The following is a 57,671-nucleotide window of genomic DNA, read 5'->3' on the forward strand; positions in this document are numbered from 1 at the left end:
GGCAGATCCGGATCACCTGTGCCAACTGCACAAGGTCGAACGGGTCCACATCAGACACCGCATCGCCCATCACATCAGCAACCAGCTTGAAATCATCATTGGACTGAGCCGATTTCCAATCCGCTTGAAGCGTCTGGATTTCAGTTATGACCATCGGCCTCGTAATCCGACCCCGTGGTGCAAGCGTACACAGCCGACGGATCGAGCTGGAGAAGTCCCGGAAGTTTCCCGGCCAACGTGTTGCGGGGTCTTTTGCGAAGTCCAGATAATTCTCACGGGCATTGGCGTTGAAACCAACATGTGTGCCCAGATCCCTTTCGCATCGACCCAGCTCGTGTAGCAGATTTGCCTCTATGTCCTCGGGGCGGGTGCGCAGGGCAGGCAAGGTAAAGCTCCATGTGTTCAAGCGGGCCAGCAGGTCTTGGCGAAAGTGTCCCAAGGCGGTCAAGCTGCGCAGATCACGGTTTGCACCGGCAATCAGGTGAAATCGGCTTGAGATTTCGTGGTCAGAACCCAGCGGATAGAAGCGCCCGGTTTCGATCGCATGTAGCAAGACCGATTGCATGTTGGGATTCAGTTCGTCGACATCATCCAGAAACAGTAGTCCGCCATCAGCCTCGCGCAGCAAGCCGCTCCGCTCGGTCCCTGCAGCCCCAAGGTAGGAACGGCGCTGGCCGAACAGTGTTGCCATGGCATCGGGCCCATTCAATGTCGCGCAGTTCACATGGACGAGGCGGCCCTTGATGCGGCGCCGATCAAGCTTGAGGCTGTGAATGCGCTCGGCCAGCTCCGTCTTTCCCGTGCCGGTTTCTCCGAGCAGAAGGATGGGTTCGTCAGAGTTGCTGGTGACAAGCTCAACTCGGTCGATCAGATCGTTGTATGCCAGGTTTCGTGTCTTGATCCCCCCTTTCAACTGATCGCTATGCTCACGCGACAATTGGTCAAACCGTTGTTGCAATGCGTTGTAGCGACTTAGATCAAGGTCAATGACGTCAAACTTTGGCGTTTCCTCCTCCGGCCCCGGTGGGCCGGTTTGGATCAGATGGGCAGGAACGTGGCGGCTTTCCGTCAGCAGAAACCAGCAAATCTGAGCCACATGCGTTCCCGTGGTCAGGTGCACGTGATACCGTTCGCGGTCATCGTCAAATCCATAGGAACGGGCAAAGTCGAAAAGCTTGCCATAGACTTCCTGAAAATCCCACGGGTCATTCAGGTCAAGCTGCTGAAGCAGAACCTCTGTATCAGGCGACGCTTCCTTGATCTCGCGCTGAACCCGCTTGGCAAGACGATTGAACCGCATGTCAAAAAGTATCTCGAGCCGATCCACCTTGAAGTGGTCGTGACTGACAAGGCTTAGCGTCGGCTTCCACCGGCGTTTCTTCCCCATGTCGAGCTGGGTGCCAAGAAAGCCAATCACAACGTTTTTCATATGATTATCCAGTTATATAATTCACTATACTAAAAGATAGTATCTGAGGGAGCAATATGTCTCGAAGCATCGATTTATCCTTTATTTATAATATGCTAGCCGAAAACGCGTTTTCTGTCTTTTTCTGACATCAGCCATGTCAAAACGTCTTCACGAACTAATGAGGAACGAAGAAATGGCGAACAAATCCGTGTTTGCATCGATCAAAGGCCGGTTGCTGCCGAAAGCGACTGCAAGAAATGCCCACGCGGCACCGGCCTACGCTTACTCCGATGCCCATGCCCTGGCGCAGGTCGCTGTTACCGGCACTTTCGGGGGTATGTTCTATCAGTCGCCGCAGGAAGAACTGGAATATGTTCTGGACGTGGCCGAATCCGTTGACCCGCGCTATCTGGCGCAAGCGGCCATCTATGCCCGCCGTTCGGGCTACATGAAAGATATGCCTGTCGTGTTGCTGGCTGTTCTGGCTCGGCGTGATCCGGTCCTGTTCCGTGCGGTGTTTGCCCATTTGGTCAACAACGGCAAGATGCTGAGGACTTTTGTACAGGTTGTCCGTTCTGGCCAGACTGGTCGTAAATCACTGGGTTCTGCCCCCAAGGCTATGGTGCAGAACTGGCTGAATACCGCGCCTGACCTGGCGATCCTGAATGCCAATATCGGTAACGACCCGTCTCTGGCGGACGTAATCAAGATGGTGCACCCGAAACCGGCGTCGGCCGAGCGCGAAGCCCTCTTTGCCTGGATTGTCGGGCGGCCATGCGACCTGTCTCTATTGCCGCAGGCGGTGCAAGACTGGATGGCGTTCAAAGAAACCGGCAAGGGTCCGGTGCCTGATGTGCCGTTCCAGATGCTGACGCAGCTGGATCTGTCCTCGGCACATTGGGCGCGGATCGCGCGCAAGGGCTCGTGGCAGATGGTGCGCCAGAACCTGAATACGTTTCAACGTCACGGCGTTTTCGGCGTGACCAAGAACGTGGATCACGTGGCGGCATTGCTGCGTAACCCCGAGGCGATAGCCAAGGCACGTGCGTTTCCGTACCAGCTGATGGTGGCGGCGCAGAACGTGAACAGCGAGATGCCACGCCCGATCGTGGACGCCCTGTATGATGCGATGGAAATCGCGGTGCAAAACGTGCCGAAGATCGCGGGTCAGGTTGTGATCTGCCCGGACGTATCCGGGTCGATGACCCGGGCTGTGACCGGGTATCGCCCGGGGGCAACCTCGGTCGTGCGCCATGTGGATGTAGCAGCACTTGTGGCCGCGTCATTCCAGCGTGTGAACCGTGGGTGCCAGGTTCTGCCGTTCGATTTCGGCGTGCGCGATGTACGTCTGGAGCCGCGCGATACGATCCTGACGAACGCCGAGCGTTTGGCCGATCTGGCGGGCGGTGGGACAAACTGTTCCGCGCCGCTGAAATGGCTGAATGAGCGTGGCAGGTCACCTGATCTGGTGGTGTTCGTCTCGGACAACCAATCGTGGCTGGATGCCCGCAACGGCGGTCAGGGGACGGCGATGTTGAAAGAGTGGGAAGTGATTGAGCGTCGCAACCCGATGGCCAAACTGGTCTGCATCGACATCGCGCCTTACGGGACCACGCAAGCGCAGACGCGCGAAGACGTGCTGAATGTCGGTGGCTTCTCGGATGCGGTCTTTGACCAGATCGCGGGCTTTGCCTGCGGTCAGACCGGCCCGGACCACTGGGTTGGCGAGATCGAGAAGATCGACGTGTAAAAGAAAGGGTCAGGCGGAATGCCTGTGGGACTACATTTTTAGGTAATGTCACCGTCTCACAATCAGACTTGTCCGCCGGACCCATCCGAAACGAAACAAAGAGGAACGAACATCGCGTTTAATGCTGGCTTGGCGGGGGCACGATCAGAGGAACTTGGCGATCCGACTCCGTGACTCTTGCGGGCGCTCTCTGGCATGGGCGGGACCTTATACCGCCACGTCTGCATTAAACGCGAAACATCTCGGCGAATGCCGAAGGAACTACATGGCACCAAACCGGAACAGGTCGAGCGGGTTCAACTCCCCTCCTTGCCTGCGCCCAGATGGCAAACGCATCTGTTCATTCGGATGCGGGGCGGGCCTCCCACCTGTTTCTTCACCCCTTGTCGCCGCGACTCCACATATTCGGTTGTAGCTCAGCGGTAGAGCGCCTGATTGTTAATCAGGATGTCGCAGGTTCGATCCCTGCCAGCCGAGCCAAAATACGAAAGGAAAGATCCGGGGGAATGCCCGTGGGAGTACATCGCTTGAAACGACCGCCGAAAGGCCTCTCACGAACTTCTTGTCCTCCGGCCCCAAACAGTCACGGCGAATGCCGGTGGAACTACATGAATCAATCGGTCGCGGGTTCGAGGCCCGCCATCGCTTCCCGCGATGTAGCTCAGGTAGGCAGAGCAGTTGAAAATTGTTTCGCCAACCTCTTGTCGCCGCGACTGCCGTTAGAGTGAGATAGAATGATGAGTGACGAAAATACAAGCTACCCAGTGACCGGGACGCATTTGAAAGATTGGGGGCACCGCCCCGGCAAGCAATTCCCAGCGCTGTTGGCGCGGGCCAATGAAATGCGCGCCGATGGGTTTGGGCTGATGCGTATCCGGCAGGAACTGGAAGGAGAAATCCCGCCCGCGCCGGTCACGATGGATTTGCGCGCCCCCGGCGAAGTGCCGTTTTACGAAAACATCGACGTGGGCCATCCGGACGAAGATGACAACCTCTCCAAAGTGCGCGAAACCATGAAGGCGTTGATGCGTACACCCACAATCGCTGCCGGCGCCATCATGCCGGATGCCTGCCCAGCCGGGCCTGTTGGCACGATCCCGGTTGGTGGCGTGGTAGCTGCGCGCAATGCGATCCATCCGGGGATGCATTCGGCTGACATCTGCTGCTCCGTCATGATCTCCGATTTGGGAAACGCCGACCCGAAGGCTGTGCTGGACGCAGCACAGTCGGTTACGCATTTCGGCCCAGGCGGGCGCCCGCAGGGCAAGCGGTTCACAACGTCGCTAAATCTGATGGATGCGTTCCGGGAAAATCCGTTTCTGGACAACCCGAAGTCGTTGCGCATGGCGCAGGAGCATATGGGCACTCAGGGTGACGGAAACCATTTTCTGTTTGTCGGACGCTCGCGCAAGACCGGACGTACGGCGATCGTGACCCATCACGGGTCGCGGGGGCCAGGGGCCGTTCTCTATAGACACGGGCTGCATGTGGCTGAAAAGTTCCGCAAGCAACTGTCGCCCGAGACCGCGAAACAGAACGCCTGGATCCCGGCAGATACCGAAGAGGGTCGCGATTATTGGGATGCACTGCAACTCATTCGCAAATGGACCAAGGCCAACCACAATGCCATCCACCAGGCGACAGTCGAGGCCGCGCGCCTGGGCGACGTGGGCGAGCGGTTCTGGAACGAGCACAACTTCGTCTTCAAACGCGGCGATATCTATTACCACGGCAAAGGGGCGACGCCTGCCTGGGATGGGTATGCGTCAGATGCAACGGGGCTCACACTAATTCCCCTGAACATGTCCGAGCCGGTGCTTGTCGTGCGCGGTAAGGACGCCGACCATGGTTTGGGCTTCAGCCCGCACGGTGCGGGGCGCAATTTCTCGCGGTCTGAACACAAACGCCGGATGGGATCGGTCACACCCGAACAGATGCTGAAGGCGGAAACAGAAGGTCTGGACGTGCGATTTCATGCCGGTGGCGTGGACGCTTCGGAACTGCCGTCGAGCTACAAAAACGCCGACAATGTGGTTGCCCAGATCAAATCCTTCGATCTGGCCGAGATCGAAGACTACATCGACCCCTATGGCTGTATCATGGCGGGTGATGTACCGCCGTTCTGGCTAAATAAGAAGAAAGGCCGCCGGTAGTCGCCGGCGACCTTTTCCACCTATCTCTTGGGCGGGCATTGGGTTCCAACCCCAAATACACATCGACTGTGGCTGCCTTCTTTCCGACCAGATTGGCATTTATGCCTTACATATCAAAACGTTCTTGATTGAGCTTATTATGCAGATCGAAATCACCCTTACCGCGCCCACTGATGCCGACTACGCCGCGAGTGACCTGGGCTTTTTGCTGCACAAGCATCCTGACCACGTGCATGCGCGGGAAACGTCGGCTGGCGAAGTCACTATTTTCTATCCCGAGAATTCGCGTGAGTGCACAACGGCGGTACTACATCTCGATGTCGATCCAGTTGGTCTGGTGCGGGGGAAAAACCAGCATAGCGATGGTTTGTTGGCGCAATACGTGAACAACCGACCTTTTGTCGCGAGCTCTTTTCTGTCGGTTGCGATGGGACGAGCCTTTGCCCAGACGATGGCTGGAAAATCCAAGGACCGGCAGGCCTTGGCCGACCGTGCCCTGCCGTTCTCAATCCGTGTTGTGCCTGTTGCCCTTTCGGGTGACTTGGAATTGGTAAAACGGCTGTTCGAGCCTTTGGGTTACTCCGTTCTCTCTCCGTCAGAGATTGGCGAAGAACAGGTCGTCGATCTGCGTCTGTCCGCAACACTGCGTCTCGCTGACATTCTCAGGCATTTTTATGTGCTTTTTCCCGTCCTTGATAACTTCAAACACTACTACGTGAGCGAAGAAGAAATAGACAAGCTTCTGGCCAAGGGTGAAGGATGGTTGTCCGATCATCCGGACAAAGAGCTCATAACGCGCCGCGCATTGAAGCACCGCAGGTCACTGATGAACATGGCTCTTGCCCGCCTCGAAGAGACAGCCCCGCAGGAAGAGGAACCAGAAGACGCCCCGAAGCTGAAACCGGAAGAGCAGCTTGAAAAGCCCATGCGCCTGCATGATTTGCGACTGGATACCGTGGCCGAGGTGCTAAAACAGCACCATGTCACGTCGGTCCTCGATCTGGGATGCGGTGAAGGCAAGCTGATGTCGCGGCTCATCAGGGAGCGAGGGCTGACGCGGATTGTTGGTGTGGATCCGTCCGTAAGAACTCTGGAAACGGCGCATCGCAAGCTGCGGCTACATCAGGCCGGGGACGCCATGAAGGAGCGGATATCACTGCAGATGGGCAGCCTGACATATGGGGACCGGCGCTGGCAGGGATTTGACGCGGCAACGCTGGTCGAGGTGATCGAACATATCGAACCGCACCGCCTGTCGGCCCTTATTCTGTCACTCTTTGCCGATGCCCGCCCTCGCATGGTGGTGATGACGACGCCCAACAGGGAATACAATGTGCTGTTCGAAGGACTGGAGGATGGCAAGATGCGCCACCCCGATCATCGGTTTGAGTGGACCCGCGCGGAATTTGAAACCTGGTCCAACACCGTGGCCAGCGAACATGGCTACGTCGTCAGCTTCGCGCCCTTGGGCCCTGAGGATGAAACTCATGGTGGCCCATCGCAGATGGCAGTGTTCAAACAGGAGGGTACTACATGAGCCTGCCTGCATTCACCCCGTCTGTTGCGCCGGATATCGAGGCGGTGATCCAATCCAAGTTGACTGCATTGGAGGCCGATCATGACGTGCGCATCCTCTTCGCCATCGAAAGCGGTAGCCGGGCCTGGGGATTTCCGTCACCTGACAGCGATTTCGATGTGCGGTTTGTTTATACGCACCAGCCTGACTGGTACCTGAGTATCGAGCCGGGTCGAGACGTCATTGAACTGCCCATCGAAGGGGATTGGGACATCAATGGCTGGGACATTCGAAAGGCGCTTGGCTTGCTGATCAAGCCCAACCCCGTGATGTTGGAATGGCTGTCGAGCCCGATCCGGTATCGGTGGAACGATGCAGTGTGCGACCGTCTGATCCGATTTGCCGACAAGACGACGTTTGGTGAATCCTGTGTTCATCACTATCGTAACTTGGCGGTAAAACAGTGGGACAGCCATGTCGGGGATAACTCCGATGTGTCTTTGAAAAAATACTTCTACATCCTGCGGCCCGCTCTGGCGATTTCGTGGATCAGGCAAAATCCCTCGGTTCAACCGCCGATGAACCTGCAGGCGCTTGTTGACGGTCAGTTTCTGGATCAAGAACTCGTCGCGCACATTGATCGGCTATTGGTCTTGAAATCCGCCGCCAAGGAAATAGGGCGTGGCGCACGTATCCCGATGATTGATGCATTCATCTACGATCAGATTGCCTGGGCTGAGGTCGTGGCAAAACGAGATGATCGGCCGGACTTGATGACCGAGGGTGACGAGATGTTGCGTTCGATCGTAAGCGGTGAGAGCTTTGAAGGAAGTGCCGTATGACCAAGATTGCCATCCCGGATTTCTCGCTTGTTGTCCTGATCGGCGCCACCGGCTCAGGTAAGTCCAGCTTTGCACGAAAGCACTTTCTCGAAACTGAAATCGTGTCTTCGGATGCCTGTCGCGCCATTGTCTCGGACGATGAGACCGATCTTGCTGCGACAAGCGATGCTTTTGATCTGCTCAACCACACCGCAGCCATTCGTCTAAAGCGCAGACTGGTGACGGTAATTGATGCCACGTCGGTGAAACGCGAGGATCGGGCAAAGCTTGTGCAACTGGCGCGCAAATATCATGCACTTCCCGTGGCGCTGGTGCTCGATATCGATCCGAAGATTTGCCATGAACGCAATCAGAACCGCTGTAACCGGGACTTTGGCGAACACGTGACGCGCAATCATGCAAAGGCACTCAAGCGTGGTTTGCGTGGTCTGCAGAAGGAAGGCTTCCGCCAGGTCCAGATCATGAAATCCCCCGGGGAAGTGAACGCGCTGGAGATTACCCGCGAGCCCCTCTGGACGGACAACCGCGCCGATCATGGTCCTTTCGACATTATCGGTGATATCCATGGTTGCTTTGAGGAACTGACCGAACTGCTCGGAGAACTCGGATACTCGGTCGATCCGTTTAAAGCCGATTCCGAAGACTTGATCCGCGCCCGCCATCCGGAGGGCCGCATTGCGTTCTTTGTTGGCGACATTACCGATCGTGGTCCACGCAATCTGGATGCGTTGCGGCTCGTGATGGGCATGTGCGATGAAGGTTCTGGCCGTTGTGTGATCGGCAATCACGACTTCAAACTGAACAAATGGTTGAAGGGCCGCAGCGTGACGCAGACCCATGGGCTGGACCTGACAGTTGCCGAGCTTGAAAAAACTTCGGAGGCGTTCCGCAAGAAGGTTTCGGATTTCATCTGGGATCTGCGCTCTCATGCCTGGCTGGCCGATGGCAAGCTGGTCATTGCCCATGCCGGACTGAAAGAAGAGATGCACGGGCGCGGCTCTGGTCACGTACGCGACTTCGCCATGTTCGGAGAAACAACCGGCGAGGTCGACGAATTTGGTTTGCCTGTGCGCCTAGAATGGGCGCGAGATTACCGTGGCAAAGCGGATGTCGTTTTTGGTCACACGCCGATGGCTGAGGTCGAATGGCTGAATCATACGATGTGTATCGACACAGGGTGCGTCTTTGGCGGCAAACTGACAGCCTTGCGCTGGCCTGAGCGGGAAACTGTTTCTGTCCCGGCGAAAACCCAATACGCGGTTCCGGCAAAACCTTTGGATGCAAGTCAATCCCTTTCCGCGCAACAGGACCATGACCGCCTGCTCTATTTCGACGATTATGCAACCAAGATGCGAATCGAAACCCGGTTCAAATCCACCTTGCAGATCCCCGAGGAAAACAGCCTTGCCGCGCTGGAGGTCATGAGCAGATTTGCTGTCGATCCACGGTGGCTGATCTACCTGCCTCCGACAATGGCTGCGTGCCCGACGGCTACAGAAGGCCCGTTCCTGGAGCATCCCGATCAGGCGATGGATCATTTTGCCAGCCGGGGTGTGACGGACTTGGTTGTCGAAGAAAAACACATGGGGTCGCGTGCCTTGCTGGTGGTCGCCAGGGACGCGGCCGCAGCCCAGGCCCGGTTTGGCGTGGAAGACAGCAAAGCTGGTGTGATCTATACACGCACTGGACGCCCATTCTTCAAAGATGATGCCGAAGAAGCTGCAGTTGTTGCGCGGATGGGAAAAGCGATGCAATCAGCAGGCCTGTGGGAAGAGCTTCATACCGATTGGGTTCTACTTGACGCAGAACTCATGCCTTGGTCCGCCAAGGCACAGGACTTGCTCAAACGGCAATATCTACCAACTGTGGCAGCAGCAAAATCATCTGCTTTGGCGCTGCTGGAGGCAATCGCAAAAGCCGGGAAACTTGAGGGGCTGAAAGCGCTTCGCTCACGCACTGAAACTCAGTTTTCCAACGCGGAACTGATGGGGCAGACAATTGATGGATACTGCTGGGACGCGGACAGCATCGAAGACTATCGCATTGCACCGTTTCACATCCTGGCGACCGAAGGCAACGTCCATGCTGATCAGCCTCATACCTGGCACATGGAAACACTGGGCAAGCTGGCCAAAGCCGATCCGATCCTGCAAACGACCGGCTGGAAACGAATTAACCTGGATAGCGAGGCTGATCGTGACGCGGTTGTCAAATGGTGGACGACACACACCGGCAGCGGCGGAGAGGGGCTGGTATTCAAGCCCAACGCATTTTCCCTGCGTGGCGACAAAGGTATGATCCAACCGGCAATGAAGGTGCGCGGGCGCGATTATCTTCGGATAATTTATGGTCCCGACTATGACCTGCCCGAGAATATCGAGCGCCTCCGCCAACGGGGACTTGGACGTAAATTCTCGCTTGCCGAAAGGGAGTTTAAGCTTGGTTTCGAAGGGTTGCACCGTTTTGTGGACGGGCTTCCGCTGTGCAAGGTGCATGAGTGTGCATTGGCGGTGCTTGCGCTGGAAAGTGAACCCGTTGATCCAAGATTGTAGACCATAAACTGACGTTTTGGGACAGAGCCGCAATCGTTCTCGCAAACAACGCGCCGGGCTGAAACGTGGTTCGAAATCACGAATTATGATCTCAAGATCGGGAAAGGAGATGGCCTGAACGGATTGGCCGTAGCAGTCCTTGATCAAGACAACGCACGCTGAGGCGCTTCCTCCAGAAGTCAGTCAATCGCGACCGCCGCAGTGCTTGAGTTGAGCAGCCGCCCCCGGCGCCGGGCAGTACTGATATTGACAAGGGCTAGCTGGCAACATGTGCGATCCTCTCAGACAGTCAGCCCTGCAAACTGACACTTGGCAGAAACGAGCCGACACCGCGTTCACATTGCAAGCGTTTCAACAGTGTCGAGGCCTTTCGTTGGTCGAATAAACCCATGCTGGGATGAACCTTTGGTTACCAAAACCCACCGAACCCAACAGCGCACGAAACCGGTATGGCCGTGAACACCAGTAGCTCGGTATCCGTGCCAAGCACATTTGTGATTTTGTCGAGGGTTGATCGGAGAATCTTTCGGTACTGGCTCAAGTCATTTTTTGCCTGAAATGCCGTGCTTTTGAAGGTTGCTGTGGATCTCCCAAATCGAAACCTCGTTACCTTCTGCCGACGTCACGCGGTTGTCAGCTATGTCGGGCATGATCGAGTGCGTCAATGCAAAGGGCTTTGAACCTTCGATCCCCTTGTTGCGAGAGAACTCGACGTCGTTGCCATCTTCGGGCCATGCCCTGGCATTGTTGAGCTCGGCGCGGATGTGCTGGCCTACCACCTTGCCTGCGAGGATAAATCGCGCGATCTGGGCGGCATGCTGGCGCTGTTCCATGAGCTGCCTTGTGCTGTCGGCTCGGCACCCGGGCATGCGCAAAGGCGGGGCCGGATCATGTTTCAGGAGCCAGCACGAAATCGTGCACGACTTCGTAATAGGGTCTGTCAAACCCCGCCGCTGCGATGCGCGCGGGATCGTCGATCAGGTCGAACTTCGCCAGCAGGCTCTTCTTCACACCGAAGACCGCATCGGAATGGATGTAAGGGTCATCCGGGTCGAAAATATGGGTAATCAGCGTTTCGAACCCGTCGGCCTCCAGAATGTAGTGGAGATGTGCGGGCCGGTAGGGATGACGCCCCAGCCTGGTCAGCATCTGCCCCACGGGTCCGTCGTCCGGGATCGGGTAGAATTTCGGCTTTACCCCCTTGAAGTGATAGCTGCCGTCCGGCCCGGTGCGGAACACGCCGCGCAGGTTGAAATCGGGCTGAAGACCCTTCTGCTGCACATCATAGAACCCTTCGTCATTGGCCTGCCAGACGTCGATCTTGACCGCGTTGATCGGCGCGCCACTGGCGTCGAGAATACGGCCTTTGACCAGCATAGGATCGCCCTTCTGGTCAAGGCAGATGTCTGATCCCATTGGCAATTCCGGCGCATCGGGCACATGAAACGGGCCAAGCACCGTCGATTCAGACGCGCCCGTGGGTTTGCGGTTGTTGATCGCGTCTACCAGCATCGAGACACCCGTGACGTCGGACAGAAGGATAAACTCCTGCCGCCAGTCGTTACACATGTGCCCGACCTCGGTCAGGAACCGGATGGCTTCGAACCATTCTTCCTGAGTGGGCTCGATCTCTTTTACCGCCGCGTGCAGATGGCGCACGACACTGTCCATCACCTCCGCCAGTCTGGCGTCCTTGGCGTCGGCATTGCGGCTGGTAACCACCTCGGCGGAATTTTCTTCGGTGAAATACCCTGTTTCGGTCATGATACCCTCACTTGGCCAGAATTTGCGTGAATACGCGGCGCAGTTCAGTTTCAGGCTCTTCCGCCAACCCTTCGTGCCGCCAGCATACGTGCTGATCGGGGCGGGTCACCACGCAGCCCGCATCGCCGACCTCGCGCGCGCGCGCCCAGTCGCCGACATGGTCGATGTATTCCTGCCGGGGGCCGATCACGTGAGCCTCGATTGTCACGCCCATCTCCTTGCCGATCTTGGCTGCGGCATCGGCCCACGGTTTGCCACCCAGCCCGGTGAACAGCGTGAATACCCCGTGGCCTGCCAGATCGAGGGTCGAATGCTTGTTGCCGCCGGCATCAAAGAGCCACGCATGCGGCAGGCGCGCACCAGGCCATGTTGTCGGCTGGTAATGCAGATCGGCGTCCAGCGCGAAGTCAGGTTCCATCTGACCGTCCGTGACCACCGCATCGGATTTGTAGCGCTGGTTCATTTCAACACCATGGGCATCGAATTCGTACTTCTTGAAGGCGATGGCCTGACGCAGCGCCTCGCGTTGTTCTTCGGCCTGTGCAGTGGTGTTACAGCGCGCGTCCATATTGGCCTTGATGACATCATAATTCGTGCCGCCGGTCATCCCAAGGGCGTCGAAGATCGGCCCGAATTCGGCGATGGACTGGTTAGCCCGGGTCACGATCTGTTTGGCGACGGGCGCGCGTTCGGTGGTGTAGCTGTCCAGCAGTCCCTGGCCGGCCTGTCCTTTCACGACCGCCGCCAGCTTCCACGCGAGGTTAAAGGCGTCCTGGATCGAGGTATTGGAGCCCAGCCCGTTCGACGGGGGATGCCGGTGTGCCGCGTCGCCCATGATGAACACACGACCCTGGCTCATCTTCTCGGCATAGGCGTTGTTGACCGTCCAGGTGTTGGCGCTGATCAGGTCGATCTGCAAATCCGGATCGCCCACAAGCTGGCGGGCCACATCGGTGGCCATCTGCGTGTCCACCACGGGTGCCGGTTCGTTGATGTCGTAGCCCCAGACAATCAGCCATTCGTGCCAGGGGCGCACCATCCGTACAAGCCCCATGCCGATCCCGCCCACATTCGCACCCGGCTGCATGACCCAGTAAAGCACCGACGGGCGATGGGCGACGTATTTCGACAGGTCCGCGCGGAACAGGATGTTCATCGAGCCGCCCACACCCATCTGTCCGGCAATCTTGAGCCCCTCGTTCTCGGCCACCAGCGAATTGCCGCCATCGGCGCCCACAAGGTACTTTGACCGGATGGTGAATTCCTTGCCTGACAGGCGGTCGAGGCAGGTGGTGGTCACGCCCTCGGCATCCTGTTCGTGGCGCAGGTACTCCGTGCTCATCCGTGGCTGCGTACCGCGCGCGCAGGCGGTTTTGAACAACAGTGGCTCCATGAAGGTCTGCGGCAGGTCGTTCATGAAGGTCGGGCTCGACAGCAGGTGTTCCGCCTTGGACAAGGGATGCGTGCCCCAGCTTTTCATGCGCCCGATCTCTTCACCCGCCAGGCTTTCGCAAAAGACGTTTTCGCCCATCAGTTCCTGTGCGGCGGCGTGCATGTAGGCCTCCTCCTCGACCTCGCGCCCCAGATCGCGCAGCACCTCCATCGTGCGCTGGTTTGTGATATGCGCGCGCGGCGTGTTGGCCAGCCAGCGGTAGCGGTTGATGACCATGTTCTCCACCCCGTAGGAGGACAGGAGCGCCGCCGTCGAGGATCCTGCGGGACCGGTCCCGATAATAAGCACGTCTGTGGTGATGTCGGCCATGATTAATCCTCCAGTTGGTCGAGCTTGCCGCCCGTGAGGCGGCGGCGAATGGGAAAGAGATGAATGCCGGTGCGCTCGGAGATCAGCCCCCAGAGACCACGTGGTGCAATTAGCATGATCACGATGGCCAGCCCGCCCAGCGTCATCAGGTACCAGCTGCCGAAATCCGCCAGAAGCGATTGCAGGGCAAAGAAGATCAGCACGCCAAGGATTGGCCCCTCAATGGTGCCGATGCCGCCGATCACGACGATGAAGATCACATAGGCTGTCCAGTCGGTCACGCTGAAGGCGGCATCGGGCGAAATGCGTGCCTTTTGCATATAGATCAGCCCGCCTGCGAGGCCGGTGCCAAAGCCCGATGTCAGGAACACCAGCCACTTCATGCGGCCCGCATCAACGCCGACGGACTTCGCCGCCTCGGTGTTGTCGCGAATGGCGGCAAGTGCCAGCCCGCGCCGGGTCCTGAGCAGCCAGTAGATACCACCGATGGTCACCAGCGCCAGCGCGAGCGCCAGCCAGTAGGCGAGGATATCGCGCGCGGCAGAGGATTTCACGTCAAGCAAGACCGTGATCGCGTCGACGAACCACATGTCCTTGGTGGCGGACCGCGGCAGCGAGGTGCCGGTGCCGCCGCCCAGCGTTTTCCACTGGGCGACGAACAGCCGGAATACCTCGGCGATCACCCATGTGCCAATGGCAAAATACGCGCCCTGCAAGCGGAAGGCGAAGAAAGCGGTGGGAATGGAGATGATCAGTGCTGCCACGCCTGCCAGCAGGATCGAGGGCACCGGATCCAGGCCCCCGAGGATCACCGCGGCAAATAGCGCATAGGCGCCCATGCCGACAAACGCCTGCTGCCCGATACTGACCAGCCCGCCGTACCCGGCCAGCAGGTTCCAGAATTGCGCCAGCACCAGCATGGTCAGGATGAAAAACATATCCTGGATGGTGCTGCGCCCGGCGAAGAACGGCAGCGCCACGAGGACCGCGACCAGCCCGATCAGCAGGATGGCGGCCGCGTTGGACGCACGGGTGCGGGTATGAACAGCATAGGTCGTCATCAATCGTTCGCCCTTGGAAACAGGCCGCGCGGACGCACAAGCAATACCGCGAGGAAGGCCAGATGCCCGGCCAGGATTTGCCACTCGGGGTTGATCGCCGCGCCGACGGTTTGCGCGACGCCGATGATGATGCCGCCCAGAAGCGTCCCCCACAGCGAGCCAAGGCCACCGATGATGACCGCCTCGAAGGCGTAGATCAGGCGCGCGGGTCCGATATTCGGATCAAAATTTGCCCGCAGCCCTAGATAGAGCGCCGCGATGGTGACGATGATCAGCGCGATGCCCGTGGCTGTTGCGAAAATACTGGCGGGCTTGATGCCCATAAGGCTGGCGGTCACCGGGTCGTCCGAGGTGGCGCGAAAGGCGCGCCCAAGCGATGTACGGTAGAACAGCTGGTTCAGCCCCACAATCACCGCAACGGCAGATGCGAAAGTCAGCAAGGGCATGACGCCGAGGTTCAGCGGGCCGATCGCAACCGAGGCGGTGGTCAATGCATCGGTCGGCAAACGCTGGCTGTCGGCGGAGAACCCTTCAAGCAGTGCGTTCTGGAACACGATCGACAGACCGAAGGTGACCAGCAGGGGCGGCAGGATGTCGTCACCCAGTGTCCGGTTCAGCAGAAACTTCTGCAAACCCCAGCCAAGCGCGAACATCAGCGGCATGGCGACCAGCGCGGCCAGAAAGGGCGGCAAACCCAGAAGCGTCACGAGCAAAAGGATCAGATAGGCCCCGACGACGATCAGGTCCCCGTGGGCCAGGTTCACCAGACGCATGATCCCGAACACAAGGCTCAGCCCGGCGGCAAAGAGCGCATAAAGCCCGCCCAGCAGGATGCCCTGCGCGACTGTATCCACCCAGATCATTGGCCTGCTCCGAAGTAAGCGTCGTGAATGGCGTCGCGGCTCAGGGCGTCCGGTGCCCCGGTCAGGGTCACACGGCCTTCCATCATGCAATAGACGCGGTCGGCCACGGCCATGGCCTGCCCGATGTCCTGCTCCACGACGATCAGGCTGGCACCGGCCGCCTTGATCGCGGGCACTGCCTTATAGATGTCCTTGATGACGACGGGCGCGAGGCCGAGGCTGATCTCGTCGCACAGCAGCACGCGCGGGTTGGACATCAGGGCGCGCCCGATGGCCACCATCTGTTGTTGCCCGCCGGACAGCGCGGTGCCGGGGCTGTGACGCCGGTCCTTGAGGATCGGAAAAAGGTCGTACACAGATCCCAGCGACCAGTGCCCGCTGACCCGGCGACCATAGGTGCCGATCAGCAGGTTCTCCTCCACCGAAAGCGAGGGGAAGAGCTTGCGGCCTTCGGGTACCATCGCGACGCCCTGCGCCATGATCTCATCCGCCGCCAGCGCGCCGATGTCGCGTCCGTTGAACTGCACCATGCCGGGCGCATTTCGCAACACGCCGGAGATCGAGCGCATCAGGGTGGTCTTGCCAGCGCCATTGGCGCCGATAATCGCAATGGTCTCGGCCTCGCCGAGGGTGATGTCGACACCGAAGAGCGCCTGGAAATCGCCGTATGTGGCCGTCAGCCCATATGTGTCGAGCAGGGCCATCAGACGTCGATTCCCAGGTAGATTTCCTGCACCGCGCGGCTGGCCATGATCTCGTCCGGGGCGCCGATGCCGATCACCTTGCCGAAATCAAGCACCAGCAGCCGTTCCACCACGGAGGTCAGCGCATGCAGCACATGCTCAATCCAGATGATCGTGACACCCTGGGTGTGAATATCCCTGATCGTGGCGATCAGGGACTGGCATTCGCCTTCCGTCAGGCCCCCCGCGATTTCATCGAGCAGCAGCAGTTTCGGCGCGGTCGCCATGGCCCGGGCAAGTTCCAGCCGCTTGCGTTCCAGCAGGCTCAGCTGGCCGGCAGGCGTGTTTGCGCGACGCAGCATCCCGGTGCGTTCCAGCACATCCGCGCAGGCATCGCGCACCTCGGGCTCGGACTGGTTGCGCCCATGGGTCGCCGCAACCAGCAGGTTTTCGAATACCGTCAGCTTTTCAAAAGGTTGCGGGATCTGGAATGATCGCCCGATGCCGGTCAGACAGCGCTGCATCGCAGAGACCCGGGTGACGTCACGGCCCTGAAAGCAGATCGATCCGGAATCCGATCTGAGGTTCCCGGTAATGAGATTGAACAGCGTCGACTTCCCCGCGCCGTTTGGCCCGATGATCCCAAGCGCCTGCCCTTCGGGCACGTCAAAGCTGGCGTCGTCGGTCACCGTCAGGGCGCCGAAACTTTTGGAGACGTTGTTCAGTGCGAGCATGGTCATGTCGGGCGTTCCTTTGATGGGCGCGGCGATCCGGGGGCGGGAGGCCGCAACCCGGCTCAGTTCAGAGTATCGGTTCCATCGTCCCGCCCGTCGGCACGTCGGGGTGGTCCGAATTATCCACGATAACCAGATCGTAGCCGCCGCTGTCTTTCAGACGCCATTGACCGCCCACAAGGGGTGTCTTGGCGACGTTACGCGCCGCGAAAGGTGGCAGGCCCGCCCCGTCGAAGGCGATGCGCCCCACGATGCTCTCCACCTGTGATGCGGCAATGGCTTCGGCCACAGCATCCGCGTCGCCGGTGTCACCTGTCCGGCCCATCACGTCCGCCGCCATTTCAAAGAGCGCATGCACGAAACCGATGGGCTGGGTCCATTGTCTGCCCGTGGCAGCGGAATAGGCCTGCGCGAGCTCTCCCGCGGACTGGCCGGAAAGCGACGAGTTGAATGGATGGTTCGGCGACCACCAAACCTCGGACGAGAGGTTGTGCCCCTGATCGCCCAGTGCCTCGACGGCCTGCGGGAAGAGGATCGCCTTGCCGATACTGGCCGCTTTCGGGGTAAAGCCCTGCTGCTTGGCCTGCGTCCAGAATGTCGTGAAATCGGGAGGGATCGGCACCCCGGTCACAATCTCCGTGCTGGCCGCCTTGAAGGCGTTGATCTGGGCGCTGAAATCATCCGTCAGATTCTGGTAACGCCCGGTGTCAGTCAGCGCATAGCCCTGCGCGTCAAGCACCGGGGGAAACCCCACCGTCGGGTCTCCCCAGGCATTGCCGTCGCCGTCGTTGGGGAACAGCGCGCCCACCTGCTTGTTGGTGTCAAGCTGGTTCCACATCGCGGTGAATACGGAAATCACGTCTTCGAGACCCCAGAAGAAATGGAAACTGTAGTCAAACGGCTCCCACGTGCCGGGGTCGCCCTGTTGGCCGATGAACCAGGGTTGCCACGGGGCGACGGTGGAGATCACGGGGATCTCTTCCGCCTCGCAGGTCGTGGCGACGGGGTTTGTTGTCTCGGGCGTCGATGAAACAAGCATCATGTCGATCTCGTCATCAAGGATCAATTCCTTGGCAACCTCGGCAGCACGGTTCGGGTTCGACTGGCTGTCCTTGACGATGACCTCGAAATTCGCACCTGCGTCCGAGCCAAGAAACCCGTCGATGATAAACTGATCCGCTTCCGAAAATGCGGCAAGTGGCCCGGATTGGGGACTGACGTAGCCCAGCCTGATCTTTGCATCCTGCGCGATGGCAGGCGCGGCAAGGCCGCCTGCGGCCACGGTCAAACCGGTGGCGGCAGATCCTTTCAGAAGTGAGCGTCGCGTGATCATGATGTTCCTCCCTCGTGTCACGATGGTCTAGAATGCCGGTGCGTTGCCGGCCCACGCTGCTTGGAGCAGCGCGCGAACGTCTTCCCGCGTCACGGGCTGTGGGTTGGGATAGGGTTTCTGGGTCGCGAGTGCGGCGGCGCGGTCCAGATCGGTTTTCTGAATGCCAAGATCCCGCAGGGCCAGGGGCGCGCCGAGTGATCTGGCGAAGTCATAAAGGGCCATACCGGGCGTCTCACCACCCAAGGCTGCCGTCAGTGGCCCGAGTTCGCGCCTTGCCGCGCGCGCATTGTAGGCAATCGCATGGGGCAGGATGATCGCGTGGGTTTCTGCATGCGGCAGATCGAATGATCCGCCCAGGGTGTGGCAGAGCTTGTGATGCAAGGCCATGCCGACCCGCCCCAGAACCGTCCCGCAGGCCCATGCGCCCTGTTGCGTCACGGCGCGCGCGTCCAGATTGCCGGGCGCGTCCATGACCCTCGGCAGCCCGTCGATCAGTGCGTGAATGCCGTCAAGCGCCAATCGGGTCGTCTCAGGGGTGCGGTTCTCGGCATAAAGCGCTTCGGCGGCATGAGCCAGCGCATTGAGCCCGGAAGTAACGGTCATGCCCACGGGCAAAGTCGCCACCAGTTCCGGATCATAGAGGATCACTTCAGGCAGCACCCTGGAGCTGCTCAGGGTGGTTTTCTCGCCTTTCTCGGTTTGCCCCAGGATCGGTGTGGCTTCGCTGCCCGCATAGGTCGTGGGCACGGCAATCTGTGCCAGATCGGTTCGGTAGGCCAGCGCTTTGCCCAGCCCGATTGTCGAACCTCCGCCGATGGCGATCAGGCAATCTGCGCCCGCCAGCTTGAGGTGTTCCAATGCATCTTCCGTTACGGCGACCGGCGTGTGCATCGCCGCCTTGGTGTAGACACCGGTTGCCCGGCCCCCAAGGAGTTTGCTGACCTCCAGCGCAAGGTCGCATTGTTGCGGGGTGGACAGAACGAGAGCCCTGCGCGCGCCCAGACGGTCAACCTCGGCGCCGATCTCCCTGCGCAGCCCCGCGCCAAAACGTACACGCACGCCGTCTGTCTGGTTGATGTCATGCAGTGCCGCGGACATGGGCTGGCCTCCTCGGGGATGAGACTAGCCAACGAAAAACGACATGTTGATAAATCTTCGGTCAATTAATATAGCATAATGTTATGTTACTGGATCCGCGGCACTTGCATATTCTATCGGCCATCGTGGATGCTGGCGGTCTGAGCGAGGGGGCCATGGCGCTGGGAAAGTCCCAGCCGAGCCTGTCGCGGATTGTTGCCAACCTCGAGGCCCGTCTGGGTGAACCGCTGTTCGAAAAAGGCCGCAGACCGCTGCGCCCGACCGAGTTGTGCGAACGCCTTGCTGCCGAGGGTCGAACAATCGCCCGCGCCACCCATGCCGCACAAAGCATTGCTGATCGGTTCACCTCCGGGCAAGCGGGCAGTGTCCGGGTGGCGGGGACACCGATCTTCATGGATGGCGTCATCTCGAATGTCATTGCGGGCTTTCAATCCGCGCATCCCGAAGTGCGCGTGGATCAAAGCTATGGCTATGCAAAAGACTTGCTTGACGGGATCACCGCCGGGACCATCGATATCGGAATTTGCCCGATGGAAGAGGCGGATGTGCCAAGCGAATTCGAGTTTCAGCCAATTCTGAAGGGCAGAAACGTGATCGCCTGCGGCGCGGGTCATCCTCTGGTGCGCAAGAGATCCCTGCGGCTGGAGGATATCTCGGAATATCCATGGATCACGCAGCCGGTGGGCAGCCCGCTTTTTCAGGACCTGCGCGATGTGTTGAACAGCATCGGCGTGACCGACTTCAAGGTCAGCTACTCCGGGGGGTCGCTGTCCTCTATCCTCAATGTTCTGATGGGGTCGAATGCCATGACCGTGTTGCCTTACTCGGTTGTGTTCATGCAGCCATCCAAGAGCATCCACGCCCTGCCAATCCGCATTCAACACCCCAGGCGGCAACTGGGGTTGCTGTCGAAAAAGGATGGCACGACGCAACCGGCGGCGCGCCGGTTTGTCCGACACCTGACAACTCAGTTCCGAAGCCTTTCGCAGGCCATAACAGAACGTCAGCGACAGGCAGTCTGGAAGTCGTAGTCGCACCGCGGTAGCATCGCTGAGGACGCAAGAAACAGCTGACTTCAAGCGGGCGGGGTGGTGAAAAGAGGTATCCGGTGACGATACAACAACTCGTGACGTTTCTTCCCGCCGCGCTGCTCCTGGGTATCTCGCCCGGCGCCAACAATCTTCTGGCCTTCATCGCCGCGACACGGGCAGGCTGGGGTCGGACCGCGAAAAGCATCATCGGGCGTCTCGCGGCCTGGGCGGTTCTGGTTGTTTTGGTCTCGCTCGGGCTGGATGTTCTGCTTCGGACCTCCGAACTCGCATTCGGCATACTCAAATGGGTGGGGGTTGCCTATCTGGGTTATCTGGCCTGGTATTTCTGGGTGGCCGACGTGGGTAGCGAGGTGGAGGTTCCGGACGTGTCGACGCTGGCGCGGCGCGAGTTTGTCACCCTGATCGGTAACCCGAAAGCTTACCTTCTGCTCACGGCATTCATGCCTCAATTTGTCAACGATGGAGCGCCGCTCATGCCGCAGTTGCTCACTCTCGGGGGAATCTACCTTGCCGTCGAAGGTGCCGCCGCGTTGCTTTGGGTTACGGCGGGGACGCTGCTGGGCGCACATGCGCTGACGCCTCTCAGACGCCGCATCATCAATCGGGCGTCTTCCGGGCTGATGGGCGTTGCAGCGGTTCTGTTGGCACGCACCGAACAGGCGGTCTGACCGGTGTCCGCGCAGTCATATCCGCGAAAGGGTCCAAATGCATGGAGGGGCCGGGTGGGCGATGAGTGCCATGCGCGTCGAAAGCCAGTCAACGAGGCCGACAATCGGCCTTGCGCTGCATCACCCGAACCCGAACCTGCGAACCGTATCATCACCCGCACGGCCGTTGCTAAGGCCCCCGAGCGAATAACGCGCCAGTGCCTGGCCTTCTGTCGACAGCGGTCACGGTTGCGCCCGGATGTTGCACGTCAGATGTGACCGCGATGGCACACGGGTCACCTGCGCGATATCTCGTTTTCAGGGGACCGGCACGCCCCCAGCAGGCATCGGTTCTATGGCCCCGCGATCAAGCGTTTTCACAAACAAGCCTGTTCAGTCAAACCCGGTATCGGTGTAATCCTGTTTGGTGTACCCTCTCGCCTTTGCAGGCGGTACAGCGGCTCAGACCCGGTCGCCAGGACAATGGAGGGGCGACATGACAAGAGAGTTTGAATTCGTTGCCGGGTCCCTGTCGCTGAACCTGATTGACACCGTGGCGACCCGGACCAACGCACCGACAGAGCTTTTAGCCGTGCCCGCGCAGTTTGAGCGATGGGTAAATGCCGCCGGGTTCGAACAAGCGGTGCGGATTGATGCGGATCGGCTGGCCAAAGCCCGGGGGCTGCGCGAAGCCGCGCACGGCGTGCTGGCGGCGGTGCTTGCGGGCGACACGCCGCCAGCCTCTGCGATCAACGAACTGAATGACTGGGCGCGATTGCCCGGGCTGCGGGCACAATTTGTTGACGGGAAGGTGGTGATGACCAGCGCGGATCCGTTTGAAGCGGTCTTGGCCACAATCGCGCAGGACGCCTTGCTGCTTCTGAGCGCAGATAAGCGTGACCGGCTGCGTCGATGCCCCGGCTGCGACATGCTGTTTTTTGATCAGTCGCGTCCGGGAAAACGGCGCTGGTGCTCCTCCGCTTCCGGATGCGGGAACCGGGCGAAGGTGCGCCGGCATCGGCAAAGACACAAACTTCAGGACAGCAGTTGAGGCAGGCCACCAGAATAATCAGCCCGTGCCAACGTTGAAACCGCCAGATCAGGATAAGCAGTTTCTCAGAGGCGGGTGCGTGCGTCGTGGTCCCCGGCGGCGTCTGCCGGGTTGGCATCATCGCCAATCAGCGCGGTCTGCGTATCCGGACGGCGGTGCATCTGGCGCTGGCGGCTTGTTGTGAGCCGTCGCTGGCAAACGCCCAGCAATTTTTCTGTGTCATATGAAACGCTTCGCGGCCCGACGCCGGACACTGTTGGCCGCCTTTTCAGGGAGACCAGTCACAGGCATCCTGTGCAAAGAAAGCGGCCTCTTCGCGCGCCTCAAGCGGTGCGATCTCGCTGGCAACTGCCACCAGTTCCGCCACCGAACCATTGGGGCGGGCGCATAGCAACTCGGCGTCGGAGTACCATTTCTCGTCCAGCAAATCCAACCAGAACCCCCAGGCCTGCGGGTCGTCCGGCGCATTGCGCGCCCATAGCTTCGCCTCTGCCAGCGCCTCGTCAAGACTTTGATCCGTTGCGTGGTAATAAACCAGGAACGGATCGTCCGGCGCCAGATTTCTTGCAATCCGGAAGTCGTTTTCGGCCTCTTCGGATTTGTTTATCACCAGCCGCGCGCGGCCCAGATCACTCCATGCATAGGGGTCCAGCCTGTCCACTTCGACCGCCATCCGATACAGCTCCTCGGCCTTTTCAAACTCATTCAGCCCTTCCATCGTGCGGGCCTGCGCTGTGCGGATAAATCCGTAGTCAGGCGCGAGCGCAGCGGCCCGATCCAGCACGGCAATGGCCTGCCTCTGCATGTCTTCGTCCCGTAGAGTGAACCCTTTTTCCGACAGTGCCTGACCCTGCAACAGCAACGACTGCGCTCTGACCGCATCCTGAGCGGCGGCGCCGCGGGACCAGAAGGGTTGTTGAGCGCGCACGTCGTTTCCAACCTCGATCGCCTGCGTGCTGAGGGCAATCGCCTGATCGTAGTCCAGATTGTCCAGCGCAACGAACCCCAGCAGCGTTGCGGCCTCCTCGGCATTGGGGCCGCGCTGCAACAGGAGTTGCGTCGCGATTCTGGCCACATCCAACTGCCAGTCTTCGAAGTTGTCAAAATAGTAATACCGGGCGGCAACAAGGGGGTCGATTTCCTGTTCCAACAAGGCCAGAGCGGTGTCGTTAAAATAGGCCTCCATCGTGCGGTCGCCAATCGGGCCGGCGGAAAGCACCCGCGTGCCATCGCCTGAAAAGATCCGAATTCTGAGCGATATCTCGGTGTTCCGGCAGGTGCTGGCCAGACAGACGAACTCGCCCGCGATGCGCGTCTGTGGAAGATTGAAAAGCGACCGCAGCACCCCGGTGATCCGCTGGAGCGACAAACCCGATCCGGGCTCGACGACGTCGAGTTGGCGCGATGCGGTCTGGATGCGGACGTTCTTTTTGCTGTCCCCGGTGAAATTCCTGATATCTTCGATCGCGTCCCACAGCATGTTTGACGTCACAAGACCGCTATAGCCGTCCTTGCTCAGGGTTTCCGTCACGCCGATCTCTTCGAGGACAATGGGCGCCCGCGTCAAATCTCGGATGGCGACCACCAGCACGGCGACAACGGCCAACACGGCGACGGTGCTCAATACCGCAGACCGCAAGAATGCCAGTTCGGACAGGATGCGCGCCTTGCGCGAAGGTGCATTGGCCGTGTCAGGGGGCGTATCCTGACCCGGGGTTGCGTGGTTTACTTCATCTGGCATGTCAGCTCCCGTAATTGGGTGTCTGTCTGCGATCATTACATGGATCATTTGATTTCACTTAGAATTTTCTCGCGATCCGGGAACGGCAGGCATGGCCTCCTGCGCCCGCGGTGGCCTGATGCAGTTCGTATCGTGCAACCGGACACCGCCGCGCATGTTCGGTGAGATGTCTTGAGTTTTCATAGCAACTATTGGATGGTCAGGGCGTGGGGAAACGCTCTTGGCCAGACTATTTATCAGTCATTCCAGTGAAGATACGGCCGCGGCTCGGAAAATCAGTGAATGGCTGTCCGCGGAAGGATGGGATGATCACTTCCTCGATCTGGATCCCGAACGTGGCATCAAGGCGGGGGAGCGCTGGCAGCAATCCCTGCGGGCGGCACAAAACCGGTGCGAAGCCGTTTTGCTGTTGTTGTCCCCCGCCTGGGCGGCTTCGCGGTGGTGCGAAACCGAATTCCTTGTTGCCAGCCAGCTGAACAAACAGATCATCGGGGCCATCGTTGCGCCTATGGAGATGGATGATCTGCCGCGCACGCTGACGGCGGAGTGGCACATCGTGAACCTCGTGGGCGACGACGGGTTTTCCCAGGAAGGGTTGGCGCGGCTGCGCACAGGCATCGCCGAGCTTGGCATCGACAGCTGGCATTTCAAATGGCCGCCGGACCACGACCCGCAGCGTCCGATCTACCCGGGTTTGCGCCCTCTGGAAGAAGACGACGCCGGGATATTCTTTGGCCGCGACGGGCAAATCCTGCAGGCGCTGGACCGGCTGCGCGGCCTGCGCCGGGCGGGGTCGGGCCAGTTCATCATTCAGGGGGCGTCCGGGTCGGGCAAGTCTTCCTTCCTGAAGGCCGGTCTCGTCTGCCGTCTGGAACGCGAAAGAGATGTGCAGGCGGTTGTGCCGACCATGCGTTTCGGCCGCGCGGCGATCACCGGCAGGACCGGTCTGGCAAACGCGCTTGTGGCCAGTTTTTCGCAGGCCGGTGTCAAGCGCAGCGCGCGCGAGATGCAGGAGCGGCTTCTGGCCGGAGCATTGGCCGAAGAGCTGCGTGCGCTGCAACGATTACGCCCGCCCGGCGCGCTGATCCTGCCGATTGATCAGGCCGAGGAGCTGCTGGAACCGGACAACAGTGAAGCCGCGACCGTGCTGCAGGGTCTGAGCGATGCGGCCATGCATAACGACCTGAACGTGGTGACGATCATGGCGATCCGGTCGGACAGGTGGGAGGAACTGCAATCGCATCCGGTGTTCAGCAAGCTGGATCACGAGGTTTTCAGCCTGCCGCCGCTGCCGCTGGGGTCTTATGCGGATGTTATCCGGCGCCCTCTGGAACGGCTGGAGGGCAGCGGCCGCGCCGTTGATTTCGAAGAGCAACTGATCGACAGGCTGCTGTCCGACATCGCGGATGGCGGGTCATCCGACGGCTTGCCGTTGCTGGCCTTCACGCTCGAGAGGCTGTGGCACGACTTTGCCGCCTCGGGGCGGATTACGCTTGAGAATTACGAGACGACGGGCGGGATCAGCGGCGCGATCAATGCGGCGGTGGAACAGGCGCTGACCCTCGCCGATCAGGATCGCGCCATACCGTTGGACAGGCAGGCCAAGATTGCCCTGCTGCGCCGGGGGTTCATTCCATGGCTGGCCGGGATCGACGTCGATACAGGGCGCCCGGTGCGCAACATCGCACTGGCCTCGGAAATCCCGCAGGAAGCCCGGCCGATCATCGAGTTGATGGCGGATCAGCGGTTGCTGATACGGGATGTCGATGGTGAAACAGGAGAGGCGACCTTTGAACCCACGCATGAGGCCATTCTGCGTCAGTGGACGCTGGTCGGCGACTGGCTTGGCGAGCAGATACAGGATTTCGTCACCATCGACGGCATCAAGCGGGCGGCACGCGACTGGCGGGCCAATGACCGCGATCCGGCGTGGCTGACGCACGACGATATGCGGCTCGCGCTGGCGCTGACATCGGCAGAAGGAGAGCATGGCAAGCGGCTCACGCGGAATGAGCGTGACTATCTTGAAGCGGCGTCCGAGGTCTGGGATGCCCGGGTCAGGCGGCGGAAAAGAGCGGTCAGGCTGCGCATTGCGGCCGGGGGCGCGACGCTGGCTGCGACCGCTGCTGCGGCTGTGGTCCTGTGGGTTTTCTGGCAGGATGCGGAGCGCGCCGAACAAAAGACCTTTGCCGCGCTGAAAGCGGCTGAGGCGCGCAGTTTTCTCGACAGGGGGTTGCCGGAACGTGCGCTTCAGCAGGCGCGCGCCGGATATCACGCTGATCCATCCGAAGCATCCCGGTCGGCTTACTTGACCGCCATTCTGGCGATCCCGGGTTCCCTGGACTTCGCGCTTGACATGGGGCCCGACGGTCCGGTTGCCCTGGCATGGCAGGGCGACGAAACCCTCGTGCTGGGGCAGCGGGACGGGACGCTCAGCAAAGTGGATTATGCCACCGGTCTCGTCACGGCTGATTTTCAGAACCTCGCGCCGAGGCAAGCCCCGCTGAACGGATCGGAGGTTCAGCTGCGCGCGCTTGATGCCCAAGACGGTGCCATTGCCGGGCTGTTCGGAGATAGCGCCGTGCGAAAGATGGCGCGGGACGGCACGATTGAAGACATAAGAACGGGCACCCAACAGGTGCTTTTTCTCAAGTCATTCGAGGATGCGGTGTTCGACCGCACACAGCGCGTTTTCGGGGTCGGCGGGGCGCTGGGTCAGGTATCTGTCTGGGATTGCCGGGAGCCGCGCTGCTCACACCACACCTATGCCGCCACGGCGCTGGATATTGGCCCGGATGATGCCAGAGCGGCCTTGGTGCGGGACGGAAACCTGTGGGTCGTTCCGCCGGGTGGGGAACTGCGCGCGCCGGTGTTCCAATCCGCGGTGCCGGGACCGGGCGGCATTGCCGATGTCAAATGGTCCGATGATGGCACGGTCCTTCGGATATTGCAGTCCGACGGGCGGCTCTTTGACCTTCAGGCAGATACTCTGGCAGTTGCGGAGGCGGGCAGAGCGCCCGCCGGGCCAGATGGGCGCATCAAGCGGTTCGTAGGACCCGGCGCGCCCGCGTGGGTCACCTGTTTCGGGTCCCGCATCTGCCGCACGGGGACAGATCACATCATGCCATCCGTGGTACCTGCCGGGCTTGGCGCATCGCCCGTGCCCGGGGTGTTGACTGGCACGGCACCCGGTGCCGCCTGGTCACCGGGCAAGCTCGCAACCCTGAGCGAAAATGCATGGATAAGGATCTGGAAAACCGCCGCCGCGGATCTTGATATCCTCCCGCAGGAGCCGGTGCGCGTCATGGCGGTCGATCCAGCGACAGGGGGCATCTATCTCGGTCTGCGCAACAACGACATCTACCGGGTTGCCCCCGGATCGTCGCCCAGCCGGGTTCACGCCGCGGCGGGGGGATACTTTCAGGACCTGACCGATCTGAGCATTGGCCCGGACGGGACAATCGCCAGTCTTGGCACACAACAGGGCCTGCACGTGATCCGGGACGGCGCGGTCGAGACCTTGATGCCCGATCACAGCGGCGCCAGCCGTCACATGGCATGGCTTGGCGCGGGGTCGCTCGCGCTGATGCCCACCGGCGATGACCGTATTGTGCTGCTCGATCTGAAGGTGCCCGATGCGCCGCGCCTCACCGCACCGCTGGTTGAAACCCCCTGGTCGGCGGTTGTGCATCCGGACGGCCAGCACCTGATCGTCAGCACGACCGATGGGGCAATCCGGCGGATTGATCTTGCCACGGGACTGGAAACAGCACCGCTGGTGACGCCGGAACGCGCGAACAGCTATCCGCAAAGCCTTGCACTCGGGGCCTCGACCCTGTCCATCAGCGCGGATGCAACACGCATCATTGCCGCCCGTGGCGACGCGCATGTAGTCGTGTACGATCTTCAGACGGGTGACACTGTCTGGCAGCGGGAAATGCCCGGTTCGACCGCCAACAGGGTCGCCTTTGCCCCGGAAGGCCAGATGCTGGCGGTGCTGGCCGCTGACGGCACGCTGGCCGTCTGGGACAGCGCTGTGCCGGACCCTGAACCCTGGATTACGGTCAAACCGGGCGGCACGGGTCTGGTGCCAACCGATATCGCATGGCTTGATGCGCACCGGCTTGTGGTTCAGTCTCATGAAACGGGCTTCCAGTTGATCGACATGCGACCGGAAATCTGGGAGGCGCGCGCGCAAAGTGTTTTGCGCGGGCTGAGCGGGAGAGCGGAATGAAGCAGGTCTTGATCGCAATTGCCGCGCTATGCGCCGGTCTGGCCGCGCCGCTGGACGCACAGACAGTAAGGCCCGCAGAGGTCGGGGCCCCGGTCTATCCGTCGCTCGATGGCGGAGAGATGCGGACCTTCGCGCAATATGAATGGGACAAAAAGCAGGGCCGTATCGTGCGGGTCGTGCGCGCGGTGTTCGATCCCTTGGCGGCGGATGCTTTCGACCTGAGGTGGCTGCCGCAGGAAACCGGGGCGGACCCCGCGGGATACCTGTCCGGCAAGGGCACCCTGATCTGGCGCCGGAAAGGCTTCTCGCCGCGTGATCCCGACGCCGTCATTGCCAGCTTTTCCGGCGACTTCGAAAATGGTGTTGCAACCGGCAAGGGCGATTTTCATCACATCTCCGGACTGCGCTATCAGGGGCAATGGCAGGACGGTGTGATGCATGGCACCGGCCTGCTGCTGCTGCCGAACGGTGATCAATACGCAGGCGGGTTCAAACGGGGCCGTCAGGATGGCACAGGGTCCCTTACGGATGTCTTTGGTAACATTCTGGACGGGCAATTCGCCGATGGTCAGCCACATGGGCCGGGCACGCGTTACCCCAAGGCGCACAGAGCCTATCAGGCACGATGGTCGCGGGGCAGGGAACTGGTGGAGACGCGGGTGCTGATGAGGGGCCGCGCGGGTGTCGCGCATGTGGTCGACGTGGCAGGCCAGATCTATCCGGACGTGGAGGTGGGCATCAATGTCGCGCCACCTCCCCCCGGCGAGGATGGCGAGGCGGCCTTTCTGCCCTACAACGTTGCACGCTCTCCGTCCGTCACCCTGATCAAACCCGATGATCCGCGCCTGTTGGGGGCATGGCGTGGTGAGCTGGACATTCGCCGGGAGCGGTATGCGCATACCACCGAAAGCTTTGCGGGAGACAGATCCCGCTATGGCCCGGTGCCCTTGATCATCAACATCGCCAACAGGGGTGCACGACCGCTGCGCATTGTCGGCGCCTACGTGGATATGCAGGGCAGCCAGAGCGACCGTCGCCCCGCCTTGACGGTCAGCAGTTCGGTGGATGCCATATGTGGCGACAGCGCGGTCCGCACGGATTTCACGCTGAAGAACTATGGCTGGGCCGCAGCGCAGGCGACGCGCGTGAATATGATCTTCGTAGACCCCTATGGCGCAGCGGTCTCGCAAAGCTTCACTGCCGACCTGGGTCAGTTGCAGCAGGCCGCGCGCGTGGATTTCCGCCCGATTATCGAAGGGCTGGGCGTTAATCTTGCCTACCTGCGCCAGAACCCCTTTGTGTGCGCCTCAAACGAAGACTGCCTGTCCAAGGCCAAAAACACCGGGCTTTTCGGGGCGTTGACACCGGCCCTGGCGCGCGACGGGCTCAGCTTTGAAGTCCGGGGCGAAGGCTATGTCTCCTTTACCTGGCAAACGGCCCGCGGCGAAACGCGCCAGGGGCAGGCGCCGTTTTCAGCGGATTTCGTTCTGGGGTCCATCCAGACGATGGCCGAATGTGGTGCCGGTGCCCCCGTTGTGCCGATCATGTCCAACATCCTGACATTACCGGCGGACAGCGGGCCACAGCCGATCCCGCTGTCGGTCGGGATGGACGTGGGTGCAGGCACCGTTGCGCGATTGTCGCTGAACGTCGCCGCGACCATGACGTCCAATCACCGGTTCCAGGTCGTGTTGCAGCTGTCGGATGGCCGCGAAGCCGCATCACAACCGGTCGAGATGCTGTACTTTACGCCCAATCACTGGGATGGCCCCTGACCAGCCAGATCAAGCACGTCCTGGTAAATATTGGGCAGCGGGATCAACCGGCTCGCCAGGGTACCCTGCTCGAACACGCGCACTTCTAAAAGCGCCGAGGTCGCGCCCATCTCCTGCGTCTGATCAAACAGCAGATTTCCCAGTGAGTACACCAGCGCGCCGGGCCCGCCGTCGAACCGAATGTTGGTGCTTGCCTTGTGGCTGTGGGCGCCAACGATCAGGGCCGCACCACAGGATCGAAGCTCAGACGCGATTCTCTGCGTCACAAGGTCGGGCTCATTCGTGAACTCGGCCCCCCAATGCACGAAGAGCACCAGCGGCGCCTGTCCCGGCACGGTGCACAGCGAGGCAGGGTCGCTGTCAGCGGGCACCTTAAGGCCACCCATCTGGTTTGGCGGCACAAAGTTCAATGCCATGATGTTCAGCGGGCCGACGGATGTGAGTTTCGCGTGCTCCAGCGGTGTAATGCCGAGGTCGCGCAGCGTCGCGAGGGTTGTGTCATACCCTGCTTGGCCCAGATCGTGGGCGTGGTTGTTGGCAAGGCCAAGCGCCGCGAGGTCAAGCGCGCGCAGCACCGGGTCCGCCAAGGGTTGCTGCATCAGATGGGCGCGCGCCGGCAGCTCTTCGACCCAGCTGTCAAAGATCGCCCCTTCGAGGTTTGCAATCAGCGGAGCGCCGTCGGTGATGCGGGTAATCGGCGCGGTCAGCGCTGGGCGCAGTTCAGGGTCCAGCAGCAAAGGTCGCATGAAGCGGCCCAAAAAGAGATCGCCCCCGAAATAAATGGTCTCGTGGTCAGGCCACCGAAGTTGCGCCGTGGCCTGCGGATCGGCGTGGAAGGCGGCAACGATATAGCTTGTCGTTTCTGCCTTGCTGCCCCCGAAAGTGGCTGAGTTGCGGTTGGCGAGCACGGTTGGCCGCGCCCCGAGGCGTCTTTGCAGATCAAGCTGGACGGCCAGCGCGGCGCGGCTGTCCAGATGATGCGGCTGGTGCAGTTCCGCGATATCGTCCGGCCCGCCAGCGGTCAGAACGGCAAGGGATTCCAGGTCATGCAGCGCGGCCTCGCCCTGCGACAGGAAGTGGCTGAAATCCGTCGACTGGATGATCAGGGTCTGATCATGAACCAGCGGGGCCAGCGCATCCGCGATCTGCCTCCAGTCGCGTGGTCCGGTACCAAGCGCTGCCAGCACGGGCACCACATGCGCCTCGGGAAAGAAACGGGTGATAAACGGCGTCACCGCCGTCAGGCTATGATCGGCATAGACATCCTGCACCGCTACGCTGGCATCCGCTGCGCGCAGAGAGGCCACCCCCTCCCGGTCTGCGGTCAGGGGGCCGAACACGGTATCCAGCGTCGCCTCCGTGGTGGCAAAACCATCGTCAAGCAGCCCGAAATGGTCCGGGCCGATCAGTATGATGCGCGTGTACGTCCCGGCGGATGCAGCCCAAAATCCCCGCGCCATCAGATCGGCGGCCAGAAGATGATGCGGGACAATCAGCCCGGTCACGCCGGGGGGGGAGGGGGCATCGGGTCTTGCAGCCATGATCGCCGCCTCGATCAGCTGACGGTCATAGACCGGCTCAAGGAATTGCGCCCGGTCCGGACCCGCGAAGCATGCCGAGACGCCGGCGGATATGAGCCCGATCAACAGGGGTATGCGCCGCAAGGCCGCCCGGGCCGCCCGGATCATGACAGGCGCAGGCAGGGTTTGTCCTGCCGCGTCCAGACGTCGAGCGCCTGCATCGACCACGTGCTTTTTCCATGGCTGGTATCGATAATCATCATGTCGGCCTGCTGCATGATCGCCTTCTGAACGGCCTGCGTCGTCTCAAAGTATAAGTCCCTGTCCGCGTCCAGATCCGCATCAGACACGCCAAGCGGGCGCATGTCGAGGTGACGCAGGCGGCCCTGTGACCCTGCCGCCAGTGCATCATATTGACCAGCCAGTCCCGCCAGCAAATCGCGGCGCTTTGCCAAAGGCAGATCCTTGAGAGCCGTGCCATCGAGCCGGGTGCTCAGATACTCCGCCGCGATCCGGTCGACGAGGTCGCGCCCCGCCACGTTACACGCCAGCACCCGTGCCTTTCGGCCCGACAGACGCTCCCAGACCTGCATCAGCCGCATCGCGGCCTGCCTGTCGAACCCCGGGGCATTCGGGGTCATGATCTCCAGCGTCCGATCATCGAGCGCGACCAGCGGCGACGACTTCCAGAATGCCGTGAAATCCTGCTCCAGCCTGTCCAGTGTCGCGGCGTCGGTCGCGAGAGGCCCGATCACACCGACCCGCAGCAGGGGGCGCCAGCACGGTGCGCTGGTATCGGCTTCGAACCGCTTGATCCCGAGAGCGACCGCGGCCTGCACATTGCGCCTGTCCTTGAGCGGTTGCCCGGGGGGCAAGTCCTCGTTCGGCACGATCAGCGGGTGCAGTTTTTTCTCATCGTCGCGCGGCTGGCCGGAGTGACTGCGGAACCCCTCCGCGCGCCGTTCGGCACACCAGCGGTCATGTTCGGCGCGCATCAGGCGGGACATCACCGCGTCGTCCGACAGTATGATCTGGCCTGCCGTGGGATGTACCCGCAGCCCCGATACGGCGGTGTCATAAGGTGGTACAAATCCGCCCGCATAGAACATCTCGACCGAGGACAGGGCCGCGCGGTAGCTGGCGCGCTGTTGCTGGGTTGTCAAAGCCTCCCAGCTGTTCTGTGGGGTCTTTTCCACGTCCTTTGCGTTGCGCCACGTGTCATGCACGCTCTTGGCCAGCTCCTGATAGATCGCCTCCAGCTGGATGTCTTCGGCATCCAGAATACGCCCGCCAAAGGGGACGATTCCGCCGCTGAGATCCCGCAGCGGTTTCGGCGCGATGGAGGATTGCGAGTCGTTGCGCATGTAGATCGGCGCGCGCAGAATCAGCTTCTCCTGCTGCAATTGCCGCAGACGCATCGCGATACCGCTGTTCTGCGTGTCCTGACCGGCGGCAACGACGATGGCGGTCAGCGGCATGTCACGCTCTGCCGCGCAAAGGGTTTCACTGTGATTGACGGCGCAGGCCTGTAACCCATCCATATCGATCCAGCGGATGAAGGGACCCGATCGGGCAAACTCGGGGTTCAGCAGATCGGGGCGCTCCGCCCGCAGGCGCGCCTGGGCGGCGGGTATGTTCCTGTCCACAATCGACAGGCACAGCGGTGCCAGATCCGGGTGATGGCATCGCAGCACCAGTTCCTCGGCAATCGCGAGGTTCGTTGACCCCAGGCCGACCAGCGCGATGTGCGCCTGCGGTTGATTGCGCAGCCTGGCAAGACAGGTCGGCGCCATGGCGGTCACCAGCGACCGGGCGATGATCTCGCCACGTGAAATCAGCTTTGCCCGGGCAAACCGGTCCGACAGCAGGGCGAGGTCGCGCGCAACGGCATTATCCTCGATGCGCAGGACCAGTTCCGTTCGCTGGCGCGCCTCGGGCGGGGTGTGATCCATCCACAGCTGCGCGCGTTCCACGTTCAGAATTGAATCGCGATCGCCAAAAATGATCCGCGAAGGGGTGCGGCCGAAACTGCGCCGGGTCACGGTATGTTTGTCCAGCCGGTCGGGTATCCACAGGGTGCCGAAAGGTGCGTCCCGCTGCGTCAGCGTTTCGAAGGTTTCCTTGGTGTCGAAAACGACCGCGCGGCCATGGCGTGCAGCGTAATCGACCGCGAAATCGGACGCGCCAAAGATGATCTGGGACCCTCTGCGCTGGCTGGAGAGGACACGTTTCACCTGATCGCCCAGAAAAACCATGACCACGCCGATGACGGCGGATATCGTCGTCAGAATGCCGGTGGACCGCGCCCACACGAGCCTGCGGTCTGCAATCTCGCGGTCCGCGTCGCAGAAGATGTCGTCGACGTAGATCCCGTCGGCCATGAAGGCCAGGGCCGTGCGGTACAGGATGTCCGACCACGCAAGCTGCCGCGCACCGCCACAGAGCGTGGACCAGCCCACAACACCCAGCACGCAGGTGATCGTGAACAGCCCCGCCAGGACAGTCAGCGAGATTTTCTTTTGATCGAACATACATGGCCCTTCCCTGACCCAAGCCTAGTTTGGGAAAACGCTCAATGCATCAGGCAATTTCCTGTTGCGGGGAATTGCGGGGGGCCTGTCGGCGGTCAGGGGGCCTTTCCGCCCGCGCTGCCGCGGTGCGCTTTGGTCAGAGATCGGGCGCTGCCTCCGCCACGCGGGCAATATTGTCCACACCGGAATGCATGCTGAAGCGTAACCACCGGCGGAAGGTCTTGATCAGCTGTGCATCGCCGGTCATGAAAATCAGGCCGTTTTCCACATCGCGCCCGAACGACCTGCGGCCCAGATAGACACCCGTGAACACCCTGACCTGCGTTTCCACGTAAAGATCGACATCAAACCCGGGGTCGCTGGCACAAAGCTCGACAGGCTCGCCGGGTCTGGTGATGACCCAATAGGTCGACGCCGGTGATGTCGCGTCTGAAAAGCTGAACCGCATCACGACGCGCCGCTGCGGCAGTTCGCCGAGATCTATCTGCCGCCGGATGTTCCACATCAGCAGATCGGCATCGCGGTCTTCCAGCGCCACCTCGGCGGTGATGTGACGCTGTGCCCATGCGGCCAGCCCCCTGAGGATATCGTCCAGCTCCGCCGCCTTGTCAGTGCGTATATAGTCAATGCTGCCGGTGGCCGGATCCTCGACGCGCACCAGCAAACCGTTTGCCTGCATCTCCTTTAGCCGTTTCACCAGAAGCGTGGGCGACATGCCGGGCAGCCCGCGCCTGATTTCATTGAAACGGGTCGAGCCGCCCCAGAGCTCCCCCAGAATCTGCAGCGTCCAGCGCGGCATCAGCACTTCGCATGCTTTCGAGGTTGGACAGTATAGGCCAAATGGTTTTGTCGCCATCGGTACGCTCCGGACAATTTCGGCTGCGCCCGCAGCTTAGGATGACGGGCGGCTTTCTGGCCAGTACAGTTTCTGTATCGGGGGCGGTTCACTTTTTACACTGCCTGTGGGTGTCCGGCCCCTGTCAGAATGTCAGCCAGGGCAGGGAAAGCTCGACCAAAAGCCGTGACCATGGCCTTTAATCCGGTCGAAACGCCCGATGACCGGACCGACACCGGAGGCCGCTTTGATACGCTGCGCCAACCGGACAAAACGGCCGTGGCCCGAGGTGCAGCCGCCCCGCGCGGTGACCGGACGGGCCGATCGCCAACCGGCTCCGATCGGCATCAGGCGACATCGGCTTGACCACCTCGGGCCGCACAGATCACATAACAACGGCGGGAGAATGATAGCGTGCCGACAGGATCAAAACTCAACCGGACCCTGCGGGAGTTTATTGAAAAACAACCGCTGTTCTTCGTGGCAACAGCGGACCGGACCGGTCGGGTCAATGTCTCTCCGAAAGGGATGAAGACACTTCGGGTCGACGGGGACAACCGGATTGTCTGGCTCAATCTCAGCGGCAGCGGCAATGAAACCGCGGCGCATGTCCGGGCGACAGGCCGCATGACGCTGATGTTCTGCGCCTTCGAAGGCGATCCCCTGATCCTGCGGCTGTATGGTCAGGCGAGGGTCATTCATCCGCGCGACCCCGAATGGCACGCGCTGGTCTCGGACTTTGACGCCATGGCCGGCAGCCGACAGGTTTTTGACCTGCAAATCGATCTGGTCCAGACCTCCTGCGGCACCGGCGTGCCGGTCATGGACCTGCGCCGGTCACGGGGTGAGGAAGACCTCGTGCCCTATTACGACGGGTTGGGCAAGGCGGGCGTCGAAGACTACTGGCGTCGCAAGAATGTCAGAACGCTGGACGGCAGGCCAACCGGGATTTTCGAGGATTGACCGCGCACGGATGCCTCACGGTGCCCGGCGGGCGTCACACCTCGATGTCACCGATCAGGGCCGCCCAGGACGCGCCGTGCATGTCCCGATCCCCGACGGAGCCTTGAACCGCAGGGCGGGGCAGCGAGAACTTCACCACGTTCAGATCCGGGATGTCGAAGCGTTTGATCGCCTGTCCGTCGGTCTGAAAAACGGCAGCGACCCGCGAGGTGCTCAGGCCCTGCGACACCCGCCTGTAGGCATCGGTCGAGCCGCAGAAGATATCGATGGTCAGCCAGAACGGTCCCGCGTTCTTGCTGCGGACCTTGGTGACAATGTCGCGCAGTTCAGGCAATGTCGTGCACCTCGATCCGAAAGGCCTCCATCGGGTCGCTTAGATGCAGCACGTGGTTCAGGGCAAACTCGTAGACCTGCCCCTGATGCATCTCCGGCGGCGAGAAGAGAAAGGCAAAGGTGGGCTGTTCCTCTTCCTGTGTCAGCGGATGGTGCAGCAAGTAGGGGTTCAGCAGCTTGCCGATCTCGGCGGCCTGCGCCTCGGACGGCGCGGTGATGATCCCGATCACCCCGATCTCGAGCGGCGCAGCCGATCTGGTTTCCAGCCCGCCGAAGCTCGCAGAATGGCCGATCAGCCGCAATTCCAGCGCGAAGTCATCCGCACCAAGGCCCATCCGCTGCATTACCTTGGCCCGGCATTTGTCGATGATATCCTCGGCCCATTGCGCGGCGTGTGCGACGTAATGCGGATCGCGCAGCAGGGCCATCAGCACGGTCCTGAACCCCGCGGGCCGCGCACCTTCCAGTTTCACGGTATATCTCTCCGACGGCACCCATTCGGAGCCTTCAACTCGCACGGAGGTCTGGTCAATCGCGGTGTATTCCGCGCCCGTCACGTCCAGATACCCTCCGGGTTCATAGAGGATAAACGGGTCCGCGTTCTCGTAGAGCATATGGGCCGAAACCGTGTGCGGGCTGGCATAGGCCCCGTCGGCCAGCGGTGTGACGGTGAAACCGCTGTTGTCGAAGTCGATCATGATGACACCCGACTGTGGATTGGTCGCGCACAGCGCACCGCATTCGCCGATCTTCGCGCCGTGCCATGCCGCCCCTGCGTGACAGTCCCGCATCAGCGGCAAGGCGGCGATGATGGCGGTATCGGTGGTGCGTCCCGCGATGATGATGTCCGCGCCCGTCTCCAGCGCCGCCGCGATCTGCTCCGCCCCGGCAAGGGCCACGATGTTGGAACAGCTGCGGATCATGTCCGAGGTCACGTCGGGCGCGTTGGCCAGCGGCATGATCTGCCCGGCCTCGAATGCCTGCGCGATCAGGTCCCCGTCCTGGCTGCTGCGCAGGACGGCGATTTTTAGAGGGCGACCCTGTTCGGCGGCGATTTCGCGGGTGATGTCGAGCATCCAGTCAACGGCCGTGTCAGCACCGCATGTACCGGCAGTTCCGATGACCAGCGGCACCCCCGCCTGCGCGCGGGCCGCCATCAGCCCGGCCCATTCCAGCTTGGTCGAGGCGCGGGCGTATTTCGACACGCCGCGCCCCAGGTAGGACGGCCCGCTGTCGGTGGAGCCGCCGTCAATGGCAATGATATCGGGCTTTGCAGCGATCCCGCGCTGCAAGGCTTTTTCATCGTAATTCAGTCCTAACGCCCCGGAGGGGATCAAAACACGTACCATCAGTCCTCATGTGCCGCTGGCTTTTTGAGAAGGCCGCGCAGGAACATCGGGGCGACGAAGCCCGCGATGGCGGCGATCCAGAACCCAATAGCGATTGGAGAGGAGAAAAGATACATCGGATCGCCATCCGACAGGGTCATCGCCCGGCGCAACGCATCTTCCATGTTGCCGCCCAGCAGGATGCCGAGGATCACCGGCACGGTGGGCACATCGAGCTTGCGCAGGAAATATCCCAGAACGCCAAAGCCGATCATCAGAAGCAGGTCGAAATAGCTGCCCGACAGCGAGTAGATGCCCACGAAGGAGATCATCGTCACCCCCGGCAGCAATACCCACGCCGGCACCATCAGGATTTTCACGAAAATCTTGACCATCGGCACATTCATCAGGAGCAGCACGAAATTCGCGATCAGCAGCGAGGCGATGAGGCCCCAGACCACATCGGCCCGTTCGGTGAAGAGTGTCGGCCCCGGGGTGATGTTCAAGGTCATCAGCAGCGCCAGCAGCACCGCCGTGGTGCCCGAGCCCGGCACGCCGAGAGTCAGCATCGGTACCAGCGCACCGCCTGCCGCAGAATTGTTGCCCGCTTCCGGTGCCGCGATCCCCTTGGGCGCGCCGGTGCCGAAGCCGCCGTTCGGCCCTGCGATGGATTTTTCGGTCATATAGGCGAGAAAGGACCCCAGAGAGGCCCCCGCGCCGGGCAGGATACCCGCGATGAAACCCACGCCAGAGGCACGCAGCATGGTCCATTTGGTGGCCATGATGTCCTTCCACGGGATTGTGACCTTCTCCAGCTTCACGCCGATGGAAGACCCTTTGCCATGGCTTTCGATGAAGAAGAAGACTTCGGCGATGGCGAAGAGACCAACGATGGCGACAAGGAAATCAATGCCGTCGTATAGGTGCAGATTGCCGCCCGTGAGCCGCGGCAGGCCGGAGGAGCTGTCCACGCCGATCATCGCGATGCCCAGGCCGATGCAGGCCGCCAGCGCCGCCTTGGCCTGATTGTTCGAGGCCATGCCCCCCAGCGTGCAGAAAGCGAGCAGGTAAAGCGCGAAATACTCCGCCGGACCGAAGTAAAAGGCGACGCGGGCCAGCGTCGGGGCCAGCAGCATCAGCCCGATGGTGGCCAGCAGCGCGCCGACAAAGGAAGCCACGCCCGAGAGCACCAGCGCGTCCCCGGCGCGGCCCTGCTTGGCCATCGGGTAACCGTCCAGCGTCGTCATCAGCGCGGGCTCGTCGCCGGGAATGTTCAGCAGGATCGAGGAGATGCGGCCACCGTACATCGCGCCGTAGTAGACGGAGGTCATCAGGACGAGGGCCGATGTGGCATCAAGACCCAGCGTGAAGGTGATCGGAATGAGAATGGCCACACCGTTGGAAGGGCCAAGACCCGGCAACGCGCCGATGATGGTGCCCAGAAAACAGCCGCAGATGGCCAGAAACAACGTGTAAGGCGACAGGGCGACACCGAAACCGATGGCCAGATTTGCGAGGATGTCCATGTCAGTGCCCTACAAAAGGAATGAGAATGGTGAAAGCGTCCCAGAGCTTTTCACCCGTCGGGATGCGGTAGGCGACGATATTGCCGAGGCCGAGGGCGTATTTGAACAGCAGAAACAGCCCCAGCGACAGGCCAAGACCCGACAGAATGGCCGGGCGCACCCGTGGTGAAATCTGGTAGCTGAGAATGCCCGCCGCGAGGGCGGTGGGCAGCAGGAAGCCCAGCGGTGTCAGGAAAACCGCGTAAAGCGCCAGGACGAGCACGGCAATCGCCATGGCCCCCCATGTGGCAGGCCCCGGCCACGCGGGATCAGGATCAGGTTTGAACAGGATCGACAGCGAACAAATCGCCGCAACCCCGCCAATCATCAGCGGGAACAGTTTTGGCAGGAATTCTCCTGAAAACAGGTTCGTCTGAATCTGAGTGGCAGCCGCGATGTACGCGACTGCCGTGATCAAACAGATCAGACCAAAAATACGGTCTGATGGCATTACTGGGTGACCCCCAGCTCTTTGGACATGCTGGCGATGTCAGCAACAAGGCCATCCACGTAAGACTGGAAATCGCCGCCCACCTTGGTGAAGGGGGCCAGACCGTTGTCTTTCATGGCCTGCGCCCATTCGGGGCTGTCTGCAACCTGCTGCAGCTTGCCGGCCCATTCGTCGAACTTCGCATCCGAGATGTCTTTGGGCACATAAAGGCCACGCCAGTTCACCGCGACCACGTCATAGCCCTGCTCCTTGGCCGTCGGGATGTCTTCGAACCCCGGCACGCGTTCGTCCGTCAGCACCGCGATCACGCGGATGTCGCCATTGGACAGGAAGCTGACCACTTCGGACATGTCGCCGGTCATCGCCTGTGTGAAGCCGCCGACCGTCTGGGTGATCGCATCCGCGCCGCCGTCGACACCGATGTATTTCACCTTGGTGATGTCGGTAAAGCCACCCTCCTTGAGGATCATCAGCGGTTTCAGATGGTCAAAGCCACCCACGGCAGAGCCGCCCGCAAAGGCCACGGAACCCGGCTCGGCCTTGATCGCCTCCACCAGATCGCCCAGCGACTGGTAAGGGCTGTCCGCCGCCACAACGATCACGCCGGGGTCCGCCCCGATCGCCCCCACGAAACGCACTTGGTCGGCGGTCATGCCCGCATAGGCATTCTGCGCCAGACGCGTGGTTGTTGCCGAAGAGGCCGCGACGATCAGGTCTTCGTCAGAGCTGCGCTCGTTGACGACATTGCCATAGGCCAGCCCGCCCCCGGCGCCCGGCATGTTGGTGACCTGCACGGGTTTATCCACCGCGCCGATGTCGAACAGGATCTTGCCGATCTGGCGGCAGGTGAAATCCCAGCCGCCGCCGGGGTTGGCAGGCGCGATGCATTCGGCGGCCGTGGCACCCCCTGCGATCCCCACCGAAAGCACGGCACTCGTCATGAGCGCCTTGAAAAAGCGTTTTGTCATTGGTTCCTCCCATTTGACTTGACGGGTTTCCACCCGTTTCATGTGGTCACAAGACTGTAGGAACCTGACACCAACCTGTCACGCATCAAAGGCCATTCCCGCGACATGAGATTTCTGCTGGTGGAAGACAACGCCGATCTGGCGCGCGCGCTCTGTGGCCGCTTCGCGGTGGATGGGCACGTGGTCGATCACGCGGCCTGTCTCGGCGATGCAGAGCTGTCGATGAAGACCGTGTCTTACGATTTGATATTATTGGATATTATGCTGCCTGACGGGGACGGGCGGGAATTCCTGCGCCGCCATCGCGGGCAGGATGACCCGACGCCGGTGATTGTCCTGACCGCGCGGTCGGAGGTCTCCGACCGGGTTGGTTTGCTCGATCTCGGGGCGGATGATTACATCACCAAACCCTTTGACTTTGCCGAGCTGGAGGCGCGCGCGCGGGCCGTTCTGCGCCGTCTTGGGGGGGCGGCTGGCAATACGCGCGAGTTTGCGGGGCTGGTCTTCGATTCGACCAGCGGCACGATTTCGGTGGGGAACACCGCACAACAGCTGCGCAACCGCGAGATGCGCCTGCTGGAGGTGTTCTTCGGTGCACCGGGCCAGATCTTCTCCAAATCCCACCTGATGGACCGGCTGTTTTCCTTCTCCGACGACGTGTCGGAAAACGCGATTGAGGTCTACATTGGCCGGCTGCGGCGCAAGCTGGCGGCGTCGCAGGCGCATATCGAAACGGTGCGCGGTGTCGGCTACCGCATGGTGCGGCGCGAATGAGGGCGGCGGGCTCTCCCGGTTCGATCCGGCGGCGCCTGCTGGTCCAACTGGCGCTGGTGGCGGCCCTTTTGTCTTTGGCGTTTTTCCTGTCGCTGCGGGTGGTGGCGGAACGGGCGACCGAGGCGACGCAGGACAATATCCTCGCCGCCTCCGCCACCGCCATCGCCGATGCGGTCTATTCGGATGCCGGGGACGTCCGGGTGGAAATCCCCTATTCCGCCCTGTCGATGCTGGGCACGGTTTCCGAGGACCGGGTGTTTTACCGCGTCATCCTCGACGGGCAGACGCTGACCGGCTATGACGATCTGCCGGTGCCGCAGGGCAGGGGGGCACGGCGCGCGCCACTCTTCGAAACCTACGGCTACCGCGACGATACCTTCCGCGCGGTGGTGGTGACCCGGGCGCTCACCGCCGCCAATCAGGCCCGCACCATCCAGGTTGTCGTGGCCCAGACGCGGCTGGGGCTTGCCGCCATCTCCTCGCGCATCACCACCACGGCCACGGCAATTGGCGTCGCCTTCTTTCTCGCCGCCACGGCGCTCTCGGCGCTGGCGGCGCAAAATGCGCTGTCCCCCCTCAGCCGGCTGGCGGAGGCCGTGGCGCGCCGCGGCCCGAAGGACCTGCGCCCGGTCACCGCCGAGACGCCGACGGAGCTTGCGCCGCTGGTAGGCGGGCTTAACAGCTTCATCGCGCGGCTCGGTGCCGCGCTCACCCGCTCCGAGGACCTGATCGTCGAGGCCGCGCATCGGGTACGCACACCCCTGGCCACGGTGCGCACGCAGGCCGAGGTGGTGCATCTGCAGATGGAGAAACCGGAAAACCGCGCCGCCCTGCGCCAGATGATCCGGGCGGTGGATGAAAGCTCCCGTTCCGCCGGGCAGCTGCTCGACCACGCGATGGTCACCCTGCGCTCCGACCAGCTGGAAACCGAGGAGATCGACCCCGCCGACCTGCTGCGCGACGCAATCAGCCGCCTGTCGCCCACCGCCGATCTGAAGGACATTGCCATCACGCTGCAGGTGCCCGGGGACAGCCTGCGCATCCAGGGCGACCCGATCCTGCTGCAGAACGCGGTGCGCAACATTCTGGACAATGCGATCAAATACTCGCCCGCCGATACCGAGATCACCGTCCGCCTGATTGGTGGTCGCCCCTGTCGTCTGCAGTTCTGCGATCAGGGGCGGGGGTTCGAAGCACAGGACATTGAACGCCTGCCGGACCGATTCTCGCGCGGCTCCAACGTGGATGACGTGGTGGGGTCGGGCCTCGGGCTGACCATCGTGCAGGACGTGGCCCGCGCCCATGGCGGAACGCTGGAAATCGCGGCAAACCCACAGGGAGGTGGCGCATGCGTTTCGCTTGTCTTGCCCTCGTACTGAGCCTCTGGTCTGCCGATGCCGCGGCCTTTGAGATCGAGGAGAGCCGGCAGTATCCGGCGGAGGGTGCCGCCACCCTGCGCATTCTCTCGACGGCGGATGCGGATGTGTTCGACCCGATCATCCGGGCGTTTCAGACCCGTCACCCGCAGGTCTCGATCACCTATGACGTGGCCAGTTCGGCGCAGGTGATGACCGCGCTTTTCGAGGAAGGGGCGGTCTATGATCTCGCGATCTCCTCGGCGATGGACCTGCAGACCAAGCTCGCCAACGACGGGCTGGCACGGACCTATACATCGGACGCCACCGCGCGTCTGCCCGCATGGGCCAAATGGCGCAATCAGGTCTTTGCCTTCACGCAGGAACCCGCGGTGCTGGTGCTGAATGCCAGCGCGTTTGACACCCTCGACGTGCCGAAGAACCGGGAGGGGCTGATCGCCCTGCTGCGTGACCACCCGGAGGTCTTCGACGGGCGTATCGGCACCTATGATGTCCGCGTTTCCGGGCTGGGTTATCTCTTTGCCACGCAGGATTCGCGTAACACCGAAAGCTTCTGGCGGCTGATCGAAGTGATGGGTCGGCTTGCGCCCCGGCTCTATTGCTGCTCGGGGGAGATGATCACTGATGTCGCGGCCGGGCGGCTGGTGCTGGCCTATAACGTGCTGGGCAGCTATGCGCGCTCGCGTCTGGCCGACACGCCGGGGCTCCTGGTGGTGGAGATGGATGATTTCGTCTCGGTCATGTTGCGCACCGCGCTGATCCCGAAGACTGCCGAAGCAGCCGCCGAGGCTGGGCTGATGATCGATTTTCTGGCGGGCATGGACACGCGCCCCGATCTGGCAGCACGGACCGGCCTGCCGCCAGTGATCTCCGGCGCGCCCGAAGACGAAGGCGTGATCCGGCCGATCCGGCTGGGCCCCGGCTTGCTGGTGTTTCTCGACACCATGCGCCGCCAGACCTTCCTGCGCAGCTGGACCAGTTCGATTGAGCAGGATTAGCAGGGGTCAGCTCTGAGCCCATAGCAGAAGTGTCAAAATCGTGCTGCGTGCGCTCGCAGAACGATCTATGTAGCATGTGCGACAGGCTCTGTTCTGCAATGCAGCGAGAAGTCCGGTCATTCAGCTGTTTGGTAAACTCCTAGGGTCAGCGCGGTGCTGATGCTTTGGGACGGAGGGAGGATTGGAGGGCAAACAATGCCAAGAGTCCAACTTCCCGTAGTCACCCCAAAACGCAGAGCCTGGAACAAGGGGCGAATTATCGGTCAGAAGCGACCGTTACTTCCGAAACAGGTCTGGGCGCTTCGCGCTCGTCTCGAACTCGCAGGCAATTTGCGCGACTTGGCTATATTCAATGTTGCCATCGATAGCAAACTGCGTGGTTGCGATCTAGTGAGGCTTTCTGTGACCGATCTGGTCAAGGATGACTGCGTTCGTGAACGGGTTTCGGTGATCCAGGGCAAGACCAAGCGACCCGTTCAGTTTGAACTGACTAAAAATACGCGAGATACAGTTTCCGCGTGGGTCCGCTCGCCCGAAATGATCGGCTGTCCGTTCATGTTTCCTAGCCGGTTTCACGACCGCCCTCATATATCAACGCGGCAATACGGTCGGCTTGTCCGCGATTGGGTCATATCCATTGGCTTGGAGCCAAGTGGCTACGGCACCCATTCACTTCGTAGAACTAAGGCAGCAGAGATTTACCGAAAGACCGGAAACCTCAGAGCGGTACAGCTTTTGCTTGGACACACGAAAGTCGATAGCACTGTTCGCTACCTTGGAGTTGAGCTTGAAGATGCGTTGAGCATTTCAGAACAGATCGACATTTGAGTTGTATCGGTGAGCGGCAGTGCCGTTCACCGGTTTCAACCAAACACTTAAACTCGCAGCGGCGAAATCTGACTTTGGGTCAAATTAGTACCCTGAGATTTCTCACTGCGAATGCTTGTGCCATGATGCATCGATCGAACCGTTCGAGTGGACCTGCATCATGCATTGATCGGTCAAGTCTGGGGCTACCTGCGGATCAGCAACCAGACCATTACCCCGATGAACGCAAAGGTTGAGAGGTTCAGAGCTGTGTCAATCGCCTCACCGATCAGCATGGTCAAACTCCTGCCGCAGACCGCGCACGAGACAGACACAAAGCAGCACGCAGACAAATACGAACGGAAGCGCACCGATCGCGATCAGTTTTTTGATGGCGTCGATGGAGCCCGACAGGATCATCGCCGCCCCAAGCAAGCCCAAAAGCGCACCCCAGACAAGCCGGATGCGCGGGCAGGGATTGGGGTCTCCGCCTGAGGAAAATGTGCCCAGGACAAAGGCTGCGCTCACCACAGAGGTCACGATGAACAGGAAAGCTGCGGCAATTGTGGCGAACGTTGTCAGAAGTGGGAACGGCAACCGTTCAAGCAGCGTAAACGTGACCCGCTCGACGTTGGTTGCGGTCACGGCCAACAGATCTCCGCTGCCGCGCAAGGTATCGTAGAGCCCAATACCGCCGAAGGCTCCGAACCAGATCACTGAGAACAGCGTTGGACCAATAAGGACGCCCAGAACGAATTCCCGGATGGTGCGCCCTTTCGAAATGCGGGCGATGAAGACCCCGACAAAAGGCCCCCAAGCGATCCACCAGACCATGTAAGTCAACGTCCAGTCCTGGAACCAGCCGCCAAGGTCGTCGCCAAAGAAGGTCAGCGTTTGGAACCCGCGCGGGATGGCAGCAAAGGCATAGTCGCCGAAGCTGTTGACGACGGAGTTGAGCAGGAACTCAGTCGGACCAAGGACCACCACGTAAAGAACAAGCGCAATCGCGATAGCCATGGCTGTATTGGAGAGACGCGCCATGCCCGACCCCAAATCAACCAAAAGCGGTGGCAAATACACGGCCACCATCACGACAAAAACTGCCGCAATCAGCCAGCCCGCAGCCTTTTCGCCACCCATTAGGATATTCACGCCGTCTGCGACCTGAAACACACCCATCGCGATTGATCCGCCGACCCCGATCGCGATGGCAACGATGGCCATGAAGTCCGATAGCCAGCCGACGATTTTCGCCCAGGCCTCGTCGGGAAAGAGCGACTGGACGGGGCCGCTTACCAGCATTGGCGCACCTCGGCGAAAGGTGAAATAGGCGATGGCAAGTGCGGTGGCTCCATAGATGGCCCAAGCGTGGATGCCCCAGTGGAAATTCGTGGCCAGCAGAGCTTGTTGTGCAGCAATCGGTGACGGCATCATGTCTTGCGCAAAGGCGAAATGGGTCAGGGGTTCTGCAACGGCCCAAAAGAGCAACCCAACGCCCATTCCGGCCGCAAAGAGCATCGCAATCCAGGACGGGGTGGAGAACTCTGGCCGGTCGTCATCGGTCCCCAGACGTATGGAGCCATATCTCGAGAATGCCAGCCAGATGCACAGAAAGAGCATGCCTGTGACTGACAGCATCACGAACCAGCCCCGGCTTTGGAAGTATCGGTCGACGACTGCCGATGCCAGCGACACCAACCCTTGCGCGTCCAACACGCCCCACAGTCCGATGGCGAAAATTGTTGTCAGCGATGCTGCGAGAAGAACGCGGGAACTGGTCACGATGCGGGGTGCCGATCCATGATTGTGTGTCTAGAAGTTGACGAAGAATTGGATGATAACGGCGTTTGCCAGATCGACAAAGAATGCCGAAACCAGCGGCAACACGATAAACGCCAGCGGGGCCGGTCCGTAGCGTTTTGTGACCGATGACATGTTGGCGATGGCGGTGGGCGTGGCACCCAGAGTGAACCCTGCAAATCCTGCGCTGAGAACAGCCCCCTGATAGCTGCTGCCCAGCAAGCGGAAGAAGACATGCAGGACAAACGCCACCGTCATCACGAGCTGAAGGCCAAGCACAAACAGGATGGGACCACCCAGTTCCGCAAGGGTCCACAGTTGCAGGCTCATTAGGGACATAGCGAGAAAGACCGAAAGGCAGTAGTCGGAGATGACCGCGAGAGCCTTAGTACGGGCGGGCCACGCAATCCTTGGAAGGAGAAAGGGCACGGTGTTCGACATCATGATCCCGACCAGCAAGCAGGGCACGAACAGGGGCAGCTTCACACCGGCCTCGATGATGGCAAGATGCAGGATGTAACCGAAGAGAATGGCAACATGAACAGCCAACATGCCGCGCATCAAGCTAACATGGTTAATCAGATCATCAGGGTTTTCCTTGTCGTCGAATTCCAGCCCGACAATCGGTTCGTTATCCTGATCACTTTGCAGGTTGTTCCGGTCGATCAGGCGCTTTGCGATGGGACCGCCAAGCAAGGCTGCCAGGATCAGGCCCAGAGTTGCCGCTGCAACACCCATTTCGGGGGCGGCTCCAAAGCCTGTAAGCTCTTCGATCTGTGGTCCCCATGCAATCGCGGTGCCATGGCCGCCGATCAACGACGCAGACCCGACCAGAACGGACGTGGCGGATGGCAGGCCAAAAACGGTTACTCCAATCAAGCCCACCACATTTTGCAAAATCATGAAGGCGAGCGTGAGCGCCAAAAGCAGCAATAGGAGACGTCCGCCCCGAAAGAGATCAGAGATTTGGGCATTCAGCCCGATAGTCGCAAAGAACGCGACCAGAAGGTAGTCGCGCACCTCAAGATCAAAGGCGATCTGTTGCCCTGTCAGGGCGAAAAATACCCAGGTCAGAAGAGCAACGGCCAGACCGCCCGAGACCGGTTCGGGGATGTTGTAGTCGCCCAGAACGGCGACCTTGCGTGTCAGAAAGGCACCAAGGAAGAACACGACGAAGCCGAGCGTGACTGAGATAAAGGCCGGAACTACGATGTCTGGCATGTCTGCTCTCCTGCATTGGTACGGTTTGACGGCATCCTCACATGAGGCCCGGCTCAGGCGTCTGCGCTTTCATCCTGCGTCACCCCAAAGAAGATGGTGTAGAGCGCAGGCACAATGATCAGCGTCAGGATCGTCGCAAAGCTGAGGCCGCAGATGATGACCACGGCAAGCGATTTGAAGAACGGATCCCACAGCAGCGGTACCACTCCCAGCACAGTCGTCAGAACCCCCAATGATACGGGTCGCACGCGGCTGACTGCGGCATCGACTACCGCTGCCATTCGCGCCTTGCCGTCCGCGATCTGCGTGTCGGTTTCATCAATCAGAACGATGGCGTTTTTGATCAGCATGCCGGTCAGCGATAGGATGCCCAGGATCGCCATGAACTCCAGCGGGGTCTGAGAGCCCGCAAGCCCGTAAATCACCCCGATCAGGGAGAGCGGCACAACCAGCCAGATGATGATGGTCTGACGCCAAGCGTTGAACAGGAACAGCACAACGAGGAACATCGCCCCAAAGCCGAGCGGCATGGTGGCGGCGAGGCCTGCGTTGGCTTCGGCGGAACTGCCGTATTCGCCCTCCCATGTCAGGCTGTAGCCCGGCGGCAAAGGAATAGCTTCGATCGGTGCCCTCACGGCGTCAAAGAGATCGCCAGACAGGACGCCCGGCGCGTTGTCGGCCTGCGCTGTGATCGCGAGCTGACGATCAATGCGGCGCAGGTTGCCCGCCTCGAACACGATATCAAACCGATCTACAACCTGGCTGATCGGGATATAGCCGCCGATAGCCGAGGCATAGACCTGAATATCCCGCAAAGCGGCGATATCATTGCGCGCGGCCTCGACCGGGCGCATCACGACGTTGCGCAACTCATCACGCTCGCGGTAGACACCCAGTGTCGTGCCGGTCAGGTGCCCATAGATCGCGTTCGAAATCTCCCCCTGTGTCAGACCAAGGAGGCGCGCATTTTCGGTATCGATGATGGGTCGGACGACCTGGACCTGTTCGCGCCAGTCATCCTTGACCGCGACCGCCCCGGCCTCGGACAGGATCGTCTTGGCTTGTCCGGCCAAATCGCGAAGCACCGCCGGGTCAGAGCCAAAGAACCGCGCCTCGACTTTCGATCCGCCACCGGGGCCCAGCACGAACTTCCAAACCTTCGTGTTCGACTCCGGGTAGGTGTTGTCGATGAAATTTTGCAGATCGACCCGAAGACCATCGATGACGGTATAGTCCTCCACGTCGACAAGCACCTGACCATAAGCGGAATTGCTGTTCTCGGATTCATAGATCAGCATAAACCGCAGGTGCCCGCCGCCGATCACGGTATTGGTGCCGGTGACACCCTCCAGCCCGCGAGCATAGGCGGCAATCTCCAGCAGATGCTCTTCGGTGTGGGTAATGTCCGCGCCTTGAGGCAGGAAATAGTCGATCACAAATTGGTCTCGTGTCGAGGACGGAAAGAAACCGGGCGGGACCGCGCTGAACATGGCAATGGCAGACACAAACAGCGCGACAGCACCACCAACGGTCAACCACCGCAGGCGGATCGCAAGCGCCAGCAAACGACGATAGCCGCCAAGCAGCGCATTTTCCCTTGGGGCAGCGTCTGCTTTCCCTTTCTTGAGTAAGAGCGTGCAAAAATACGGCGTGAGCCATATGGCCACCAACCAGGAAAACAACAGCGCGATGCCGATGGTCCAGAACAGGCTGCCCGCATATTCGCCGGTGTTGTCCGGCGAAAACCCGATGGGCGAGAAGGCAAGGATACCCACGATGGTGCCGCCCAGCAGCGGCCAGGTCGTTTGTTTGACAACGGCGCGCGACGCTTCTGCTGCGTCCTCGCCCCGCTGCACGCGCACCAGCGTCCCCTCGACCACCACAATGGCATTGTCGACCAACATGCCCAAAGCGATGATCAGCGCGCCAAGAGAGATGCGCTGCATATCGAGCCCATAGAGGTACATGCCAAAGAGCGTCCCCGCCACGGTAACCAGCAGAATCCCCCCCATCAGGATGCCGGAGCGGAGCCCCATGAAGATCAACAGCGTGCCAACCACAATGGCCAGCGCCAGAACAACATTGACGACAAAGTCGTTCACCGATGCCTCGACGCTCGCGCCCTGATCGGAGATGGGCAGGACGTTTATCCCTATGGGTCGTTCGCTTTCTAGCGCATCAATGCGGTCCTGCACCGCCTTGCCCATGGTCACCACATTGCCGCCGAGCGTATTGGAAATCCCGAGGCCTATCGCCTGTTCCCCGTTGCGGAACAACAGCGATGACGGAGGTTCTTTCAACCCGCGCGAGACGGTGGCGATATCGCCAAGTCGAAACGAAGTGCCGGTTTGGGTATTTGTTATCAACAGGCTTTCAATGGAACCGATCGAGCCAACTGCCCCCTCGGGCCGCACCGACAGGCGCGACAGTCCGGCAACGACGGACCCGGCTGGTGTGACCAGGTTCTGGCCTTCGAGCAGTTGCTGGATTTGCGCAGGGGCAAGTCCCAGTTCCGTCAGGCGAGCGGGGGAGTATTCGACATATATGACCTCTTCCTGCACGCCGCTCAGGACAACCTTTGAGACGCCATCCACAGTCACCAATTCGCGTTGAAGATCCTTGGCGTATTCATAAAGGTCTGAGATAGTGAAGCCGTCGCCGGCCACGGCGTAGTACTGCGCATAGACATCGCCAAAATCGTCATAAACCTGGCTGGACAGCGCATTGGGCGGCAAGCCAGATTGCGCGTCTGATATTTTTGCCCGCATCTTGGAAAACACCGCATCCAACTCGGGATAATCCGGCGTCGCAGCGATGGTGAACTCCACGGTCACAGTGCTGAGCCCCGGCGAAGAGACCGACCGCACCTCATCCACCCCGGCCAATTGCTGCAGGGCGTTCTCGATCACCTCGGTCACCTCCTCGGCCACTTGTTCGGCGGAGGCGCCGGGGTACGGCGTGATGATCTGGGCCTGCCGGATCACGAATTCGGGGTCTTCAAACCGGGGCAGCGCGGTGTAAGCAAAGTACCCCGCAACAAGGATCAAAACCGTGGCGACGGCAGATATCAGGCGCTTCTCAAGGGCAAACCGAGCCAGATCCATGCCCTAGTTCCCCACTTGGGTGATCGGACGGATGATCATTCCGTCAATGATCTCGCTGACACCCGCCGCAATCACGACGTCGCCGTCCTCAAGCCCCTCTGTAACGACCACCTGCGATCCGCTGGCCTCTCCAAGGCTGACCGATTGCTGGGAAACCTTACCACCTTCATCGACCTGCCAGACAAAAGGAACGCCGTCAGGCGTTGCGGCAATTGCCGATAATGGCGCGCTGACTTGCGCAGCACTGCCTTTGGTCGATGCAATCACACGCGCCACCATGCCGGGCAGGATCACAGAACCTTCCGGAACTTCGACCGCTACGCGCCCCCGGTACGTCTGCGTGGCGGTGTCTGCCTGCACCGAAAACTCGACGATCTCTGCGGCGAATTCCTGTCCGGGGATCGCATCGAAAACGGCCATGTTACTGATCTGGTCAGCACCGTTGCGGGTTAGTTCAATCACGTCAGGGCTTGGAATGTCGAAAGCCAGATGCACCACATTTAGGCCTTGAAGCAATACGATGCTTTGGCCCGCCTGAACGTTCGAAAAATTCTCGATGTCGCGCCGTGCAATGATGCCGTCAAAAGGTGCGAGAAGCGTGGCGTCCGACAGGCTGTCGCGCGCGATTTTCATCTGTGCGTCGATACCGCGAATTGCAGCTTCGGAGGCAGCAATATCCTCTGGCCGCCCCCCGACTTGTCCAATACGCAATTGTTCTTCCTGCGCACGCAGATTGGCCTGAGCCACGCGAAACTCAGCCTGCGCCGCTTCGAATTGCGCCCGGGTTGTGACGCCGCGGTCCAAGAGTTCCTGCGCACGGTCTAACGCCTCGCGTGTCTGATCCACTTGTGCTTGGGCAGACGCCACTGCGGCTTCCAGTGCGATGATTTCTTCTTCTCGCGCACCGGCGCGAAGGGCTTCGAGCTGTGCTGTGGCTTGGTCCCGTTGGCTTTGAAGCTGAGTGATCTGGTTTTCGAAATCCCGTGGATCAATCTGTGCGATCACATCGCCTGCAACAACCTGCGAGGCCGCGCGGATTGGCAATTCGACCACCTGGCCAGAAACTTTGAACGACAACTCGATTTCGCGCGATGGGAGGACGGTTGCAGGGTACGCCCGAGAAATGGTCGAGGCGGTCGCAGTCACTTGAGCAACTTTGGCCGGGCGCGGGCTGGCCTCCTGTGCCGACAGCAGTCCACTACAGGCGATGCCGATTGCGCTCAACGCGCCCAAAATACTGAATCGCAACATAAGTTTTGCCTCCACCCGCCAAATCTGTCTCTATTGCGGTCTACACTAAAGGTGAAATGACGGGAACTGAATTGAGCGATCTTCAGCAGATACTCCTGGGAACCGGCCTGCTTACGCTCAGCGCGATCATCCACGTCACAGCTGTCGCCCTCAGCGTTCCCTTGTTCGGTAGGCTCGCGGAACGGTTGCCGGAAGAGGAATGGCCACGCTTTCGGATCGTCGTTTTTCTGGCGTTCGCAGTCTTTGTATTGGTGTTTGCTCATACGCTTCAGGTCTGGACATGGGCAGCTTGTTTCTTGGCAATTACGGAACTGCCCGATTTGTCGACAAGCTTCTACTTCGCGACGGTGACCTATACGACGCTTGGCTATGGTGACATCGTCCTTGGACCGGATGCACGTATCGTAGCCACATTCTGTGCGATCACAGGCCTTCTTACGTTTGGGATCAGCACGGCGTTCTTGATCGGCGTACTCGCGCGCATCCTGCCAAATGTATTCAGCAAAGACCCGAAAGCTTGAGATTACGAGCTAGCGACTTCGGCCAGTTGAGCAGACCATCGGGGTCGCTACACTTGCAAATCTAACGCGGGGGTAAATCGCTCGTTCAAAAGTGAGTCCGCCATTTCCAAAGCTCTTGCGTGCAATGCGAATTATAGCACGCAGCTCGGAAAAATAGACTGCGATGTCCGACTAGGTTCGATTCCGCGTATCTGTCTGAAGCAGGGGGACGCCCGCTTTGGCCTCGTTTCGCAGTACTGCGCATCGATTTGATCAGACGTGTCTTGTATCAGTTCCGCTGAAGCCGATTGAATGTCCGGTTCGCCGAGATAACTGCAGGGCAGCGATTGCACTGCCAGAATTCCTTGAGAATGCTGCGTGAGCGAAAGCTGCGTTTGCACAAGTCCGGTATGTCCCGCAAACCGGACCTGTCACCTCATGCCGCGCCGGTTCATCAGACCCGCGGCGGGCGGCTTTTGTAGACCGGCAGCCGCCAGCCGAAGGCCAGCGAGCCTGCGCGCAGCGCCCAGGTCACCAGCGCGCAGAGCATCAGCGGGATCAGGGCGTCCGGGAAATAGGGTCGTGCCAGCGCCGCTACCGTCGCTCCGGCGACGGCCGCGGTGACGTACAACTCACCCTGTTTCAGCACCACCGGCAAATCGTCCAGCACCACGTCGCGCAACAGCCCGCCCATGCAGCCGGTGATCGTGCCCATCAGCACCACCACCAGTGTCGGTTGGTCCAGCGACAGCGCCACCCCCGTACCCGCCGGTACCGCCACGGCGAGCGCAAATGTGTCGAGCCAGATCAGCGTTTTCAGACGGCTTTCGAAGCGGTGCGCGGTGAAGAACACCAGCACCGCCGCCGCACAGGCCACACCGATATACATCGGCTGGGCTATCCAGAAGATCGGGTTACGGTCCAGCAGCACGTCGCGCAGCGTGCCGCCGCCCACCGCTGTCAGGCAGGCGACGAAGGCAAAGCCGACGATATCGAGCTGCTGGCGGCTGGCGACCAGCGCGCCGGTCAGGGCAAAGATGAAGACGGACGCGAAGTCCAGAAAAGCGATCAGGGTCATTTCGGCTTGAACGGGGCCATGCCGGCGCGGGCCAGTGCGTCAGCGCGTTCATTCTCTGGGTGACCGGCGTGGCCCTTGACCCAGTGCCAGGTCACGTCATGCCGGGCATTGGCGGCATCCAGCCTCTGCCACAGCCCGGCATTGGCCACCGGCTTTTTCGCGGCATTTTTCCAGCCGTTTTTCTTCCAGCCGAAGATCCACGAGGTGATGCCGTTTTTTACGTAATTGCTGTCGGTGACGATGGTGATGGTACTGGACCGCGACAGCGACTCCAGCGCGTTGATCGCCGCCAGTAACTCCATGCGGTTGTTGGTGGTTTCGGCCTCGCCGCCTTTCAGTTCGCGCTCCTTGATGACCGTGTCACCCTCCATCGCGCGCATCAACACGCCCCAGCCGCCGGGACCGGGATTGCCCGAACAGGCGCCGTCTGTATATGCGAATAACTCAGCCATGAGCGGCGAGGCATATATAGGGGGCCTCGACACCGTCAAGCCCCTTCTCGCGGCCCGTGACCCGCGCGGTGATCGTCAGGCCCACATCTTCCAGCAGGCCGGTAAGTTCGGCATCGGTGTAATAGGTGTAGAAGCGGCCAATGGCATCGCGCTTGCTGCCGGTTCCGGTCTTCATGCCGATATGGAAGCGCCCCGCGGGCTTCAGCGCCTGCGCGAGCGCCGCCAGATACCGGGGCATGTCGCTGCGCGCGGCGTGCAACAGAGAGAAATTGGCCCAGATGCCGTCATAGATGTCGGTCCCCTCAATATCGTCGAACCCGGCAAGGCGTGTATCGACACCCGGATGCCGGGAGGCGAGCGCGATCATTTCCGGCACCGGGTCCAGCGCGGTGACGCGCAACCCGTGTCGCGCCATGGCCGCGGCGGAGGTGCCCGGGCCACAGCCCAGATCCAACACGTGAGCCCCCTGCGGCAGGCTGGCCATGAACGCGCCGAGCCGCGGGTCGGTCTGATTGAACTTGCCGGTCAGTGCGTCATATTCCTGCGCTTTTGACCCGTAGACCCTGAGGGTTTCGTCATCGTTCACAGGAAAACTCCGACGCTCAGGCAGGCCAGAACGATGCTTGTCAGGAGCACGCGCAAGGACATCCACCAGCGTGGTGTCAGCCCCCATTGCCAGAAGGCGAAATCCAGCAGCAGCAAGCCGCCGAAGCCGAACATCAGGTTCATGCCGGCGGTGACCGGGCCGCCACCTGTCATGAAAAAGGCCCAGAGCGCCGGGATCACCGAGAGCGTGTATCCAAGGGCCGCGCGCGCGCCGCTGGCTCTGGTGGCAAAGCCCCAGAGCACGCCCGACATGAACGACAGGATGACGGAGCCGTAGAAAAGCTGGATGTAGGGGCCGATGAACCGTGACCCCAGCGCGCGCAGTCCCCAGTCCGCCAGCGGCTCGACCAGATAGGTCGCCGCCCCCAACAGAAAGGGGATCAGGCCAGCCAGTCCCAGGACAAGGGGAGCGGTTGGGATTCGGTGCATCACGGCGCCGGGGCTTTGCCGTGGCGCGCGACAACCCGGATTTCGACCAGCGCCCCGGCGCGGCGCAATCCGGCAACTTCCACCGCCGTCCAGGCCGGGTAGGGCGGGTGTACATATGCCCCGTGTACCGCGTTGAACGTATCGAAATGCGCCTGCAGGCCGACGTGATAGCTGGTCATCTCCACGACGGAACCCCAACCGGACCCGGCCGCTGCCAGCACCGCGCCGATCTTGTCAAAAGCCGCCCTGAACTGTGCCTGCGGGTCCGAAGGCATCTCTCCCCCGGGGCCGCTGCCAGTCATGCCGGTCACAAACACATGCTCCCCCGAAACAACCGCCGGCGAGATTTTCATGTCGCCGCCGGTCATCCCCGGCGGGCTGACGGCAAAGGGCGCCGCGGTCATGCCGGCGTCCGCAAGACGCGCGGCACCTTGAACTCCACGTTTTCGACCGCTGTTTCAACCAGTTCGCGCGTCACCGAATAGCGCTCCGAGAACGCCTCTATCACTTCGTTGATCAGAACCTCCGGCGCGGATGCGCCTGCGGTGATGCCGATGCTGCGGATGCCCTCAAGGCTACGCCAGTCGATATCGCGCGCCCGCTGGACAAGTTGCGCGTAGGGGCAGCCCGCGCGCGCGCCGACCTCGACCAGACGTTTGGAGTTCGACGAATTGGGCGCACCCACCACCAGCATCGCGTCGCATTTGGGCGCCATCGCCTTGACCGCTTCCTGCCGGTTGGTCGTGGCGTAGCAGATGTCTTCCTTATGCGGGCCGACAATGGCCGGAAACCGCGCCTGCAACGCCGCCACCACGTCGGCAGTGTCATCCACGCTCAAGGTTGTCTGGGTCACATAGGCAAGGCGCTGCGGATCACGCACCGCGACCGTGGCGACATCCTGCGGGGTTTCGACCAGCAGCACCTCGCCTTCGGGCAACTGCCCCATGGTGCCGACGGTTTCGGGGTGCCCGGCATGCCCGATCATGATCATCTGCAAACCATTGTCCGCGTGGCGCTGGGCCTCGATATGCACCTTGCTCACAAGCGGGCAGGTCGCATCCACGAACACCATCTCGCGGGCGGCGGCGGCGGCCGGGACGGCCTTGGGCACGCCATGGGCGGAAAAGATGACGGGCCGGTCATCGGGGCATTCGGACAGTTCCTCGACGAACACCGCCCCCTTGTCGCGCAACCCATCAACCACAAATTTGTTGTGCACGATTTCGTGGCGCACGTAGACCGGCGCGCCCCATTTCTCCAGCGCCATCTCGACGATCTTGATCGCGCGGTCCACGCCCGCGCAGAAGCCCCGCGGGGCTGCGAGATACAATGTCAAGGGCGGTTTCGTCATGTCTTAGCTCCGGGTGTGTCACCAGAGGTAAGGGTTTGGCCCGGCAGCGTCCAGCGCGACGTGCTGCCGCGTGCCTCAACCGTTGGCGGCATCCGGGAATTCGCGCGGTGGCCGGCCGATCACGTCCTTGAGCTCGTCCAGCTCGATGAAATTGTCGGCCTGACGCCGCAATTCGTCCGAAATCATCGGCGGCTGGCTGCGGATCGTCGATACTACCGACACGCGAACACCCTGCCGTTGCAAGCTCTCCACCAGCGGGCGAAAATCGCCGTCGCCGGAGAAAAGGACAATGTGATCGACCCGGGGCGCGAGCTCCATCGCATCCACCGCCAGCTCGATGTCCATGTTTCCCTTGACCTTCCGCCGGCCCATGCTGTCGGTATATTCCTTCGCCGGTTTCGTCACCATGGTGAAGCCGTTGTAGTTCAGCCAATCAACCAGGGGGCGAATGGGGGAGTATTCGTCATTCTCCAGAAGGGCCGTGTAATAGAACGCACGCAAGAGCTTTCCCCGACGCATGAACTCCTGACGCAGCAGTTTGTAATCGATGTCAAAACCAAGAGATTTTGCAGCTGCGTAGAGATTCGATCCGTCGATGAACAGCGCGAGCCGTTCGTCCTTGTAAAACATAGTTGGTCCTTCCGATGGGGCGGCGCTGGTGCTCAAAGTTTGAAATGTTTAAAGGAACAGAGAGCCGACCCGCTGCAAAATAGGGAATTTTCCAAGTGTCGCAAGGGACTGACACAGACAAAACTGGCGAAAAGCTGCCACAAATCCGGTCAATTGCGTTGATTGCCCTTGGGTCAAACACCCCATCCGGCGCGGGTGACCCTACGGAAACTGTCGAAAAAGCTGTTGCTGCGATTGCACAATCGGTGGGGGTGATTCGCGGCGTCAGCAGGCTCTATGCGACACCGGCCTTTCCCGTGGGCAGCGGGCCCGATTTCGTGAATGCGGCACTTGCTGTCTCGACCGGCCTGTCGGCGCCGCGGGTGATCGAAATCCTGCACGGGATCGAGGCGCAGATGGGGCGTTTGCGCCACGAAAGATGGGCCCCGCGCACGCTTGACCTCGACCTGATCGCTCTCGGCGACAGGCTGTTGCCGGATGCGCAGACCCACGAAACATGGCGCAGTATGCCGCTCGCGCAGCAAATGACGCAGACACCGGACCGGTTGATCGTGCCGCACCCGCGGGTGCAGGAACGGGCATTCGTGCTGGTGCCGCTGACGGATGTTGCGCCGGACTGGGTGCACCCGGCCCTGAATCTGAGCGTTGCGCAGATGCTGGCAGCACTGCCCGATGACCTCAAGTCAGAGGTCGTGGCGCTGTAATATGCGCTTGTAAATCCCGCCGATAGGGCCTAAATACCGCACTTCTGACAAATCCCCGATTTATGGAGTGTTCC

General features: G+C 61.0%; 47 protein-coding genes and 1 tRNA gene (1 of these 48 only partly in view). 18 read left to right on the forward strand and 30 right to left on the reverse strand.

Annotation, left to right across the window (positions count from 1 at the left end):
• Positions 1–1,429, reverse strand: partial view of an RNA repair transcriptional activator RtcR gene (gene rtcR / locus KX928_RS05500; RefSeq protein ID WP_219499772.1) — the 5' portion only. Its footprint begins 134 nt before the window's first position; only the first 1,429 of its 1,563 coding nucleotides appear in the window; its start codon is at positions 1,427–1,429; its stop codon lies off the left edge, out of view.
• Positions 1,430–1,604: 175 nt separating this feature from the next.
• On the opposite strand from rtcR, the gene KX928_RS05505 reads away from it, so the two are divergent.
• The 6 genes from KX928_RS05505 (at position 1,605) to KX928_RS05530 (ending at position 10,224) form a co-directional block, all read left to right on the forward strand.
• Entirely contained in the window at positions 1,605–3,161 is a 1,557-nt protein-coding gene (locus tag KX928_RS05505) for a vWA domain-containing protein (protein ID WP_219499774.1), read from the forward strand.
• 405 nt (positions 3,162–3,566) lie between these two features.
• Positions 3,567–3,641, forward strand: a tRNA-Asn gene (locus tag KX928_RS05510).
• A 254-nt stretch (positions 3,642–3,895) separates the two neighbouring features.
• Positions 3,896–5,314 carry an RtcB family protein gene (locus KX928_RS05515; RefSeq protein ID WP_257883526.1) on the forward strand — a complete coding sequence of 473 codons (1,419 nt, stop codon included), beginning with the start codon at positions 3,896–3,898 and terminating at the stop codon, positions 5,312–5,314.
• A 139-nt stretch (positions 5,315–5,453) separates the two neighbouring features.
• Entirely contained in the window at positions 5,454–6,851 is a 1,398-nt protein-coding gene (locus KX928_RS05520) for a 3' terminal RNA ribose 2'-O-methyltransferase Hen1 (protein WP_219499776.1), read from the forward strand.
• Positions 6,848–7,672, forward strand: a complete 825-nt coding sequence (locus KX928_RS05525) for a nucleotidyltransferase domain-containing protein (RefSeq protein WP_219499777.1) — start codon at positions 6,848–6,850, stop codon at positions 7,670–7,672. The genes KX928_RS05520 and KX928_RS05525 overlap by 4 nt, the downstream gene beginning before the upstream one ends.
• Positions 7,669–10,224 (forward strand): polynucleotide kinase-phosphatase, encoded by a 2,556-nt coding sequence (locus KX928_RS05530; RefSeq protein WP_219499778.1) that lies wholly within the window; start codon positions 7,669–7,671, stop codon positions 10,222–10,224. Before KX928_RS05525 ends, KX928_RS05530 begins: the two co-directional genes overlap by 4 nt.
• Before the next feature lie 542 nt (positions 10,225–10,766).
• Here KX928_RS05530 and KX928_RS05535 read toward each other — a convergent pair.
• The 9 genes from KX928_RS05535 to KX928_RS05575 form a co-directional block, all read right to left on the reverse strand.
• Positions 10,767–11,057 (reverse strand): hypothetical protein, encoded by a 291-nt coding sequence (locus KX928_RS05535; RefSeq protein ID WP_219499779.1) that lies wholly within the window; start codon positions 11,055–11,057, stop codon positions 10,767–10,769.
• A 55-nt stretch (positions 11,058–11,112) separates the two neighbouring features.
• The gene (locus KX928_RS05540) at positions 11,113–11,988 is read right to left on the reverse strand and encodes an intradiol ring-cleavage dioxygenase (RefSeq protein WP_219499786.1); all 876 of its coding nucleotides are present in this window, start codon (positions 11,986–11,988) and stop codon (positions 11,113–11,115) included.
• A 7-nt stretch (positions 11,989–11,995) separates the two neighbouring features.
• A complete protein-coding gene (locus KX928_RS05545; protein WP_219499787.1) occupies positions 11,996–13,750 on the reverse strand; it encodes an FAD-dependent oxidoreductase in 1,755 nt (584 codons plus the stop codon).
• Between the two features lie 2 nt (positions 13,751–13,752).
• Positions 13,753–14,811: a branched-chain amino acid ABC transporter permease gene (locus KX928_RS05550; protein ID WP_219499788.1), complete on the reverse strand. Its 1,059-nt coding sequence runs from the start codon at positions 14,809–14,811 to the stop codon at positions 13,753–13,755.
• Positions 14,811–15,674 carry a branched-chain amino acid ABC transporter permease gene (locus KX928_RS05555; RefSeq protein WP_219499789.1) on the reverse strand — a complete coding sequence of 288 codons (864 nt, stop codon included), beginning with the start codon at positions 15,672–15,674 and terminating at the stop codon, positions 14,811–14,813. Before KX928_RS05555 ends, KX928_RS05550 begins: the two co-directional genes overlap by 1 nt.
• Complete coding sequence (locus tag KX928_RS05560; RefSeq protein ID WP_219499790.1) at positions 15,671–16,378, reverse strand: ABC transporter ATP-binding protein; 708 nt, start codon at positions 16,376–16,378, stop codon at positions 15,671–15,673. Before KX928_RS05560 ends, KX928_RS05555 begins: the two co-directional genes overlap by 4 nt.
• On the reverse strand, positions 16,378–17,097 hold the full coding sequence (locus tag KX928_RS05565; protein ID WP_219499792.1) for an ABC transporter ATP-binding protein: 720 nt from the start codon (positions 17,095–17,097) through the stop codon (positions 16,378–16,380). The genes KX928_RS05560 and KX928_RS05565 overlap by 1 nt, the downstream gene beginning before the upstream one ends.
• A gap of 61 nt (positions 17,098–17,158) precedes the next feature.
• Complete coding sequence (locus KX928_RS05570; RefSeq protein ID WP_219499794.1) at positions 17,159–18,424, reverse strand: ABC transporter substrate-binding protein; 1,266 nt, start codon at positions 18,422–18,424, stop codon at positions 17,159–17,161.
• 27 nt (positions 18,425–18,451) lie between these two features.
• A complete protein-coding gene (locus tag KX928_RS05575) occupies positions 18,452–19,522 on the reverse strand; it encodes a maleylacetate reductase (protein WP_219499796.1) in 1,071 nt (356 codons plus the stop codon).
• Positions 19,523–19,605: 83 nt separating this feature from the next.
• Here KX928_RS05575 and KX928_RS05580 point away from each other — a divergent pair, with 83 nt between their 5' ends.
• The 3 genes from KX928_RS05580 to KX928_RS05590 all read left to right on the forward strand — a co-directional run bounded on the left by KX928_RS05580 (position 19,606) and on the right by KX928_RS05590 (position 22,272).
• Positions 19,606–20,553, forward strand: a complete 948-nt coding sequence (locus KX928_RS05580) for a LysR family transcriptional regulator (RefSeq protein WP_219499798.1) — start codon at positions 19,606–19,608, stop codon at positions 20,551–20,553.
• Between the two features lie 77 nt (positions 20,554–20,630).
• Positions 20,631–21,242: a LysE family translocator gene (locus KX928_RS05585; RefSeq protein WP_219499800.1), complete on the forward strand. Its 612-nt coding sequence runs from the start codon at positions 20,631–20,633 to the stop codon at positions 21,240–21,242.
• Positions 21,243–21,717: 475 nt separating this feature from the next.
• Positions 21,718–22,272, forward strand: a complete 555-nt coding sequence (locus KX928_RS05590; RefSeq protein ID WP_219499802.1) for a CGNR zinc finger domain-containing protein — start codon at positions 21,718–21,720, stop codon at positions 22,270–22,272.
• 268 nt (positions 22,273–22,540) lie between these two features.
• On the opposite strand, the gene KX928_RS05595 is transcribed toward KX928_RS05590, so the two are convergent.
• On the reverse strand, positions 22,541–24,013 hold the full coding sequence (locus tag KX928_RS05595; protein WP_219499804.1) for a tetratricopeptide repeat protein: 1,473 nt from the start codon (positions 24,011–24,013) through the stop codon (positions 22,541–22,543).
• Positions 24,014–24,233: 220 nt separating this feature from the next.
• On the opposite strand from KX928_RS05595, the gene KX928_RS05600 reads away from it, so the two are divergent.
• Positions 24,234–28,247: an nSTAND1 domain-containing NTPase gene (locus KX928_RS05600; RefSeq protein WP_219499806.1), complete on the forward strand. Its 4,014-nt coding sequence runs from the start codon at positions 24,234–24,236 to the stop codon at positions 28,245–28,247.
• Positions 28,244–30,022, forward strand: a complete 1,779-nt coding sequence (locus tag KX928_RS05605; protein WP_219499808.1) for an MORN repeat-containing protein — start codon at positions 28,244–28,246, stop codon at positions 30,020–30,022. The genes KX928_RS05600 and KX928_RS05605 overlap by 4 nt, the downstream gene beginning before the upstream one ends.
• Here KX928_RS05605 and amrB read toward each other — a convergent pair.
• The 3 genes from amrB to KX928_RS05620 all read right to left on the reverse strand — a co-directional run bounded on the left by amrB (position 30,004) and on the right by KX928_RS05620 (position 34,929).
• On the reverse strand, positions 30,004–31,770 hold the full coding sequence (amrB, locus tag KX928_RS05610) for an AmmeMemoRadiSam system protein B (RefSeq protein ID WP_219499810.1): 1,767 nt from the start codon (positions 31,768–31,770) through the stop codon (positions 30,004–30,006). The two genes, KX928_RS05605 and amrB, sit on opposite strands and share 19 nt — an antisense overlap.
• Entirely contained in the window at positions 31,707–34,073 is a 2,367-nt protein-coding gene (locus tag KX928_RS05615; RefSeq protein ID WP_219499811.1) for a hypothetical protein, read from the reverse strand. Before KX928_RS05615 ends, amrB begins: the two co-directional genes overlap by 64 nt.
• A gap of 136 nt (positions 34,074–34,209) precedes the next feature.
• Positions 34,210–34,929 carry a winged helix-turn-helix transcriptional regulator gene (locus tag KX928_RS05620; RefSeq protein ID WP_219499812.1) on the reverse strand — a complete coding sequence of 240 codons (720 nt, stop codon included), beginning with the start codon at positions 34,927–34,929 and terminating at the stop codon, positions 34,210–34,212.
• Positions 34,930–35,322: 393 nt separating this feature from the next.
• Here KX928_RS05620 and KX928_RS05625 point away from each other — a divergent pair, with 393 nt between their 5' ends.
• Positions 35,323–35,871, forward strand: coding sequence for a pyridoxamine 5'-phosphate oxidase family protein (locus KX928_RS05625; protein WP_219499813.1), 549 nt, complete (start codon positions 35,323–35,325; stop codon positions 35,869–35,871).
• A gap of 34 nt (positions 35,872–35,905) precedes the next feature.
• On the opposite strand, the gene KX928_RS05630 is transcribed toward KX928_RS05625, so the two are convergent.
• From KX928_RS05630 to KX928_RS05650, 5 genes are read right to left on the reverse strand one after another with little or no spacing between them, the layout of a single operon-like run.
• Positions 35,906–36,205, reverse strand: a complete 300-nt coding sequence (locus KX928_RS05630) for a DUF4387 family protein (protein ID WP_219499814.1) — start codon at positions 36,203–36,205, stop codon at positions 35,906–35,908.
• Complete coding sequence (locus tag KX928_RS05635; protein ID WP_257883527.1) at positions 36,198–37,553, reverse strand: acyclic terpene utilization AtuA family protein; 1,356 nt, start codon at positions 37,551–37,553, stop codon at positions 36,198–36,200. The genes KX928_RS05630 and KX928_RS05635 overlap by 8 nt, the downstream gene beginning before the upstream one ends.
• Complete coding sequence (locus tag KX928_RS05640; RefSeq protein ID WP_219499815.1) at positions 37,553–39,058, reverse strand: tripartite tricarboxylate transporter permease; 1,506 nt, start codon at positions 39,056–39,058, stop codon at positions 37,553–37,555. Before KX928_RS05640 ends, KX928_RS05635 begins: the two co-directional genes overlap by 1 nt.
• A 1-nt stretch (position 39,059) precedes the next feature.
• A complete protein-coding gene (locus KX928_RS05645) occupies positions 39,060–39,548 on the reverse strand; it encodes a tripartite tricarboxylate transporter TctB family protein (RefSeq protein WP_219499816.1) in 489 nt (162 codons plus the stop codon).
• On the reverse strand, positions 39,548–40,516 hold the full coding sequence (locus KX928_RS05650) for a Bug family tripartite tricarboxylate transporter substrate binding protein (protein WP_219499818.1): 969 nt from the start codon (positions 40,514–40,516) through the stop codon (positions 39,548–39,550). The genes KX928_RS05645 and KX928_RS05650 overlap by 1 nt, the downstream gene beginning before the upstream one ends.
• Positions 40,517–40,621: 105 nt before the next feature.
• On the opposite strand from KX928_RS05650, the gene KX928_RS05655 reads away from it, so the two are divergent.
• The 4 genes from KX928_RS05655 (at position 40,622) to KX928_RS05670 (ending at position 44,492) form a co-directional block, all read left to right on the forward strand.
• Positions 40,622–41,290: a response regulator transcription factor gene (locus tag KX928_RS05655; protein WP_219499820.1), complete on the forward strand. Its 669-nt coding sequence runs from the start codon at positions 40,622–40,624 to the stop codon at positions 41,288–41,290.
• Positions 41,287–42,669 (forward strand): sensor histidine kinase, encoded by a 1,383-nt coding sequence (locus KX928_RS05660; protein WP_219499823.1) that lies wholly within the window; start codon positions 41,287–41,289, stop codon positions 42,667–42,669. Before KX928_RS05655 ends, KX928_RS05660 begins: the two co-directional genes overlap by 4 nt.
• Positions 42,639–43,664 carry an ABC transporter substrate-binding protein gene (locus KX928_RS05665; RefSeq protein ID WP_219499825.1) on the forward strand — a complete coding sequence of 342 codons (1,026 nt, stop codon included), beginning with the start codon at positions 42,639–42,641 and terminating at the stop codon, positions 43,662–43,664. Before KX928_RS05660 ends, KX928_RS05665 begins: the two co-directional genes overlap by 31 nt.
• Before the next feature lie 195 nt (positions 43,665–43,859).
• Positions 43,860–44,492 carry a tyrosine-type recombinase/integrase gene (locus tag KX928_RS05670; RefSeq protein WP_219499827.1) on the forward strand — a complete coding sequence of 211 codons (633 nt, stop codon included), beginning with the start codon at positions 43,860–43,862 and terminating at the stop codon, positions 44,490–44,492.
• A 261-nt stretch (positions 44,493–44,753) separates the two neighbouring features.
• On the opposite strand, the gene KX928_RS05675 is transcribed toward KX928_RS05670, so the two are convergent.
• The 4 genes from KX928_RS05675 to KX928_RS05690 are packed head-to-tail and all read right to left on the reverse strand — an operon-like array spanning position 44,754 to position 51,847.
• Positions 44,754–46,253, reverse strand: coding sequence for a BCCT family transporter (locus KX928_RS05675; protein ID WP_219499829.1), 1,500 nt, complete (start codon positions 46,251–46,253; stop codon positions 44,754–44,756).
• A 30-nt stretch (positions 46,254–46,283) separates the two neighbouring features.
• Positions 46,284–47,492 carry a sodium/glutamate symporter gene (gene gltS, locus KX928_RS05680; RefSeq protein WP_219499831.1) on the reverse strand — a complete coding sequence of 403 codons (1,209 nt, stop codon included), beginning with the start codon at positions 47,490–47,492 and terminating at the stop codon, positions 46,284–46,286.
• A gap of 53 nt (positions 47,493–47,545) precedes the next feature.
• The gene (locus KX928_RS05685) at positions 47,546–50,596 is read right to left on the reverse strand and encodes an efflux RND transporter permease subunit (RefSeq protein ID WP_219499834.1); all 3,051 of its coding nucleotides are present in this window, start codon (positions 50,594–50,596) and stop codon (positions 47,546–47,548) included.
• A gap of 3 nt (positions 50,597–50,599) precedes the next feature.
• The gene (locus KX928_RS05690) at positions 50,600–51,847 is read right to left on the reverse strand and encodes an efflux RND transporter periplasmic adaptor subunit (RefSeq protein ID WP_219499836.1); all 1,248 of its coding nucleotides are present in this window, start codon (positions 51,845–51,847) and stop codon (positions 50,600–50,602) included.
• A gap of 71 nt (positions 51,848–51,918) precedes the next feature.
• On the opposite strand from KX928_RS05690, the gene KX928_RS05695 reads away from it, so the two are divergent.
• Complete coding sequence (locus KX928_RS05695) at positions 51,919–52,368, forward strand: potassium channel family protein (RefSeq protein ID WP_219499839.1); 450 nt, start codon at positions 51,919–51,921, stop codon at positions 52,366–52,368.
• Between the two features lie 433 nt (positions 52,369–52,801).
• Here KX928_RS05695 and KX928_RS05700 read toward each other — a convergent pair whose 3' ends face one another.
• From KX928_RS05700 to KX928_RS05730, 7 genes are all read right to left on the reverse strand, one after another.
• A complete protein-coding gene (locus KX928_RS05700) occupies positions 52,802–53,425 on the reverse strand; it encodes a trimeric intracellular cation channel family protein (protein WP_219499841.1) in 624 nt (207 codons plus the stop codon).
• Positions 53,422–53,877, reverse strand: coding sequence for a ribonuclease HI (gene rnhA, locus KX928_RS05705; protein ID WP_219499843.1), 456 nt, complete (start codon positions 53,875–53,877; stop codon positions 53,422–53,424). The genes KX928_RS05700 and rnhA overlap by 4 nt, the downstream gene beginning before the upstream one ends.
• Positions 53,870–54,463 carry a class I SAM-dependent methyltransferase gene (locus KX928_RS05710; RefSeq protein ID WP_219499845.1) on the reverse strand — a complete coding sequence of 198 codons (594 nt, stop codon included), beginning with the start codon at positions 54,461–54,463 and terminating at the stop codon, positions 53,870–53,872. Before KX928_RS05710 ends, rnhA begins: the two co-directional genes overlap by 8 nt.
• Complete coding sequence (locus tag KX928_RS05715; protein ID WP_219499847.1) at positions 54,460–54,912, reverse strand: DUF3429 domain-containing protein; 453 nt, start codon at positions 54,910–54,912, stop codon at positions 54,460–54,462. Before KX928_RS05715 ends, KX928_RS05710 begins: the two co-directional genes overlap by 4 nt.
• Positions 54,912–55,316 carry a RidA family protein gene (locus tag KX928_RS05720; RefSeq protein WP_219499848.1) on the reverse strand — a complete coding sequence of 135 codons (405 nt, stop codon included), beginning with the start codon at positions 55,314–55,316 and terminating at the stop codon, positions 54,912–54,914. The genes KX928_RS05715 and KX928_RS05720 overlap by 1 nt, the downstream gene beginning before the upstream one ends.
• Entirely contained in the window at positions 55,313–56,263 is a 951-nt protein-coding gene (gene ispH, locus KX928_RS05725) for a 4-hydroxy-3-methylbut-2-enyl diphosphate reductase (RefSeq protein ID WP_219499850.1), read from the reverse strand. Before ispH ends, KX928_RS05720 begins: the two co-directional genes overlap by 4 nt.
• A 75-nt stretch (positions 56,264–56,338) precedes the next feature.
• A complete protein-coding gene (locus tag KX928_RS05730) occupies positions 56,339–56,893 on the reverse strand; it encodes a LabA-like NYN domain-containing protein (protein ID WP_219499851.1) in 555 nt (184 codons plus the stop codon).
• Between the two features lie 95 nt (positions 56,894–56,988).
• Between KX928_RS05730 and folK the strand changes: the two genes are divergently transcribed.
• Positions 56,989–57,597: a 2-amino-4-hydroxy-6-hydroxymethyldihydropteridine diphosphokinase gene (gene folK / locus KX928_RS05735; protein ID WP_308342226.1), complete on the forward strand. Its 609-nt coding sequence runs from the start codon at positions 56,989–56,991 to the stop codon at positions 57,595–57,597.
• The last annotated feature ends 74 nt before the right edge of the window (positions 57,598–57,671 follow it).

The organism is Roseobacter insulae (genome assembly GCF_019375555.1).
Classification (GTDB): Bacteria; Pseudomonadota; Alphaproteobacteria; order Rhodobacterales; family Rhodobacteraceae; genus Roseobacter; species Roseobacter insulae.

What these genes read in the sequence shown, in the direction of transcription:
- KX928_RS05505 (WP_219499774.1), top strand. Translation starts at nt 1,605, where the DNA reads ATGGCGAACAAATCCGTGTTTGCATCGATCAAAGGCCGGTTGCTGCCG.
- KX928_RS05515 (WP_257883526.1), top strand. Translation starts at nt 3,896, where the DNA reads ATGATGAGTGACGAAAATACAAGCTACCCAGTGACCGGGACGCATTTG.
- KX928_RS05520 (WP_219499776.1), top strand. Translation starts at nt 5,454, where the DNA reads ATGCAGATCGAAATCACCCTTACCGCGCCCACTGATGCCGACTACGCC.
- KX928_RS05525 (WP_219499777.1), top strand. Translation starts at nt 6,848, where the DNA reads ATGAGCCTGCCTGCATTCACCCCGTCTGTTGCGCCGGATATCGAGGCG.
- KX928_RS05530 (WP_219499778.1), top strand. Translation starts at nt 7,669, where the DNA reads ATGACCAAGATTGCCATCCCGGATTTCTCGCTTGTTGTCCTGATCGGC.
- KX928_RS05535 (WP_219499779.1), bottom strand. Translation starts at nt 11,057, where the DNA reads ATGGAACAGCGCCAGCATGCCGCCCAGATCGCGCGATTTATCCTCGCA.
- KX928_RS05540 (WP_219499786.1), bottom strand. Translation starts at nt 11,988, where the DNA reads ATGACCGAAACAGGGTATTTCACCGAAGAAAATTCCGCCGAGGTGGTT.
- KX928_RS05545 (WP_219499787.1), bottom strand. Translation starts at nt 13,750, where the DNA reads ATGGCCGACATCACCACAGACGTGCTTATTATCGGGACCGGTCCCGCA.
- KX928_RS05550 (WP_219499788.1), bottom strand. Translation starts at nt 14,811, where the DNA reads ATGACGACCTATGCTGTTCATACCCGCACCCGTGCGTCCAACGCGGCC.
- KX928_RS05555 (WP_219499789.1), bottom strand. Translation starts at nt 15,674, where the DNA reads ATGATCTGGGTGGATACAGTCGCGCAGGGCATCCTGCTGGGCGGGCTT.
- KX928_RS05560 (WP_219499790.1), bottom strand. Translation starts at nt 16,378, where the DNA reads ATGGCCCTGCTCGACACATATGGGCTGACGGCCACATACGGCGATTTC.
- KX928_RS05565 (WP_219499792.1), bottom strand. Translation starts at nt 17,097, where the DNA reads ATGACCATGCTCGCACTGAACAACGTCTCCAAAAGTTTCGGCGCCCTG.
- KX928_RS05570 (WP_219499794.1), bottom strand. Translation starts at nt 18,424, where the DNA reads ATGATCACGCGACGCTCACTTCTGAAAGGATCTGCCGCCACCGGTTTG.
- KX928_RS05575 (WP_219499796.1), bottom strand. Translation starts at nt 19,522, where the DNA reads ATGTCCGCGGCACTGCATGACATCAACCAGACAGACGGCGTGCGTGTA.
- KX928_RS05580 (WP_219499798.1), top strand. Translation starts at nt 19,606, where the DNA reads ATGTTACTGGATCCGCGGCACTTGCATATTCTATCGGCCATCGTGGAT.
- KX928_RS05590 (WP_219499802.1), top strand. Translation starts at nt 21,718, where the DNA reads ATGACAAGAGAGTTTGAATTCGTTGCCGGGTCCCTGTCGCTGAACCTG.
- KX928_RS05595 (WP_219499804.1), bottom strand. Translation starts at nt 24,013, where the DNA reads ATGCCAGATGAAGTAAACCACGCAACCCCGGGTCAGGATACGCCCCCT.
- KX928_RS05605 (WP_219499808.1), top strand. Translation starts at nt 28,244, where the DNA reads ATGAAGCAGGTCTTGATCGCAATTGCCGCGCTATGCGCCGGTCTGGCC.
- KX928_RS05615 (WP_219499811.1), bottom strand. Translation starts at nt 34,073, where the DNA reads ATGTTCGATCAAAAGAAAATCTCGCTGACTGTCCTGGCGGGGCTGTTC.
- KX928_RS05620 (WP_219499812.1), bottom strand. Translation starts at nt 34,929, where the DNA reads ATGGCGACAAAACCATTTGGCCTATACTGTCCAACCTCGAAAGCATGC.
- KX928_RS05635 (WP_257883527.1), bottom strand. Translation starts at nt 37,553, where the DNA reads ATGGTACGTGTTTTGATCCCCTCCGGGGCGTTAGGACTGAATTACGAT.
- KX928_RS05640 (WP_219499815.1), bottom strand. Translation starts at nt 39,058, where the DNA reads ATGGACATCCTCGCAAATCTGGCCATCGGTTTCGGTGTCGCCCTGTCG.
- KX928_RS05645 (WP_219499816.1), bottom strand. Translation starts at nt 39,548, where the DNA reads ATGCCATCAGACCGTATTTTTGGTCTGATCTGTTTGATCACGGCAGTC.
- KX928_RS05650 (WP_219499818.1), bottom strand. Translation starts at nt 40,516, where the DNA reads ATGACAAAACGCTTTTTCAAGGCGCTCATGACGAGTGCCGTGCTTTCG.
- KX928_RS05655 (WP_219499820.1), top strand. Translation starts at nt 40,622, where the DNA reads ATGAGATTTCTGCTGGTGGAAGACAACGCCGATCTGGCGCGCGCGCTC.
- KX928_RS05660 (WP_219499823.1), top strand. Translation starts at nt 41,287, where the DNA reads ATGAGGGCGGCGGGCTCTCCCGGTTCGATCCGGCGGCGCCTGCTGGTC.
- KX928_RS05665 (WP_219499825.1), top strand. Translation starts at nt 42,639, where the DNA reads ATGCGTTTCGCTTGTCTTGCCCTCGTACTGAGCCTCTGGTCTGCCGAT.
- KX928_RS05670 (WP_219499827.1), top strand. Translation starts at nt 43,860, where the DNA reads ATGCCAAGAGTCCAACTTCCCGTAGTCACCCCAAAACGCAGAGCCTGG.
- gltS (WP_219499831.1), bottom strand. Translation starts at nt 47,492, where the DNA reads ATGCCAGACATCGTAGTTCCGGCCTTTATCTCAGTCACGCTCGGCTTC.
- KX928_RS05685 (WP_219499834.1), bottom strand. Translation starts at nt 50,596, where the DNA reads ATGGATCTGGCTCGGTTTGCCCTTGAGAAGCGCCTGATATCTGCCGTC.
- KX928_RS05690 (WP_219499836.1), bottom strand. Translation starts at nt 51,847, where the DNA reads ATGTTGCGATTCAGTATTTTGGGCGCGTTGAGCGCAATCGGCATCGCC.
- KX928_RS05700 (WP_219499841.1), bottom strand. Translation starts at nt 53,425, where the DNA reads ATGACCCTGATCGCTTTTCTGGACTTCGCGTCCGTCTTCATCTTTGCC.
- rnhA (WP_219499843.1), bottom strand. Translation starts at nt 53,877, where the DNA reads ATGGCTGAGTTATTCGCATATACAGACGGCGCCTGTTCGGGCAATCCC.
- KX928_RS05715 (WP_219499847.1), bottom strand. Translation starts at nt 54,912, where the DNA reads ATGCACCGAATCCCAACCGCTCCCCTTGTCCTGGGACTGGCTGGCCTG.
- KX928_RS05720 (WP_219499848.1), bottom strand. Translation starts at nt 55,316, where the DNA reads ATGACCGCGGCGCCCTTTGCCGTCAGCCCGCCGGGGATGACCGGCGGC.
- ispH (WP_219499850.1), bottom strand. Translation starts at nt 56,263, where the DNA reads ATGACGAAACCGCCCTTGACATTGTATCTCGCAGCCCCGCGGGGCTTC.
- KX928_RS05730 (WP_219499851.1), bottom strand. Translation starts at nt 56,893, where the DNA reads ATGTTTTACAAGGACGAACGGCTCGCGCTGTTCATCGACGGATCGAAT.